The sequence below is a fragment of the Paenibacillus sp. FSL H3-0302 genome, assembly GCF_037982245.1.
GTDB classification, from domain to species: domain Bacteria; phylum Bacillota; class Bacilli; order Paenibacillales; family Paenibacillaceae; genus Paenibacillus_AQ; species Paenibacillus_AQ odorifer.
In genome coordinates, this window is the sequence record NZ_CP150284.1 from 2,191,513 (window position 1) to 2,249,183 (window position 57,671).

At 44.3% G+C, this 57,671-nt stretch carries 54 protein-coding genes, 2 tRNA genes and 1 riboswitch (2 of these 57 only partly in view); of the genes, 48 read left to right on the forward strand and 8 right to left on the reverse strand.

The window, feature by feature from the left end; genetic code table 11:
- From MHH50_RS09520 to pyk, 6 genes are all read left to right on the forward strand, one after another.
- A protein-coding gene (locus MHH50_RS09520; protein WP_340034235.1) for a DNA polymerase III subunit alpha crosses the window boundary here: on the forward strand, nt 1–1,385 show its final stretch. Its footprint begins 2,257 nt before the window's first position; the window shows 1,385 of its 3,642 coding nt (coding positions 2,258–3,642); its start codon lies beyond the left edge, outside the window; its stop codon occupies nt 1,383–1,385.
- 74 nt (nt 1,386–1,459) lie between these two features.
- Complete coding sequence (locus MHH50_RS09525) at nt 1,460–1,960, forward strand: phosphatidylglycerophosphatase A (RefSeq protein ID WP_036678892.1); 501 nt, start codon at nt 1,460–1,462, stop codon at nt 1,958–1,960.
- Between the two features lie 146 nt (nt 1,961–2,106).
- The gene (locus MHH50_RS09530; RefSeq protein WP_036678895.1) at nt 2,107–2,295 is read left to right on the forward strand and encodes a hypothetical protein; all 189 of its coding nucleotides are present in this window, start codon (nt 2,107–2,109) and stop codon (nt 2,293–2,295) included.
- A 72-nt stretch (nt 2,296–2,367) separates the two neighbouring features.
- Nucleotides 2,368–3,261, forward strand: a complete 894-nt coding sequence (gene accD / locus MHH50_RS09535) for an acetyl-CoA carboxylase, carboxyltransferase subunit beta (protein WP_076124903.1) — start codon at nt 2,368–2,370, stop codon at nt 3,259–3,261.
- Between the two features lies 1 nt (nt 3,262).
- The gene (locus MHH50_RS09540; protein ID WP_036678900.1) at nt 3,263–4,264 is read left to right on the forward strand and encodes an acetyl-CoA carboxylase carboxyltransferase subunit alpha; all 1,002 of its coding nucleotides are present in this window, start codon (nt 3,263–3,265) and stop codon (nt 4,262–4,264) included.
- 330 nt (nt 4,265–4,594) lie between these two features.
- Nucleotides 4,595–6,013, forward strand: a complete 1,419-nt coding sequence (gene pyk, locus MHH50_RS09545) for a pyruvate kinase (RefSeq protein ID WP_076146191.1) — start codon at nt 4,595–4,597, stop codon at nt 6,011–6,013.
- Nucleotides 6,014–6,199: 186 nt separating this feature from the next.
- Here pyk and MHH50_RS09550 read toward each other — a convergent pair whose 3' ends face one another.
- Nucleotides 6,200–6,901 carry a G1 family glutamic endopeptidase gene (locus MHH50_RS09550; RefSeq protein WP_076124905.1) on the reverse strand — a complete coding sequence of 234 codons (702 nt, stop codon included), beginning with the start codon at nt 6,899–6,901 and terminating at the stop codon, nt 6,200–6,202.
- Nucleotides 6,902–7,028: 127 nt separating this feature from the next.
- On the opposite strand from MHH50_RS09550, the gene MHH50_RS09555 reads away from it, so the two are divergent.
- The 3 genes from MHH50_RS09555 to MHH50_RS09565 are packed head-to-tail and all read left to right on the forward strand — an operon-like array spanning nt 7,029 to nt 9,175.
- On the forward strand, nt 7,029–8,213 hold the full coding sequence (locus MHH50_RS09555) for an MFS transporter (RefSeq protein WP_036678905.1): 1,185 nt from the start codon (nt 7,029–7,031) through the stop codon (nt 8,211–8,213).
- Nucleotides 8,214–8,252: 39 nt separating this feature from the next.
- Nucleotides 8,253–8,780, forward strand: a complete 528-nt coding sequence (locus MHH50_RS09560; protein ID WP_038569667.1) for a thioesterase family protein — start codon at nt 8,253–8,255, stop codon at nt 8,778–8,780.
- Nucleotides 8,777–9,175, forward strand: a complete 399-nt coding sequence (locus tag MHH50_RS09565; RefSeq protein ID WP_076124906.1) for an FxsA family protein — start codon at nt 8,777–8,779, stop codon at nt 9,173–9,175. Before MHH50_RS09560 ends, MHH50_RS09565 begins: the two co-directional genes overlap by 4 nt.
- A gap of 89 nt (nt 9,176–9,264) precedes the next feature.
- Here MHH50_RS09565 and ytvI read toward each other — a convergent pair whose 3' ends face one another.
- On the reverse strand, nt 9,265–10,380 hold the full coding sequence (gene ytvI / locus MHH50_RS09570; RefSeq protein ID WP_076124908.1) for a sporulation integral membrane protein YtvI: 1,116 nt from the start codon (nt 10,378–10,380) through the stop codon (nt 9,265–9,267).
- Nucleotides 10,381–10,777: 397 nt separating this feature from the next.
- On the opposite strand from ytvI, the gene citZ reads away from it, so the two are divergent.
- The 4 genes from citZ to MHH50_RS09590 all read left to right on the forward strand — a co-directional run bounded on the left by citZ (nt 10,778) and on the right by MHH50_RS09590 (nt 14,911).
- Complete coding sequence (citZ, locus tag MHH50_RS09575) at nt 10,778–11,890, forward strand: citrate synthase (RefSeq protein ID WP_340034236.1); 1,113 nt, start codon at nt 10,778–10,780, stop codon at nt 11,888–11,890.
- 147 nt (nt 11,891–12,037) lie between these two features.
- Nucleotides 12,038–13,333 carry an NADP-dependent isocitrate dehydrogenase gene (icd, locus tag MHH50_RS09580; protein WP_036678918.1) on the forward strand — a complete coding sequence of 432 codons (1,296 nt, stop codon included), beginning with the start codon at nt 12,038–12,040 and terminating at the stop codon, nt 13,331–13,333.
- 80 nt (nt 13,334–13,413) lie between these two features.
- Nucleotides 13,414–14,355: a malate dehydrogenase gene (gene mdh / locus MHH50_RS09585; protein WP_076100099.1), complete on the forward strand. Its 942-nt coding sequence runs from the start codon at nt 13,414–13,416 to the stop codon at nt 14,353–14,355.
- A 127-nt stretch (nt 14,356–14,482) separates the two neighbouring features.
- The gene (locus MHH50_RS09590; RefSeq protein ID WP_036678923.1) at nt 14,483–14,911 is read left to right on the forward strand and encodes a hypothetical protein; all 429 of its coding nucleotides are present in this window, start codon (nt 14,483–14,485) and stop codon (nt 14,909–14,911) included.
- Between the two features lie 77 nt (nt 14,912–14,988).
- Here the strand turns inward: MHH50_RS09590 and MHH50_RS09595 are convergent, their stop codons facing one another.
- Nucleotides 14,989–15,927 carry an AraC family transcriptional regulator gene (locus MHH50_RS09595; protein WP_340034237.1) on the reverse strand — a complete coding sequence of 313 codons (939 nt, stop codon included), beginning with the start codon at nt 15,925–15,927 and terminating at the stop codon, nt 14,989–14,991.
- A gap of 239 nt (nt 15,928–16,166) precedes the next feature.
- Here MHH50_RS09595 and MHH50_RS09600 point away from each other — a divergent pair, with 239 nt between their 5' ends.
- The 6 genes from MHH50_RS09600 (at nt 16,167) to thiH (ending at nt 22,465) form a co-directional block, all read left to right on the forward strand.
- Complete coding sequence (locus MHH50_RS09600; protein ID WP_340034238.1) at nt 16,167–18,233, forward strand: GDSL-type esterase/lipase family protein; 2,067 nt, start codon at nt 16,167–16,169, stop codon at nt 18,231–18,233.
- Between the two features lie 237 nt (nt 18,234–18,470).
- Nucleotides 18,471–19,343, forward strand: a complete 873-nt coding sequence (locus MHH50_RS09605; protein ID WP_038569678.1) for an SDR family oxidoreductase — start codon at nt 18,471–18,473, stop codon at nt 19,341–19,343.
- Nucleotides 19,344–19,430: 87 nt separating this feature from the next.
- A riboswitch (TPP riboswitch) is annotated at nt 19,431–19,532 on the forward strand.
- 95 nt (nt 19,533–19,627) lie between these two features.
- On the forward strand, nt 19,628–20,251 hold the full coding sequence (locus MHH50_RS09610) for a thiamine phosphate synthase (RefSeq protein ID WP_340034239.1): 624 nt from the start codon (nt 19,628–19,630) through the stop codon (nt 20,249–20,251).
- A gap of 38 nt (nt 20,252–20,289) precedes the next feature.
- Nucleotides 20,290–20,493: a sulfur carrier protein ThiS gene (thiS, locus tag MHH50_RS09615; protein ID WP_038569682.1), complete on the forward strand. Its 204-nt coding sequence runs from the start codon at nt 20,290–20,292 to the stop codon at nt 20,491–20,493.
- 55 nt (nt 20,494–20,548) lie between these two features.
- Nucleotides 20,549–21,316 carry a thiazole synthase gene (locus tag MHH50_RS09620; RefSeq protein WP_340034240.1) on the forward strand — a complete coding sequence of 256 codons (768 nt, stop codon included), beginning with the start codon at nt 20,549–20,551 and terminating at the stop codon, nt 21,314–21,316.
- Nucleotides 21,317–21,349: 33 nt separating this feature from the next.
- Nucleotides 21,350–22,465 (forward strand): 2-iminoacetate synthase ThiH, encoded by a 1,116-nt coding sequence (gene thiH, locus MHH50_RS09625; RefSeq protein WP_339190338.1) that lies wholly within the window; start codon nt 21,350–21,352, stop codon nt 22,463–22,465.
- A gap of 83 nt (nt 22,466–22,548) precedes the next feature.
- Here thiH and yfbR read toward each other — a convergent pair whose 3' ends face one another.
- On the reverse strand, nt 22,549–23,154 hold the full coding sequence (yfbR, locus tag MHH50_RS09630) for a 5'-deoxynucleotidase (RefSeq protein WP_340034241.1): 606 nt from the start codon (nt 23,152–23,154) through the stop codon (nt 22,549–22,551).
- Between the two features lie 102 nt (nt 23,155–23,256).
- Between yfbR and MHH50_RS09635 the strand changes: the two genes are divergently transcribed.
- The 11 genes from MHH50_RS09635 (at nt 23,257) to MHH50_RS09685 (ending at nt 35,653) form a co-directional block, all read left to right on the forward strand.
- Nucleotides 23,257–24,816, forward strand: a complete 1,560-nt coding sequence (locus MHH50_RS09635) for a fumarate hydratase (RefSeq protein ID WP_340034600.1) — start codon at nt 23,257–23,259, stop codon at nt 24,814–24,816.
- A 158-nt stretch (nt 24,817–24,974) separates the two neighbouring features.
- Nucleotides 24,975–25,361, forward strand: coding sequence for a VOC family protein (locus tag MHH50_RS09640; protein ID WP_076124919.1), 387 nt, complete (start codon nt 24,975–24,977; stop codon nt 25,359–25,361).
- Nucleotides 25,362–25,539: 178 nt separating this feature from the next.
- Nucleotides 25,540–27,336, forward strand: coding sequence for an ATP-binding protein (locus MHH50_RS09645; RefSeq protein WP_076124920.1), 1,797 nt, complete (start codon nt 25,540–25,542; stop codon nt 27,334–27,336).
- Between the two features lie 109 nt (nt 27,337–27,445).
- Nucleotides 27,446–28,174 (forward strand): response regulator transcription factor, encoded by a 729-nt coding sequence (locus MHH50_RS09650; protein ID WP_036678951.1) that lies wholly within the window; start codon nt 27,446–27,448, stop codon nt 28,172–28,174.
- Nucleotides 28,175–28,372: 198 nt separating this feature from the next.
- Nucleotides 28,373–29,128, forward strand: coding sequence for a phosphate ABC transporter ATP-binding protein PstB (gene pstB / locus MHH50_RS09655; RefSeq protein ID WP_036678954.1), 756 nt, complete (start codon nt 28,373–28,375; stop codon nt 29,126–29,128).
- Nucleotides 29,129–29,201: 73 nt separating this feature from the next.
- Nucleotides 29,202–29,861, forward strand: coding sequence for a phosphate signaling complex protein PhoU (phoU, locus tag MHH50_RS09660; RefSeq protein ID WP_036678957.1), 660 nt, complete (start codon nt 29,202–29,204; stop codon nt 29,859–29,861).
- Between the two features lie 189 nt (nt 29,862–30,050).
- Nucleotides 30,051–32,720, forward strand: coding sequence for a DNA polymerase I (gene polA, locus MHH50_RS09665; protein WP_076124922.1), 2,670 nt, complete (start codon nt 30,051–30,053; stop codon nt 32,718–32,720).
- Nucleotides 32,721–32,772: 52 nt separating this feature from the next.
- Nucleotides 32,773–33,609, forward strand: coding sequence for a DNA-formamidopyrimidine glycosylase (gene mutM, locus MHH50_RS09670; protein WP_076124923.1), 837 nt, complete (start codon nt 32,773–32,775; stop codon nt 33,607–33,609).
- A 131-nt stretch (nt 33,610–33,740) separates the two neighbouring features.
- Nucleotides 33,741–34,487: a manganese efflux pump gene (locus tag MHH50_RS09675; protein ID WP_312148638.1), complete on the forward strand. Its 747-nt coding sequence runs from the start codon at nt 33,741–33,743 to the stop codon at nt 34,485–34,487.
- Nucleotides 34,488–34,496: 9 nt separating this feature from the next.
- Nucleotides 34,497–35,093: a dephospho-CoA kinase gene (gene coaE / locus MHH50_RS09680; protein ID WP_076220141.1), complete on the forward strand. Its 597-nt coding sequence runs from the start codon at nt 34,497–34,499 to the stop codon at nt 35,091–35,093.
- Nucleotides 35,090–35,653 carry a lytic transglycosylase domain-containing protein gene (locus MHH50_RS09685; protein ID WP_076124928.1) on the forward strand — a complete coding sequence of 188 codons (564 nt, stop codon included), beginning with the start codon at nt 35,090–35,092 and terminating at the stop codon, nt 35,651–35,653. Before coaE ends, MHH50_RS09685 begins: the two co-directional genes overlap by 4 nt.
- Nucleotides 35,654–35,737: 84 nt before the next feature.
- On the opposite strand, the gene MHH50_RS09690 is transcribed toward MHH50_RS09685, so the two are convergent.
- The gene (locus MHH50_RS09690) at nt 35,738–35,956 is read right to left on the reverse strand and encodes an alpha/beta-type small acid-soluble spore protein (protein ID WP_036678974.1); all 219 of its coding nucleotides are present in this window, start codon (nt 35,954–35,956) and stop codon (nt 35,738–35,740) included.
- A 164-nt stretch (nt 35,957–36,120) separates the two neighbouring features.
- Here MHH50_RS09690 and nrdR point away from each other — a divergent pair, with 164 nt between their 5' ends.
- From nrdR to MHH50_RS09705, 3 genes are all read left to right on the forward strand, one after another.
- Nucleotides 36,121–36,597 (forward strand): transcriptional regulator NrdR, encoded by a 477-nt coding sequence (gene nrdR, locus MHH50_RS09695; protein ID WP_036678976.1) that lies wholly within the window; start codon nt 36,121–36,123, stop codon nt 36,595–36,597.
- A gap of 250 nt (nt 36,598–36,847) precedes the next feature.
- Nucleotides 36,848–36,923 (forward strand) — tRNA-Ala (locus MHH50_RS09700).
- Between the two features lie 10 nt (nt 36,924–36,933).
- Nucleotides 36,934–37,006 (forward strand) — tRNA-Lys (locus MHH50_RS09705).
- Between the two features lie 354 nt (nt 37,007–37,360).
- On the opposite strand, the gene MHH50_RS09710 is transcribed toward MHH50_RS09705, so the two are convergent.
- Entirely contained in the window at nt 37,361–37,819 is a 459-nt protein-coding gene (locus MHH50_RS09710; RefSeq protein ID WP_248549318.1) for a MarR family transcriptional regulator, read from the reverse strand.
- A gap of 165 nt (nt 37,820–37,984) precedes the next feature.
- Between MHH50_RS09710 and MHH50_RS09715 the strand changes: the two genes are divergently transcribed.
- Nucleotides 37,985–38,863 carry an SDR family NAD(P)-dependent oxidoreductase gene (locus tag MHH50_RS09715; protein WP_340034242.1) on the forward strand — a complete coding sequence of 293 codons (879 nt, stop codon included), beginning with the start codon at nt 37,985–37,987 and terminating at the stop codon, nt 38,861–38,863.
- 333 nt (nt 38,864–39,196) lie between these two features.
- On the opposite strand, the gene MHH50_RS09720 is transcribed toward MHH50_RS09715, so the two are convergent.
- Entirely contained in the window at nt 39,197–39,769 is a 573-nt protein-coding gene (locus MHH50_RS09720) for a TetR/AcrR family transcriptional regulator (protein WP_076184291.1), read from the reverse strand.
- 192 nt (nt 39,770–39,961) lie between these two features.
- Here MHH50_RS09720 and MHH50_RS09725 point away from each other — a divergent pair, with 192 nt between their 5' ends.
- Nucleotides 39,962–41,167: an MFS transporter gene (locus MHH50_RS09725; protein WP_340034243.1), complete on the forward strand. Its 1,206-nt coding sequence runs from the start codon at nt 39,962–39,964 to the stop codon at nt 41,165–41,167.
- A 101-nt stretch (nt 41,168–41,268) separates the two neighbouring features.
- On the opposite strand, the gene MHH50_RS09730 is transcribed toward MHH50_RS09725, so the two are convergent.
- Complete coding sequence (locus MHH50_RS09730; RefSeq protein ID WP_081386206.1) at nt 41,269–41,634, reverse strand: VOC family protein; 366 nt, start codon at nt 41,632–41,634, stop codon at nt 41,269–41,271.
- A 207-nt stretch (nt 41,635–41,841) separates the two neighbouring features.
- Here MHH50_RS09730 and MHH50_RS09735 point away from each other — a divergent pair, with 207 nt between their 5' ends.
- The 13 genes from MHH50_RS09735 to MHH50_RS09795 form a co-directional block, all read left to right on the forward strand.
- Nucleotides 41,842–42,624 (forward strand): helix-turn-helix transcriptional regulator, encoded by a 783-nt coding sequence (locus MHH50_RS09735; RefSeq protein WP_036679206.1) that lies wholly within the window; start codon nt 41,842–41,844, stop codon nt 42,622–42,624.
- Between the two features lie 209 nt (nt 42,625–42,833).
- Nucleotides 42,834–44,615 carry a sensor histidine kinase gene (locus MHH50_RS09740; protein ID WP_076278586.1) on the forward strand — a complete coding sequence of 594 codons (1,782 nt, stop codon included), beginning with the start codon at nt 42,834–42,836 and terminating at the stop codon, nt 44,613–44,615.
- A gap of 5 nt (nt 44,616–44,620) precedes the next feature.
- A complete protein-coding gene (locus MHH50_RS09745; protein WP_076124939.1) occupies nt 44,621–45,817 on the forward strand; it encodes a helix-turn-helix domain-containing protein in 1,197 nt (398 codons plus the stop codon).
- A 29-nt stretch (nt 45,818–45,846) separates the two neighbouring features.
- Entirely contained in the window at nt 45,847–47,124 is a 1,278-nt protein-coding gene (locus tag MHH50_RS09750) for an ABC transporter substrate-binding protein (protein WP_076191200.1), read from the forward strand.
- Between the two features lie 138 nt (nt 47,125–47,262).
- Nucleotides 47,263–48,747 carry a glycoside hydrolase family 68 protein gene (locus MHH50_RS09755; protein WP_076191429.1) on the forward strand — a complete coding sequence of 495 codons (1,485 nt, stop codon included), beginning with the start codon at nt 47,263–47,265 and terminating at the stop codon, nt 48,745–48,747.
- 103 nt (nt 48,748–48,850) lie between these two features.
- A complete protein-coding gene (locus MHH50_RS09760) occupies nt 48,851–50,392 on the forward strand; it encodes a glycoside hydrolase family 32 protein (protein ID WP_076191431.1) in 1,542 nt (513 codons plus the stop codon).
- 207 nt (nt 50,393–50,599) lie between these two features.
- Nucleotides 50,600–52,681, forward strand: a complete 2,082-nt coding sequence (locus tag MHH50_RS09765) for a prolyl oligopeptidase family serine peptidase (RefSeq protein WP_340034244.1) — start codon at nt 50,600–50,602, stop codon at nt 52,679–52,681.
- Between the two features lie 66 nt (nt 52,682–52,747).
- The gene (locus tag MHH50_RS09770) at nt 52,748–53,326 is read left to right on the forward strand and encodes a TetR/AcrR family transcriptional regulator (RefSeq protein ID WP_076124944.1); all 579 of its coding nucleotides are present in this window, start codon (nt 52,748–52,750) and stop codon (nt 53,324–53,326) included.
- A gap of 89 nt (nt 53,327–53,415) precedes the next feature.
- A complete protein-coding gene (locus MHH50_RS09775; protein WP_076124946.1) occupies nt 53,416–53,877 on the forward strand; it encodes an FMN-binding protein in 462 nt (153 codons plus the stop codon).
- A gap of 21 nt (nt 53,878–53,898) precedes the next feature.
- Nucleotides 53,899–54,420: a hypothetical protein gene (locus tag MHH50_RS09780; protein WP_076124948.1), complete on the forward strand. Its 522-nt coding sequence runs from the start codon at nt 53,899–53,901 to the stop codon at nt 54,418–54,420.
- 144 nt (nt 54,421–54,564) lie between these two features.
- Complete coding sequence (locus MHH50_RS09785) at nt 54,565–55,209, forward strand: hypothetical protein (protein WP_076107537.1); 645 nt, start codon at nt 54,565–54,567, stop codon at nt 55,207–55,209.
- Nucleotides 55,210–55,716: 507 nt separating this feature from the next.
- On the forward strand, nt 55,717–56,415 hold the full coding sequence (locus MHH50_RS09790) for a hypothetical protein (RefSeq protein WP_076301287.1): 699 nt from the start codon (nt 55,717–55,719) through the stop codon (nt 56,413–56,415).
- A gap of 177 nt (nt 56,416–56,592) precedes the next feature.
- Nucleotides 56,593–57,671: the 5' portion of an RICIN domain-containing protein gene (locus tag MHH50_RS09795; RefSeq protein ID WP_076191206.1), read on the forward strand. The gene runs 160 nt beyond the window's last position; the window shows 1,079 of its 1,239 coding nt (coding positions 1–1,079); the start codon lies at nt 56,593–56,595; the stop codon falls past the right edge of the window.

Below are 57,671 nucleotides of genomic sequence, written 5' to 3' on the forward strand. Positions count from 1 at the left end.
CCGCGGCTTATGGAGTATTGGCTTTCCAGACAGCCTATCTCAAGGCACATTATCCGGTGCAGTTTATGGCGTCTATGTTGACCGCTGTAATGGGCACTCACCGCAAGGTAGCGGAGTATGTGCTGGACTGCCGCCGCACAGGCATCGGCGTGTTGCCGCCGGATGTGAACGAGAGCGGCGTATTGTTTACTCCGGTTCCTGGCGAAGGAACCGGAACCGGGCATATCCGCTTTGGACTTGCAGCCATTAAGAACGTCGGCACGCTGGCAGTGGAGAACATTATGGCAGTCCGCAAGGAGCGGCCGTTCGACAGTCTGCTAGATTTCTGTCGACGTGTGGACCTGCGGGTCTGCAATAAGCGGGTAGTGGAATCTTTGCTGCAGGCGGGAGCTTTTGACTGTTTGCCGGGTCACCGCGCCCAGCTGCTGGCTATGCTGGACGAGACGGTTGACGCTGCGCTGAAATGGCGCAAGGAGCGGGATGAACTGCAAATCCAGCTGTTCGACGATTTGGTGGAGACACCGAACTGGGAAATCCGCTATCCGGATATCCCTAAGTTCACCATTGGCCAGCAGCTGGAGATGGAACGTGAGCTGCTGGGGTTATATCTTTCGGGCCATCCGCTTGATGATAGCGCGGAACTGCTTGAGGAGCCCGGCATGCAGCGGCTGATGGATCTTGGTGAAGCCGCGGATGAGAGCCAGACGGTTACGGCCGGAATGGTAGTATCCGTTAAGGAAATTACGACGAAGCAAGGAAAATCGATGGCCTTCGTCGAATGGGAAGATCAGATCGAGCGCTGCGAGGTCGTACTCTTCCCTGAGGTGTGGAAGCGAAGCCGCAGCTTGATTGCCAAGGGCGCGCTGCTGGCCTTGCGCGCTAAGGTTCAGCAGGAAGACGAAGGCTTCAAGCTGCTGGCCGAGGAAGTGGCGCTGCTGTCTGCGGAGGCTCTCCGCGGGCTGTTGCAGCGCCGCAGTGCCGCCGCGTCCCGCTCGTACAGCGCGGGACGCTCGGCCTCGGCAGGAGCGCCGCCACGCGGCGCAGCTCCTGCTTCCCGGACCAGCGGTGCCGCCACTGGTCCGGCTGCCAGGCCAGCAGGCGGCACAACGCCGCCTGCAACACCTGCACAGGCCGCGCCAGCAACAGCGGCGACCTCAGGCCAGCGTGTCTTTATCAAGATCACGCCGGCCTCAGAGAATGCAGCGTTGCTGTCGCGCCTGAAAGAGCTGCTGCAGAATCATCCCGGTCCTGCTGCGACGCTTCTGTTCTATGAACAGGATCAGAAGCTCCTAGCTCTTAGCGATAATTATCGAATTAAGCCGTCCGAGGAACTTTTCGCGGGAATCGAGGTTATGCTGGGTGCAGGTACGGTAAGAATAAAATAAGAACAATTCTCCCCTTTTCCGCATACATTAGGAAACCACAGGGCACATCCCTGTACGGAAAGGGGAGTCGCAGCATGTCCTATCAAATGGCAGTAGATCTGTTGGAACGCAGAGGTGTATCACTTTCCTCCATTGCTGAAATCGTATATATTTTACAATCGGTTTATTATCCTGGTTTAACCAAGGATGAATGTCTGTCCAGCGTCAAGTCTGTTTTGGGCAAAAGAGAAGTGCAGTATACTTTAATGACAGGTGTTGCTCTTGATGAATTAGCCGAGAAAAAACTGCTTCCACAGCCGCTGCAGGCGGTAATGGAGGCTGATGAATCCCTCTACGGAGCGGACGAGACTCTGGCGCTTGGTATTACAGGGGTATATGGGATGATCGGACTGACAGGTTTTGGGTATTTGGACAAAATAAAGCTTGGAATCATTGGTGAACTGAACGATGATAAAGGTAGGATTCATGTATTCTTGGATGACCTTGTTGCCGGCATTGCTGCCGCCGCTTCCGCCAGAATTGCTCATCGGCATGAAGGGGCAAAAGTATATCCTTTAGGCACGGACAAGGAATAATTGAGCCCCTTTATTTCGTTTGAACAAGTTCCTCAGTCTTGCTTCCTATGCCCTACTCCTGTTGCGGGAAAAAAGAAAACTGTGTTATCATAATTCCATTATACGGGATACGGCTGGGAATTAAGATTGGGGAGGCCTTGCAGGGCATGTGGACGGTAATATATATCGCGCCGACCGCCAGAGTGGCGGATATGATTAAGAGTAAGCTGACAGAAGAAGGTTTTTTGGTAGAATGCCGTCCAATCAATATGTCCAAGCAGCAGTTTGAGATATTGGTTCCTTCAGGTGAGCTGGAGGAAGTACAGGAAGTCCTTAATCTTATTCTGCATCCCTGAGTTTCTTACAAGACAAAAGTCATGACAGCGGCAAGCTGCATAACGCAAATAAACGGCTGAAGAGGTGCGGGTGTGTTCAAAGATTTATTTCAGAAGAAACGGAAGTACGCGACTATTCCTTCAGAACGTCTGGAGCGGAGCGGCGGGCCTGCGGAAGGCGAACGCCCCAAACGTGAAATCCCTGAAGGATTAATGAGCAAATGTAATAAATGCGGAACGATCCAGTATAGTAAGGAATTAGAGAAGAACCTAAAGGTATGTCCTAATTGTGGTCACCACTTGCGCCTAAATGCTGTGGAGCGCATTGCAATGACATTAGACCCTGAGGGCTTTATTGAGTTTGACAGTGAAATGTATTCTATCGACCCGCTGAAATTTCCGGGTTACGCTTCCAAAGTGGAGCAACAGCAGCTGAAATCTGGACAAACTGAAGCCGTAATTACGGGTCAGGGTTCCATTGGTGGCCATCCAGTCATCGTAGCTGTGATGAATTTTGAATTTTTCTCAGGCAGCATGGGCTCTGTAGTAGGGGAGAAGATCACCCGTGCGATAGAAGAGGCCACAGAGCAACAGCTTCCACTCCTTATTTTCTCTACTTCAGGTGGAGCGAGAATGCAGGAGAGTATTCTTAGTCTAATGCAAATGGCGAAGACCAGCGCTGCGCTGGCTCGTTTTAACGAGGTTGGAGGTCTTTACATCTCGATAATTACGGATCCTACTACCGGTGGAGTATCTGCGAGTTTTGCCAGCCTTGGTGATATAATTATTGCAGAGCCTGGAGCGGTATTTGGTTTCGCAGGACGTATAGTCATTGAGCAGACCATTCGCCAGAAGCTTCCGGATGATTTCCAGACCGCTGAATTTAATCTTCAGCATGGGTTGCTTGATATGGTCGTGCACCGCAAAGAAATGCGCGCTACATTGACTAAAATTTTGGAGCTGCATGACGTGAAAGGGGGATTTTAGGTTGGCAGGAGAGTTGCCTTTTGAAATGCCTCTGGTAGAAATGCGCAAGAAGATTGCTGAACTGAAGCAGTTTGGCGAAGAGAAGGGTATTGATTTTACGGACGAGGTAGCTAGGCTGGAAGAACGATACCGTGTGCTGGAGGAAGAGATATATTCTAATATTTCTCCTTCGCAAAAAATGCATTTGGCTAGACATCAAGGACGTCCGACTTCCCTTGATCTTATGGGGCAGATCTTCACTGATTTTATTGAACTCCACGGTGATCGGATGTTTGGGGATGATCTTGCTATTGTAGGTGGCATCGGTAAACTAAATGGGTTGCCGGTTACAGTTATTGGCCAGCAGCGCGGTAAAGACACCAAAGAGAATATTTTACGATTCTTCGGCAGTGCACACCCTGAGGGCTTCCGTAAAGCGCTGCGTCTGATGCAGCAAGCGGACAAGTTCAAACGTCCCATTATTACCTTCGTGGATACGAAAGGTGCATACCCAGGCAATACAGCCGAGGAAAGAGGTCAATCCGAAGCGATTGCCCGTAATTTACGCGAGATGTCTCAGTTTGGTGTTCCTGTAATCTGTGTGGTCATCGGTGAAGGCGGAAGCGGTGGCGCCCTGGCATTGGCGGTTGGGAATAGAGTGCTCATGCTGGAACATGCCATTTATTCGGCGATATCTCCTAACGGAGCGGCCTCTATTCTGTGGAAGGATGCTTCGAAGGCTGATCAAGCGGCAGAAGCCATGAAGATAACGGCTGCTGATCTGCTTGAGATGGAAGTTATAGAAGAGATCGTACCAGAGCCTAAAGGCGGCGCTCATCGGGATTACGAAGCAACAGCAGCGGCGATTAAGGATGCATTATGGCGGCATCTGCAGGAGCTAACCCAGATGAACTCAGTGGAATTGAAGGATGATCGATACCGTAAATTCCGTAAAATTGGTGAGTTTGCAGAGGCTCAGCAGGAACAAATTTTTATTGAAGAAGAAGTGAAGTCAGAAGTGTAAAAGTGCAAAATCATTTGCACTTTAAGACATATAGCTATACTTAGTGGGTCTTTTGGATATAGTGTAAAATATACAATTTATTGGAATTAAAATAATCTCGATCCACTAACGGGATTATTTTAATTTTTTTTATGTTTACAGAAAATTCGACTTAAAGTTACACCCAAAAGTGCCTACAACATTGATTTTGTGTCTGGTTTGCAGTAATATTCATAAGGGCGTACTTAAAGGCACATGTGACAAAGTTCCTATTTAATTAGTTAGCCTTGTAGTAGATTTTGTAGTTGGAAAAAGTGAGACAGAGAGAACGAAAAAACGGAGGAAAACCTAATGCGGAAAAGTAAAATTGTATGTACGATCGGACCTGCGAGTGAATCGTTGGAGAATATCAAAAAATTGATTTTGGCTGGTATGAATGTGGCCCGTCTGAATTTCTCCCACGGCGATTTCGAAGAGCACGGTGCTCGGATCAATACGATCCGTCAAGCATCTAAGGAACTGAACAAAACAGTTGCTATCCTGCTCGATACTAAAGGACCGGAGATTCGCACAGGCAAGCTGGAAGTAGAACCGATTGAACTTGTTCAGGACGAGTACCTGACACTGACTACGGAAGAGATCCTTGGTACTCAAGATCGTATTTCCATCACGTACAGCGAACTTCCTAACGATGTTCAAGTAGGATCCACCATCCTTATTGATGACGGTCTGATTGGTTTGACAGTTGTCGACATTCAAGGTACAGAAATCAAGACCCGTATTGTAAACGGTGGTACGATTAAGAGCAAGAAAGGCGTTAACGTACCAGGAGTAAACATCTCCTTGCCGGGTATTACGGAAAAAGACACCAACGATATTCTTTTTGGTATCGAACAGGACATCGATTTTATCGCCGCTTCCTTCGTTCGCAAAGCTAGCGACGTTCAGGAAATTCGTGAGCTGCTTGAGAAAAACAACGCTTCTCACATCCAAATCATTTCCAAAATCGAAAACCAACAAGGTGTTGACAACCTTGATGAAATTTTAGAAGCTTCTGACGGCCTGATGGTTGCTCGTGGTGACCTTGGTGTTGAAATCCCAGCTGAAGATGTACCTTTGGCTCAAAAATTGATGATTCAAAAATGTAACGTTGCTGGTAAACCAGTAATCACAGCTACACAAATGTTGGATTCCATGCAACGCAACCCACGTCCTACTCGCGCTGAAGCAAGTGACGTAGCAAACGCTATTTTAGATGGTACAGATGCAATCATGCTTTCCGGAGAAACTGCTGCTGGTAAATATCCAGTAGAATCCGTACTTACAATGTCCCGCATTGCTGAGAAAGCGGAATCCGCTCTGAACCACCATGAAATCTTCATGAAACAACAAACTGCACAAGAAACTACAGTTACAGAAGCAATCAGCCAATCCGTTGCAATTTCTGCTTTGGATCTGAACGCTAAGGCTATCATTTCTTCGACTGTAACAGGTCATACTGCACGCGTTGTTTCTAAATACCGTCCTAAAGCACCAATCATTGCCGTTACAACACAAGAAAGAACTATGCGTCAATTGTCCCTCGTTTGGGGCGTAACGCCAGTGTTCGGACAAGTTGCATCTTCCACAGATGAGCTGCTGGAAACAGCAATCAAAGGTGGTAAGGATTCCGGTCTGGTTCAAACTGGTGACCTAGTTGTGATTACTGCAGGAATTCCACTTGGACGTTCTGGTTCCACTAACTTGGTAAAAGTAAGCACAATCGAGTAGTTCTCGATTGGCTTCACCTGTTTAGCAGGTTCCATAAAGCTTAATTAAAGGGTTGTCTCAACTGTAGTGAAAATCTACAAGCGAGGCAGCCCTTTTTTTCGTGTTTATCAACATATTCGATTGAAGATTATGTTAAATCCATTTATGCTGTTAGTAACAAATCTTGAATGATAGGTTCGAGTATTTTTATTTGGGGTATGTTCGTTTGACAGTAAAAGAATCCCCACGATGGTTTGGACAAGAAGGAACGGCGATAGTAGCGTTATTTTGCACCATGATTCCTCCCATATTGAGAGTGAGCCTCGGACTTTTGCCATTAATTCGACAGCAATAGAAGCAAGTAGGGGAGACACGCGCCAGCTTTGCGATCGAGCCGTCTACCTCGGGAGCCTCCATAATCCATTCACCAGAGGTTTGTGGTCCGGTATATCGCTGTAATGTTCGAAAAATCCAATTTCGGCTCAAATTGCGGAGCGTAATCGTCCATTTGTTGCGGCCTACCTTCGTGATGTTCGCTTTTATATGGTCTCCAGGGCTCACTGGAAGGGGAATTACCGTTTCGACATCAGGAAGGATTTCCCACCAAGCGTAATACCGGGCACGGCCATTTACGAATTCATGGCCTGTACCCGTTTGGATCAGGCTGCTGTTCTTGAAACCGTCAATACCAATCCAAGCAGAGGAATAGGAAGGTTTAGAGGTTGGTTTTACATATGGAACGATCCATTCACCGGCAATGCGGTTAAAAGCCCCCTTTTTTCCAGTGATCGTATATCCGCTCCAGTTTGTTGAAGACCAGCCGAAGCCGGAGCTTTGAAATTTGTTCGAATTAGATTTGTCTTTTAGACATGGATGATTGACCCGATTAGAATTTTGCTTATCATTCAACTTGTCCACCGCCTTTATAGTACTGCTATATTAAATGCGGTGATTACATAGGAAGTACGGGTGTTCTGCTAAAATATAAGAGAGTGCAATGCTTGATTAAGAAGCTGGAGAGGATTTGTAGCTTAAAATGGAAAAATTATCAAAGCTGCGTGGCTTTTATCTGTTTTTAGGATTGGCCGGCGGTTCATTTGGCTCATATCTAACGCTGCTGCTTGTCCACAATGGACTTGATAGCGGGCAGATAGGTATACTAATGGCAACAGGCACGCTAATTGCGATCACGATTCAGCCAATATGGGGAATTGTCTCGGATCGGTATAATCAGACGCGTTTGGTACTAATCCTAAGTGTGGCGATACCGGCTTTATTAGCCGTCTTTTACCGTTCGGAATATTTTATAGTGTTACTGCTGGTGTATACCCTCTCTACAATCTTTTCCTCGACACAGGCGCCTATAGCCGATTCTTACGCGATTTCAGCGGCGAAGAGGGCTGGGGCTACTTATGGCAGTATAAGGCTTATGATGAGCATTGGAGCGGCTGTGGGAGCCTATTTAGGCGGATTGTATGTATCGTCCTTCTCTGTATCCACGATATGGCTGCCCTTTCTTATGTTTAATCTGATTGCGGTTCTTATTGCATTGACGCTGCCGAAGCAGGCAGAAGAGAATCATATGATGCGGCAATCGTTTTCTCAGGGGGTTAAAAAGCTGCTGGGGAATCGGGTGTTCCTAGCGTTTTTGGGTGGCAGTTTTCTTGTGAACCAGACGATGACTGCTTTTGGAACCTACTTCGTCATTGCGTTTCAGTCGGTTGGAGGTTCAACTCGTTATGCAGGAATTGCGCTTTTCCTCGCATCTGTAACGAACGTGCCCTCCATGCTGTTTGCTTCCAAGGTAATCAAAAAGCTGGGGCGCGAGCGGACGCTGCTCCTTGGCGCACTTATTTATGTCTTGCGGTGGGGTATTCAGGTGGCTTTCCCTTATCCATCCGTAATGATTGGAGTGCAGGTACTGCATGGTCTGTCATTCGGGTTCTTTTATATTGCTGCCGTTGAATATGTATCTCAGATCACCTCTAACGAGATGCAGGCGACTGGGCAAAGTGTTTTTAATATGGTGTTCTCGGGTTTTGCCGGTGTTGTTGGCAATTTATTAAATGGATTCTTGCTCAATCAAGGCGGCGTAGAAGTGATGAACCTGTCTTGTATGTTGAGTTCAATTGCAGGAGCGATGCTGCTATTTTATGTCGCCAGAAGCTCCCGAAGCAAACTATCGACGACAAAGCTATCTTCAGACGGGGCCCGGGCCTAAAGCTCTCCCTGCTGCCTATGCCGAAAGGAGTATTTATAAATGGAATTACAGCAAGACGGCTTGCGAAGCCGGTGGTATGAGTCTACCCTGCGTGTTCGATACCAGGAAAGTGATCAGATGGGCGTAGTGTATCATGCGAATTATTTGAACTGGTTTGAGTCTGGCCGTACGGAGTTGTTACGTCAGCTTGGCTTTACTTATCGTGAGCTTGAGAATCAGGGAGTGCTGCTGCCTGTTACCTCAGCCGATTTGCAATTTAAAAGTCCGGCGCGATATGATGATCTTATCTCCGTGTATGCGCGAATGACTACCTTTTCGGCGTTAAGAGTCGCATTTGAGTATCAGGTGCGGAGGCTCTCGGAAGCAGAAGGTAGGAATTTAGAGGGTTCAGCGGCTACTTTGGGACAATTGCGGTCGATGGACCTCCCCGGGGAACTGCTGGTTACCGGCTCGACAAATCATGTTTGGGTGAATCGAGAATGGAAGCCTGCCAGGCTGGATAGAGCCCTTCCGGAGCTGTTTCACGCGATTAAAGGAGCGCTGCGGGAAGAAAGGGGTTCTGTATGATTAGAAGCAAATGGTTGTGGGCTGCATTATTTATCATTCCTGCCGTGGAATTATTCGGCTTTATCTTTGTAGCAGATCAACTTGGAGCATTCAAAACGCTGCTGCTTATGTTGACGACCTCGGTTATCGGACTATTGATGATGCGTTTCGAAGGGAATAAAGTGCTGCAAGACAGCAGAACACATATGCAGGAGGGACGCGTTCCTGGCCGGACGATGCTGGATGGCCTATGCATTTTTTTCGGTGGCTTACTGCTGATCTTACCTGGCTTCATAACGGATATTGTAGGTTTCTCCTTGGTGTTTCCGTTAACTCGGCCTTTGTATCGTATATTTTTGCTGAAGTGGATTGAGAAAAAGATGAAAAACGGCACCTTCACCTTTTACCGCCGCTAGTCATAATCAAAACAAAAACAGAGCGGGCCCCTGTCATTGATAGGAGCCCGCTCTGTTTTGCTATTCCAAGAATTGTAGGGTATTGTTTATTATCTTAGTCTTCCGCTGACAATATAGCTGTGTAATGCGTGAAATACACCTGCTCGGTTAAAGGCTACAAGAATAACTAGAATAACGGGACCGATGATCAGCCCAAGCATACCGAACAGCTGCAAACCTGCAAACATACCGACTAGCATAGCAAGGGGATCAAGCCCAATGCTGCTGGCGAGCACTTTCGGCTCAAGCACTTGGCGGGTTACAAGGATAACGGCATATAGGATAGTAAGTCCGATCCCCAGTGCCAGATTGTCTGTCATGTAAGAGTATAACGCCCAAGGAATCATTACGATTCCAACCCCTAAATAAGGCAACAGATCCACAAAACCAATCATTAAGCCAATAGCGAAAGCAGATTTTACACCCAAGAGCAGCAACCCGATCACGACAATGACCGCTGTAATGGAGATCAGGATTAGCTGAGCCCGGAGATAGCCGAAGAGAGCTTTTCGCAGATCCCGCCAGATACCCGATACCGGCTTTAAGAATGGGGCTGGCAGCCAGCCTGTGAGTTTGGCATTATGTCTTTCCCAGCTAGTACTAATAAAAAAGGCAGCGAGAACGACCACGATAAGAATTGTACCCATACTGGGTAGAGCGGAGATCAGCTTTAAGATCACATTAAAAAATCCGGTCACCACTTGCGTAACTGCGTAACCAACGGTTTCCGTTGTTCTGCTGATATTGCTGTCAATGGTGGCGTGATAGTCAGGATTGTCGCGGTAGAACTGATTTATCTGGTTAATGATATTCTGTATGCTTGCATTCTGGCTCAAGGACAGCAGAAGCTCTCTCCATTGGTCCGTATGAAGATTAAAGGTCTGCAGCAGCACGATCAATTCTTTCACTAGCCTTGTAATCATCGCGGTCAGTACTAGTGCGGTTCCGCCTATGTAAAATAGCAGCGAGAGCGACACCGCCAGCCACGCTGGGAGCTTAAGGCCTTTAAGAATCAACACTAGTGGATGCATGATATAAGCGAGCAACCAAGCGAGCAGGAGGGGGTATAACAGCGGAAGCAATAAATAGATTGCCAGCAGGAGGATAGAGGTAGCCAGAACGACCCACAGGCCGCGCAGCAGTCTTTTTAATGCTAATCGGTCCATACGAAGATCTACACCTCCTTCATTCCTGCGGATGCAGGGGAATAAAAGCTCGTCTTCATATATATTCATAGAACCTATTTAAAGACTAGGAAACGGGATAAATATTGGGCTGAACCGGATGCTATAAACTAAAATCTCAACTGTGAATCAAGGGTTTAGAAGTTTTTTTCTATCTCTGTGATAAAATCATTTGATGCGCTGCAAAGCTTCCACATTGTTCACATAACCGACAAAATCCAGTATGATGAATAAAGATTCGATTACGAAAGTCAGACAACATCCTCGCCGGATATGTCCTTGAACTGCACTCCTTAGATTTTTCAATGCTTTAAATTGGAAATGTTTACATGAAACCGAGAATGCTTTTTATACCTTGTTGGCAAAGGAGAGATATGCTATGACAGCTACCAAAGGCTTGGAAGGTATCGTTGCAACAACTTCATCCATTAGCTCTATTGTGGATGGGGTACTCACTTACCGTGGTTATGATATTGATGATCTCGCAGAAAATGCTACCTTCGAAGAAACCGCTTATTTATTGTGGTTTGGCAGTCTACCAACAACACCAGAACTGGAAGCGCTCAAACGGGATTTCAGTGCTTTCGCACGGATTCCTGAGCCAGTCATCGAGCAAATGAAGCTCTATCCAAAAGACACCAACACCATGGCAGCATTGCGGACTGCTGTATCAAGCCTTGCTCTCTATGATGAAGCGGCTGACGATATGAGTAGAGAAGCTAACGAGATTAAAGCAGTAAAACTACAGGCACAGCTCCCGACGGTTGTGGCGGCCCTATCGCGTATTCGCAAAAGTCTGGAACCTGTGGCTCCTAAAGAAGGCGTCTCGATTGCCGAGAACTTCCTGTATATGTTATGGGGAAAAGAGCCTGACAGTGTATCTGTTAAAGCGCTTGATACCGCACTTGTGCTTCATGCGGACCATGAGCTGAATGCTTCAACTTTTGCAGGCAGAGTTACGGTTGCAACCTTGTCCGATATTTATTCCGGCGTGACCTCCGCTATCGGCGCACTAAAGGGTCCACTTCACGGTGGGGCGAATGAAGCCGTTATGAAGATGCTTGAAGAGATCGGAAGTTTGGAAGCGGTTGAACCTTATATTCGTAAGAAGCTGGATAACCGCGAGAAGATCATGGGCTTCGGCCATAGAGTATACAAAAATGGTGATCCACGTGCTAAACACCTGATGAAAATGTCACTTGAACTTGGCACAATGAAAAATGATACTACGCTGTATGATATGTCCGTAAATATCGAGGAATTGATTACCGGACAAAAGGGACTTAAACCGAATGTTGATTTCTATTCGGCATCAGTTTATACACAGCTGGGTATTGAACGTGAGCTGTTCACTCCTATCTTTGCAATTAGCCGGACTTCAGGCTGGACTGCACATATTCTGGAGCAATATACAGATAACCGTATTATCCGGCCACGTGCAGAATACACAGGTATGATTGAACAGAAATACGTTCCAGTAGACGAAAGATAGAAGGGCAGCCTTGCAGGCTGCTCCTAAAGTTTAGTAGAATGAACCCTAGAATATATGCAATAATGCATATTCATACGTAGAGAGTTTTGTTCGAGGCTTGTCCATGAGAAATTAAATCCCACAAAACTTTAGGAGGAATACACTCAAATGTTGAAACTAGAAAAATTCGATCTGCCAACAGAAGGCGAACAAATCACAATTAAAGATGGTAAACTGCAGGTTCCTAATCATCCAATCATTCCTTTTATCGAGGGTGACGGCACAGGCCGTGATATTTGGAAGGCTTCCAAACGCGTACTTGATGCAGCAGTAACTAAAGCTTATGGCGGCACAAAGCAAATCGCTTGGTACGAAGTTTTTGCTGGCGAAAAAGCCTTCAATACATATGGCGAATGGCTGCCAAATGATACTTTGGAGGCAATCCGTGAATATTTTGTAGCTATTAAAGGTCCACTTACGACTCCAATCGGAGGCGGTATTCGTTCATTGAACGTAGCTTTGCGTCAAGAGTTGGATTTGTACGTATGTCTGCGTCCAGTTCGTTATTTCGAAGGGGTTCCTTCTCCTGTTAAACGTCCTGAGCTGGTGGATATGGTTATTTTCCGTGAGAATACGGAGGATATTTATGCAGGGATTGAATATCAAGAAGGTTCTGCTGAAGTGAAGAAAGTCATCGAATTCCTGCAAAAAGAGATGGGAGTTAACAAAATCCGTTTCCCTGAAACTTCTGGTATTGGTATCAAACCAGTATCCTCCGAAGGTTCAAAACGTTTGGTACGCGCTGCTATTGAATATGCGATCAAACACGGACGCAAGAGCGTAACGCTTGTGCACAAAGGAAACATCATGAAGTTCACTGAAGGTGCCTTCAAAAACTGGGGTTATGAAGTTGCTGAGCAAGAGTTCGGAGATAAGGTCTTCACTTGGAATCAATACGATGTAATTAAAGAACGTGAAGGTGAAGCTGCTGCCAATGCTGCTCAGAAGGATGCTGAAGCTGCGGGCAAAATTATCATCAAGGATGCCATTGCGGATATCGCATTGCAACAAGTTCTGACTCGTCCGACTGATTTTGATGTTATTGCTACCTTGAACCTGAACGGGGATTACCTGTCTGACGCGCTTGCTGCGCAAATCGGCGGTATCGGTATCGCTCCTGGAGCGAACATTAACTATATTTCTGGACATGCGATTTTTGAAGCCACTCATGGCACCGCACCTAAATATGCAGACAAAGATGTTGTGAACCCTGGTTCCGTGATTCTGTCCGGCGTAATGTTGCTGGAGCATCTGGGTTGGCAGGAAGCAGCAGATCTGATTTATAAAGGTATGGAAACAGCTATTAATAACAAAACCGTGACTTATGACTTTGCCCGCCTGATGGAAGGCGCAACTGAACTGAAATGCTCTGCATTTGCCGACGAGATTATTAATCACCTCTAAGATAGGCTGGCTCAACCAACTGAATATATTGAAGTTTAGCTAATACAAGCTATACCGACACCGTTCTAGGAGGAGAATCCTTGGCAATCAAACGTTATAAAATTACAGTTGTAGGTGCCGGTTTTACTGGGGCTACTACAGCTCTTATGCTTGCTCAAAAGGAGCTTGGTGACGTTGTGCTGCTTGATATCCCACAAATGGAGAACACAACCAAGGGGAAGGCACTAGATATGCTGGAAGCAGGTCCTGTACAGAAATTTGACAGTCAAATTACAGGAACCTCAAGCTATGAAGATGCTGCGGATTCAGATATTGTAATCATCACTGCAGGGATTGCCCGTAAACCTGGAATGAGTCGCGATGATCTCGTGAACACCAATGCAGGTATTGTGAAGTCGGTATGCGAGAACATAAAACGTGTAGCACCAGATTCCATCGTAATCATTCTGAGTAATCCAGTTGACGCTATGACCTATGCGGCATTTAATGCGCTGGGTTTTCCGAAGAGTCGCGTAATTGGACAATCCGGAGTGCTGGATACAGCCCGTTATAACACGTTTATTGCACAAGAGCTGAAGGTATCTGTTGAAGATGTACGTGGTTTCGTATTAGGCGGACACGGCGATGATATGGTACCGCTCGTAAGGTATTCCAGTGTCGGTGGCATTCCAATTGATACATTGATATCTGCGGAGCGTATTGATGAGATTGTGCAACGTACACGTGTAGGTGGCGGAGAGATTGTTAACCTCTTAGGAAATGGTAGTGCTTATTATGCACCAGCGGCTTCTTTAGTTCAGATGGCGGAAGCTATCTTGAAGGACAAAAAACGGATCATTCCGGTTATCGCTTTGCTCGAAGGAGAATATGGCTACGATAACCTGTTCATGGGTGTTCCGGCGTTACTTGGTGCCAATGGTATCGAGAAGATTTTTGAACTGGAGCTTACAGCTGAGGAAAAAGCGGCTTTAGATAAGTCTGCTGAATCCGTGCGTAGCGTAACAGCTGTGCTAACTGTATAGATTGTGACAGAGGTATGAAGAAACCCCCATTTTGTTCACTTAAAATGGGGGTTTCCTTTTCTTCTCAAGCAATAATGGGTATAATTAAATGTAACTATTATCACAGTTAAAACGGAGGAGATATGTTATGGATTGGAACGTGTTGTTTTTCTTACATATGATCGGAACCTTGGCACTTGGCTTCTACCTTGTGCTACCCTTCATCCTAGGACGTGCAGAGAAACTGTCGTCTGGGGCTAAAGAAGGAACGTTAAGTGCAGTAACCGGATTTAATCGTTTTGCGCAGTATGGATTGGTGATCCAACTCCTTACAGGCGGTTATATGATGACCAAAGGTGATTATTCAGTAGCGTGGATGATTATTGTTGTTGTGTTATTGCTAGCGATGTTTGCACTTGGCGGTATTATGAGCAAGCCTTTGCGTCTTGCAGCAGCTGGAATTCGTGAGAACCGCGACGTTAGCGCAGAGACTGGAAAATTGCGCACACTTAGTGCACTGCTTACGGTGTCATTGCTACTAATGGTATTCTTCATGGTGTTTAACGATATAGTTTAATCTATAGCGAATTATACCCGCCTCCGTAATGGAGAGCGGGTTTTTCGTATGTTCCGGTAATTTATCTTCATAAAACGTTAATCCCTGATAGGATTCGTATAAGATTTCGGCCGGTAATTTAACGGAGAAACACCCGTCCATCGTTTGAATTGTCGGCTGAAGTGGCTCTGGGAAGCAAACCCGAGTTGTTCAGAAATCCTCTGTATTTTTAAATCGGTATGAAGCAGCAAATGTTTTGACTTCTTTAATCTTAGGTTAGTTATGTACTGCCTAGGAGATATCTTATATATCTTTGTAAACAACTTATGGCACTGCACCCGACTTAAGCAAAGCTGCTCAGCAATCAAATTAACCGTGAGCTCCGGCAAATGAATATTGGTTGCAATATATTTTTCAATCTGATGAGCAGTTTCCACCTCGTACAAAGAGTTTGCTTGTCGCGCTGTGTTGGAATTCTCCGAATTCGAGAGCTGTACATCAATGAGTTCAGTCAAAATCATCAGGATGATCGCTTGCAAACGAAGCCTTTCTTTTACAAGAATCATTTCTTCAATTTCCTCGGGAAATCCAGTGGAGGCCGTCGTGGCGAGAATATTGTTCTTAATAAATTCATCCAAATGTTCCAGTTGGTGATTTAATCCCGAACGCTGCATTTGCTGGTTATTCCATTTCTGTACAGCCTGAGACTGAAACCATTCACGAAACTTTAAATCGTCAATATCGAAATGAAAAGAGAGGTAGATATAGTTGCTCAGGCCAGAATTAACTACATAATGACGTAAGCCAGGCGGAATAATTAACCAATCTCCTTTACCAAAGGCAATGGAACTTCCTTCTACATATTGATGGGAGTTGCCGTCGTAGCAATACAATAGTTCGAAGATTTTGTGATGATGATCAGGGTATGTCCACCCAGGTTCTGCTACACGATAATGAACACCGATCAGCTGCAGTGTACTTATAATGTTCGGAAAGCTGACTTTGTAAGCGATAGGAGTTCTCCTCCTTAGGATCAATAGGGATGTTCTTAATTATATCAAGGATACCTATACATATGACCATTTTGCAGTGTGAGCCGTTGATCATTCCATGGTTTTCGTTACAAAAGGTCAAAAAAAAGAATGAAATCATCATTTGAATCACTTTAGAGAACAGGGATAATGGAGGGACCTAGGGAAGTATTTCGAGAAACGGAAGGAAGTGTAATGAAGTGAGAAAGCTGTGTAGGAATATACTAATCTTATCTTCTTTACTTATGGCTTCATTGACTCTTACTCACGGTAAAACAGAGGCATCCCTATTAAAAGATGGGGCAGAGAGGCAACCTCCAACCCAAATTGCAAGCGTATACAAGTTCAATTTTACAAACCAAGTTAAAACAGGATATCAATCCGTTAGGTATGATCCTAATCGCGGTGCACAATTGTATGACTCATCTTTAGGTTATGGTTTTGTTCAAGAGACCAACGCTTTACCCGCCAGAGAAGTGCACACCGACTCAATTACATCCGATGGAACAGGTTTTTTCATCACAGAACCTATTTTTTTTGCTGAACCTAAATCTGAGAAAGATAATTATAACAACTACGGAATGGCGTTTCGAATGGATGCTCCCCCTGGAACCTACAACGTATATGTAAAAACGACTTCTGACGCAGAGGATGGGATCGTGTCAGTATCCGGAATGCAGACCAGCCGCTTGTTGAAAAGTGGACATTGGGACGCTGCAAAGCTTGTACCCGTCAAGCATACGGCTGTAGCCAAAGGGAAAGAGTGGACTTATACGTATGTAAACGGCCGTGACCATATAGATATTGAGATCGAACCGAACAAAGTGAACACAGCTGTGGGGATTGAGGAGATCATACTGGAACCGATTTTGCCTCAGCATAGAGCAGTTGGAGCTCTTCCGAATTTGTTTATACTTGGAGATTCTACTGTCAAGTCCTACACCTTCGACGAAGCACCAATGAGTGGTTGGGGCCAGATTATTGGCAGTATGTTTAATCAACATAAATTGAGTGTAACTAACTATTCCATGGGGGGACGCTCGTTTAAAAATGCCTATACAGAAGGTCGACTGAACGACATTTTACTGAATGGCAGCATTGGGGATTATGTGTTTATTCAATTCGGACACAATGATGAGAGCGCAGATGAGTTCAGACGTTACGGCAGAGGTTCGACAGAAGCAATGTATGAAAATTACCTTAAAGAAGTCTATCTCCCTGCGATTCAAGCCCGGGGCATGATACCAGTACTGGTAACCCCAATGTCCAGAATTAAAGGGAATGCAAGTCCGGGATATATCTATGAAAATTCTTTTAAATCAAGAAAGTTTGTAGATATTCTTAAACGGGTCGCAGATGAATCTGGAGTTACACTTATTGACCTTAACTCGGAAAGTCTGAAATATTATAACGAGATCGGTGTAGAAGCAATAACAGCCCTCTTCATGTCTATTGAAGCCGGAGAAACGCCAGGCAAAACAAATGACGGAAGTTACGCTAATGGGCATCCTTCAAAGAAAGTCGATGGGACTCATTTTAAAGAAGCGCTCGCCAAACAATTTTCACGGATGATTGTCACGGAGCTTGTAGAGAAAGGTGCTACTGGCGATTCTACTGCTGCCTCCATTACTCCTTACCTTAAAGGGAACGTTAAGCATGCGGCACTAACAGGGAACTGGGGTAAGATTTTTCCGGAAATAACGAATGATACGACGACTGGGGAAGCTGCTTATTACCGTAATCAAATTGAAAAATTAATCCAGCTGGGAGTAATGGGCAAAGACCGTCAAGGGAATTTTAATCCGGATACGGAGATGACAGTTGCTGAATTCACACGCAGTATTTCTAAGTTAATGAAAGTGGAAAGATCAGATCTTGCCTATTATCCGAAAGGTAAGCTGTCACGTGAAACGATGGGTGCTATTCTCTATGACGTTTACCAAATAAAGTTTGCTAATAAACCTAAGTACATGACTGATTATAACGGCACAGCAGTAGTGCCAGGAGATCCTGGCTATGATTCGAATTTGGAGCCAGGAGCTAGAGGTGCGATGTACTATCCTCTTGTATCCTGGACGCAGCTTGTTGATACAGCGGACATTTCTCCTTATTTAATTTCAAAAGTGAAAAGTGCATATGAATTAGGACTCATTAGATCTGAAGTGGGGATTGCCAGAGGCGAAATGGTCAATGGGACAGAACTAGAACCTACAGCTATAGTGACCCGGGAGAAAGCGGCCAAAGCTCTGTACTTTATGTGGGTGCTGGAACATGAAGTGAATGCAGAAAATCATGTTTCTTCTCTAAAATAGTCAGGGTGAACAATTCAAGGCACAGCAGCGATGCTGTGTCTATTTGTATGCAGTGAATTCCTCTCCACTTACAGCAGTATATCTCTCACGGTTGTTTATATCTACTTTCATTGTGGTAAGTAAGATTCGTAAAGCGATTTAAGAAAATGACAAACCCAGCGTATAAACGTGCATAGTTGTGCCATCCTAAGACGATCAGTTAACTATCAATTTGCTTAACGAGAGGAGATAGGGAAGATGTCAGGCAACAATAAACAAGCTACAAAAACCTTACCCCCACAGGAGCAGCATCATCAGCCAGGGATTGAGAGTGAAATGACGCCGCTGCCCAAATACGAGCCGGCAAATTATAAAGCAGCAGGTAAACTGCAAGACAAGGCGGCGTTAATTACCGGTGGAGACAGCGGAATTGGGCGTGCAGTTGCTGTGCTTTTTGCTAAAGAAGGCGCTGATGTGGTCATTTCATATCTTAATGAACACTCAGATGCAGAGGAAACTAAACGTCAGGTCGAGCAGGAAGGCCGCAAATGTATCCTAATTCCAGGTGATATCGGTGACGAGAAATTCTGTAAGGATCTTATTAAACAGACGGTGGAGGGCTTAGGAAAGCTTGATATTCTCATCAATAACGCGGCAGAGCAACATCCGCAAGCTAAGATCGAGGATATTACTTCCGAGCAGCTTGAGCGTACTTTCCGTACGAATATATTTGCGATGTTCTATTTAACAAAAGCAGCTATGCCTCATTTAAAAGCAGGATCTACAATTATAAATACAACTTCAATTACCGCTTATCGCGGAAGCCCGCAGCTGCTGGACTATTCATCAACTAAAGGAGCTATTCTTAGCTTCACACGATCCTTGTCCACGAATCTGGCAGAGAAGGGCATACGGGTAAACGGTGTTGCACCAGGTCCAATCTGGACACCGCTGATTCCCTCTACCTTTGATGCAAAACAGGTTAGCGAGTTTGGAGGTACACAGCCTATGAAACGGCCTGGACAACCAGAAGAGCTGGCACCAGCCTATGTATATCTGGCCTCTGACGATTCCAGTTATGTGACTGGACAGGTTATTCATGTAAATGGTGGCGAGGTAGTAAACGGTTAGATCAGTACAGCTAATGTGAATAAATGGGTGTATTTCAATAAAAAAATATGTTACTATAAACCACGTTAGCATTTTAAAATTGTATATTTATGTCACTAGGGGTGCCGATTGGCTGAGACGGAATGGATTTCCGGACCCTTTGAACCTGATCTGGTTAAGACCAGCGTAGGGAAGTGGAGAACGAATTTCTGTTGTCGGGCTATTTGTAGTGCCGTCTATATACAGATTCTGACTGCCTTCCTTACGGGGGGCAGTTTTTTTGTTTTTTACTGACCTACAGGGAAGTGAGAGAGGAGATCGTGATGTTGCAAGCTGAGATCCATCTAATATCAGACGGCAAGCTACAGCTGAGACATTTTGTTGAACTAGCTGTCACGGTGCAGACATGGGTCGATTATATTCACCTGAGAGATAAGCAATGTCCTGCATGCGAACTGCTCGCTGCGGCACAGAAGCTGTTGGCTACCGGTATGCCCGCTACCAAACTGATAATCAACGACCGGATCGATGTAGCCTTGGCAGCTGGTGCCGCGGGGGTTCAGTTGGCTTGGCACAGTCTGAGTCCGGTTACAGCCCGGCGAATTGCACCTCAGCTTCGGCTGGGGAGATCGGTTCATTCTCCGGTAGAAGCGGCGAATGCCTCAGAGCAGGGAGCTGATTATTGCTTGTTTGGTCATGTATTTCCCTCGGATAGCAAGTTAGGGCTGCCCGCACGTGGGTTAGAGCTGCTTGCAGAAACGGTGAAGACCAGCTCTATTCCTGTAATTGCGATTGGCGGAATTAGCCCCGCTAATGCGGCGCAGATCATTAGACAAGGTGCGGCAGGAGTTGCTGTGATGTCCGGTATTTGCGGAGCGGATGATCCTTATGAGGCCGCCAAAGCTATTCATAAGGCGGTTCATTCATAGCCTGGAGGTAACAGCATGGGCGAAGGGGGTGATTCAGAATGAAGCTGTTGATTAACGGGAAATCCGCAGAGTGTTCTGGTGGTATTCAAACTATAGCTGATTTGATCAGTCTTCCTGAGTGGTCGGGTCGTCTGATGATCATTGAGCTGAATGGAGAAATTGTCAGTAAGGAGAATTATGAAAGTACTGCTCTGAGCGAGGATGATCGTTTGGAACTGGTGCACTTTGTTGGTGGGGGTTGAGATGGAGCGGTATAGAATTTTGAGAAATTTATACGAACCAAAGGGAGGTAATTTCATGCATGACCCGTTACATATTGGCGGCATCGAATTAACCAGTAGATTATTTATCGGAACCGGAAAATATAGCCGGAATACGCTGATCCCCGAAGTGATCGCAAGCTCTGGTTCTCAGGTGATTACTGTAGCGCTTCGCCGAGTGGACCCGCAAGGTGGAGCAGAAAATATCATGAACCATATTCCCGGCCACATGACTCTTCTGCCTAATACCTCAGGAGCGCGTACAGCGGAAGAGGCAGTCCGTATTGCAAGATTAGCAAGAGCTGCGGGACTGGGGAACTGGGTCAAGATCGAAGTGATCAATGATCAGAAATACCTGCTTCCAGATAATCTGGAGACCATACGAGCTACAGAGATTTTAGCAGCGGAGGGTTTTGTAGTATTGCCATATATGAGTCCGGACCTTTCGGCTGCTTTACGTCTGAGAGATGCCGGTGCTGCTGCTGTGATGCCGCTTGGTGCGCCGATCGGAACGAATCGCGGCCTGCGCACCAAGGAGCTTGTGCGTATTCTTATTCAAGAAGTGAATTTGCCGATTATTTTAGACGCCGGAATTGGCAAGCCCTCGGAAGCGGCGGAAGCAATGGAGATGGGGGCCGCTGCTGTTCTGCTTAATACGGCTATTGCAACGGCACGTAATCCGCTCGTCATGGCGGAAGCGTTCCGCGAGGCGATATCCGCTGGCCGCAAAGCTTATTTGGCAGGACTCGGTCCTGTAGAAGAAGTTGCTTTTGCTTCGTCACCGTTGACTGGATTTTTGAACTGAATTTGATAGGTCACGAAAGGAGGGAAGATTAGCATGAGCTTTTTTGACACACTGGCCCGCTTGGAGCAGTATCCTTATGAGCAACTGTGGAAGGAGTTCCGGGAGGATGACGTTAGGCGGGCGCTTGGAAAAGACAAGCTGAACGAAAATGATTTGCTGGCATTGCTCTCTCCGGCAGCAACGCCGCTGCTAGAGGAGATGGCGTTGGCTGCACAGCGACTGACCCGTGCACATTTTGGTTATTCGATGCAGCTGTTCACACCGATGTATCTTGCGGATTTTTGTGTGAATCATTGTACCTACTGCAGCTTCAGCTCCATTTATGATTTTCCGCGCAAAAAGCTGTCCTTGGAGGAGGTTCGCAGGGAGGCTGAGAAGATTGCAGCTACAGGTCTGCGGCATATCCTCATTTTGACTGGTGAATCGCGCCGGGAGAATCCTGTCTCATATATTAAGGATTGCGTAGATGTACTCAGGGAATTTTTTTCCTCTGTCAGTATTGAGATAAATCCTCTATCAACTGCAGAATATAAAGAGCTTCTTCAAGCAGGGGTGGATGGATTAACACTATACCAAGAGGTGTACCACCAGGAGACTTACAGAAAGCTGCATGTTAAAGGGCCTAAAAGAAACTACCGGAATCGCCTGGATGCACCTGAACGCGGCTGTCAGGCAGGTTTTCGTTCTGTGAATATTGGTACGTTGCTCGGGATGTATGATTGGCGGCAAGAGGCATTCCAAAGTGCCATGCATGCCCGCTATTTGCAGGATCGGTATCCAGATTGCGAGATCAGTCTGTCACCTCCGCGGTTTCGGCCTTATTTAGGGGAATTTAACCCGGAGTGTGATGTTACCGACCGATCGCTAGTGCAGATTATTTTGGCATACCGGTTATTTTTACCCCGTTCGGGCATTACTTTATCTACAAGAGAGCCTGCCTCTCTACGCGATCATTTAATTCATCTAGGAATAACTAAGATGTCAGCCGGGGTCACTACTGAGGTGGGCGGTCACACTAATGCAGGGGGAACTCCGCAATTCGAAATATCCGATAGCCGTAGTGTGCAGGAGATTACGGAAATGCTATATACGAAGGGTTTGCAGCCCATTTTTAAAGACTGGGATATCCTGACCGAATCAACAACGTAACGCTTGTATTATCAATTATTAATCACTAAATGGACCCCTGCGAGATTCATGCGGAGGTCCATTTTTTATTGTATAGAGGGTGTTTAGTTTCCGGCAGAGAGCTCATCGAGAGACATTTCGAAACTCGGTGCCATATGAGTCAGAAAATAATCCACTTCCTGCAGGTCAAGCCCACGAAGTTTTGCTGCTGTCTGCTCCTTCGCGGCGGCAAATTCTCGGTTTCCTGCAGCAACTTCCCATACGCATTTCAAATAAGCATCCAGCCGATCAGCGGCTTTCACATAGCTGTGCAGCAGAATGTCCTCTGAATCGGGAGGGCTGTCTTCCGGCCGTATAAGCTGAGTGTAGATGCTTTTCAGCTCTGATGGAATCATTTCAGTTAAGCGATCAGCCGCAACTTTCTCCATTTCGCGGAAGCTGGTGAGCAAGCGAGGATTGTTGTATTTTACCGGCGTGGCGATGTCACCTGTGAACACTTCGCTGGCATCATGGAACAGAGCTAGGGTTGCTGCTCGTTCTGCGTTTAGTGAACGTCCAAAATGAACATTACCGATGGAACAGAGCATATGTGTGAGCAATGCAACATGAAAAGAATGCTCAGCGACGTTCTCCGGTGCGGTGCTGCGCATCAAGCTCCAGCGCTGAATATACTGAAGACGATATAGATAGGCAGAAAAATGGTAGCTCAATTTTAAAGTAACCCCTTTCATGCGGTGCTAGGTATGATATTATTATACTAATTGTATCAAACTTTAGATAACCTGGAACTGCCGAGAGGAGCTTGAATGAAGATGCAGCATTTTGAAGACAGTATTTATAACCTTATCGTAGAAACTTCCACGAATTTGCCGGGAGATGTACGCCGGGCAGTTGCAAAAGGTCGCGCGCTGGAAGACAGGGCTACCCGGTCCGGTCTTGCTTTAACCACGATTGCGCAAAATATCGGAATGGCTGAGCAGCAAGTGTCTCCGATCTGTCAGGATACGGGAATGCCTACATTTATCATTCACACCCCTGTGGGAATCAATCAGATTGAGATGAAAAAAGATATTCATAATGCCATTGTACGAGCGACCAAGAATGGTAAACTTCGTCCCAATTCTGTAGATTCATTAACAGGTGAGAATAGCGGAGATAACTTGGGTGCAGGCACACCAGTCATTCATTTCGAACAATGGGAAGAGGATAAAATAGACGTTAGACTTATTCTGAAGGGTGGAGGCTGCGAGAATAAAAATATTCAATACAGTCTCCCGGCAGAATTAGAAGGACTCGGCAAAGCGGGTCGGGATCTGGACGGAATCCGTAAATGTATTTTACACGCGGTATATCAGGCGCAGGGACAAGGCTGCAGTGCCGGTTTTATTGGCGTGGGTATCGGCGGTGACCGTACGACTGGCTACGAGCTGGCTAAGAAGCAGCTGTTCCGCAAAGTGGAGGATGTTAATCCAATAGAAGACCTTAGTAAGCTGGAAGACTATATTATGGAGAATGCTAACAAGCTTGGAATTGGCACGATGGGCTTTGGTGGTGAAGTATCGCTGCTGGGCTGTAAGGTTGACGTAATGAATCGTCTGCCAGCTAGCTTTTTCGTATCTGTTGCTTATAACTGTTGGGCCTTCCGCCGCCAAGGGGTGCTGGTTGATCCATCCACAGGCAATATAGAGGATTGGTTGTATGAGAGTGGTACAGGGATATCTGTAGATGATGAAGGGGCACATGAATCTGAAGCGGTAATTGCTGAGGGAGCTAACAGCCCAGCCTCTGAATCGCGGGAAGTACGTCTTACAACGCCGATAAGTGAAGAGGATATCCGTAGTCTGCGTGTTGGAGACGTGGTTATTTTATCCGGTGAAATGCATACAGGCCGTGATGCTTTGCACAAATATTTAATGGATCATGAGTCTCCGGTAGATCTGGAAGGGGCTGTGATTTATCATTGTGGTCCTGTGATGATGAAAGATGAGGAAGGCTGGCATGTAAAAGCTGCGGGACCAACTACGAGCATTCGTGAAGAGCCTTATCAAGGCGATATTATCAAAAAATTTGGAATCCGTGCAGTCATCGGAAAAGGTGGTATGGGTCCAAAAACGTTAAAAGCGTTACAGGAGCACGGCGGGGTATACCTCAATGCGATTGGTGGAGCCGCCCAGTATTATGCAGAGTGCATTAAGAAGGTCAACGCTGTTGATTTTATGGAATTTGGTATTCCTGAGGCGATGTGGCATCTCGATGTGGAGGGTTTTGCAGCGATTGTGACGATGGATGCTCACGGCAACAGTCTGCATGCGGATGTGGAAAAAGATTCTGCAGCTAAATTGACTCAATTCAAGGAGCCAGTGTTTAAATAAATGGGGTTACAACCGGTGGATAAGTCATGAGGAGGGCAGATTCTCTGAATGGCTTTTCCATGGGTTCTAATCAAATTATAAGGATTTATATGTCCAGACTATAAATGATCCTTAAGGAACGCCGAAGGCGTTTTTACCTGTCTAAAGGAGGACAACGAATGGCACCACATTATATTAGAAATGGGTTTCTTAACGTTACGCCGTATTTTATTGCGGAAGATGCAGACCAATTGATAGATTTTGTTGTGCACTGCTTTGATGCCAAAATTATTGATATGCTGCGAAATGATGAGGGAAGGATTAGGCATGCCGAGGTCAGAATCGGTGATTCCATCATTGAGATTTCCGAAGCGAATGAAAAGTATTCACCGGTACAGCTTGCCATTCATCTTTATGTAAGAAATGTTGATGAGACCTACCGCAAGTGCCTGGATGCCGGGGCTTCTATTATTGAAGAACCACTGGATAAATCCTATGGAGAAAGAGGAGCAGGGGTTAGAGACCGTCAGGGTAATCAGTGGTTTCTTGCCACCCGTACAGAATAAACTCATGTGTTTTTACAAAAGTAATACAAAGTAACAGTCCAGAGTTAATCAACTCGGGCTGTTATTTTTATATAATCTACTCTGGAGGGCTTATGTCACGGTCATAGTCGTACTGGTATTTTGAAGAAAATGAAGTTAGGATAAAAGATACAATGATAAAGGGAGAGGCAAATTTCAGATGAAACCGTTTCGCGCTCGTCTTACGTTTATACTTATGGCCTTAATCGGTATTTCCATGATTGGTACTGGATTTACGATGGCTCATCTGTTTAAGAGCTCCCATATAACTGCTCTGGAAGAGAATATGTCCCGGGAAATAAGTTTGCTCTCAGGAACACTGGAATTTGTAGATATGAATTCATCAAATGCGATCCCGTATTACACTGAACAGGCGGAGCATATTTCTAAACTTTTAGATTCTCGGATAACGTTTATTACAAAGTCGGGTAAAGTAATTGGCGATTCTGAGAAAAACCCCTTGGAAATGGACAACCACTCCAATCGTGAAGAAGAGATAGGGGCTGCGAAAGAGGGAACTGGACGGGCAATCCGTTACAGCGAAACTCTAAAGCATGAGATGTTATATGTGGCTGGAAAGGTAACTTCAGATCAGGGATTTGACGGCTATATTCGGGTCTCAATGGGACTTGATGCTGTAACGCAAGGTCTTAAGCATGCTTGGATGATCATGGCTGCAGGTCTAATTATCTTGTTCTTGTCAGCAACTATTGTGAGCTATAAAGTAGCCTCAAGCATGACATCCCCGCTGGAGCAAATCACAAGAGTCGCCCGGCGGATTACCGATCTGGATTATGATGCTAGAGTTCATTTGAAGCGTAAAGATGAAGTTGGACAGCTGGCTACAGCGATTAATGCGATGGCAGACAGTCTTCAAGACCAGCTTAAGACGATTCGTGATAATGAGGATCTGCTGCAAAGCGTGCTGGATAATATGACTGGCGGCATCATAATGATCAATGCGGAAGAAGAGATTGCGCTGCTTAATCGAGCTTCAGAGCGAATGCTTGATGTCAGTAACGGTGAAATGGCGGGTCATTCGTACAAAGAGTTAAAACGGCATTATGAGCTAACCCGTCTGCTTGAAGAAGGGGTGTTAAGCCGGGAGCCGATTCATGAAGAACGAAGTATTTATAACCCAAGAGAGAGAATTGTACGGATGGACGCGGTTCCGATGATCCAGGATGGTACGTACAGAGGTATGCTTTTCCTATTGCAAGAGGTTACGGAAATTCGCCGTTTGGAGCGGATGCGTAGTGAATTTGTAGCTAATGTATCGCATGAACTCAAGACTCCGGTTGCAGCGGTCAAAGGGTTTGCCGAGACCTTACTGGGTGGCGGAGTTAAAGATGAGAAGACGGCGAGATCCTTCCTGCAAATTATTTATGATGAGAACGAGCGTTTAAATCGCTTGATTGGAGATATTCTGGAATTATCTAAAATCGAATCTAAACGGGTGCAGCTCGATTGCTCACCGGTTCATATCATTGAATTCTTTGATTCCGTGCTGGGAACCATCAGTAAAGTCGCTGAGAAGAAAAACATTAGTCTTAATGTAGAGGTTCCTGAGGAGCTATTCATTGAGGCGGATGAGGATAAGCTGCGTCAAATCTTTATGAATCTTTTCTCTAATGCGATTAATTACACACATGAAGGCGGAAACGTAAAGGTCTACGTTAAGAGTCTACTGAAACCAGACGGCTCCGAAAATGTTCAATTTACTGTTAGCGATACAGGTATGGGGATTCCTAAAAAAGATCTGCCGCGTATTTTTGAACGTTTTTACCGGGTGGATAAGGCAAGATCCAGAAGCTCCGGCGGAACGGGATTGGGGCTGTCTATTGTGAAGCATTTGGTAGATATGCACCATGGAGTGATTTCAGTTGAAAGTGATTTGGGAATCGGCAGTTCCTTTGTGATTGAATTGCCTTTGCTGCAGGAAGAAAAGACCGATTAGATTTTTGTAAATTCACTTTTTCAATTTTACACTAAGTTAACATTACGGTGATATGATGGTTTTGTTGCTGTTTTGTAAAAATCAAACTATATGGAAGACGGGGGAACCTATGGCTCAACGATTGCTTGTCATTGAAGACGAACCGACACTAGCCCGGCTGCTGTCCTATAACTTAACGCAGGAAGGTTACGAGGTGACGGTAGAGGATCATGGAACGGCAGGATATGATCGTGCGACGAGGGAACCTTTTGACTTGATCGTATTGGATCTGATGCTGCCAGGAATGAATGGCATTGACATCCTTGATAAATTGCGTGGACAAGGTATCCGCACACCTATTATCGTATTAACTGCTAAAAATGCTGAAGAAGACGTGGTTAGAGGGCTGAAATCCGGTGCTGATGATTATATAACCAAACCTTTTGGGGTATCCGAATTGCTTGCAAGAGTGAGCGCTGTATTGCGGCGGATTTCCGGTCTTGCTGAGGAGGCTCCACAAGAGACACCTATATCTGCTTCTACGATCATTCTGGGACAACTAGAAATCTATCCTGAGCGGTATGAAGTTTCCCTAGGTGGACATAGCATTAACCTGCGACCTAAAGAGTTCGAGGTATTGTTATATTTGGCTCGTAAACCAGGGGTAGTGCTGACAAGAGATGATCTTATGAACGCTGTATGGGGCTTTGATTATATTGGTGGACAGCGCACAGTTGATGTGCACGTAAGTTCACTTCGTAAAAAGCTTGAGCTAGATCCAGAATCCGTCCATATCGATTCCATTCGAGGTGTAGGTTATAAATTAGTTGTTAACAAAAAGAGAGCTCCGGTCATTTAGCATGGCTGGAGTTTTCTTCTTTATCCCGTTCATAAACAAGATTCAGGTGAGATTACACGCCGAATTGTAGGGAATACTATCACGTGGACTAATTCATCTTCACCAATTTTACATTGCGTTAACATTTCTCTCCAACTGTATTTACATTAAAAGCTTATTATGGAGAACGAAGATGATGAGAAGGAGACGTAAATACTAATGAAATCCATCATTGACATAGAGAAACTTGATCTCTACTATGAGTCATTTCACGCACTGAAGAATGTGAATCTGCAAATTCCGGAGAAACAGGTTACTGCTTTTATTGGACCTTCCGGTTGCGGAAAATCCACTCTGTTGCGCACGCTGAATCGTATGAATGATATGATTCCTGGTACACGTATTGAAGGAACTGTAAACATCGGCGGCAAAAATATTTATAGTGACGAGGTAGAGGTAGAAAGCCTGCGTAAGCAGGTGGGCATGGTATTCCAACAGCCCAATCCTTTTCCGAAGTCGATTTACGACAATGTAGCTTATGGTCCTCGCCTGCACGGCATTCGTTCAAAGAGCGAACTGGATGAGATTGTAGAGCAAAGTCTGCGTCATTCCGCGCTGTGGGAGGAAGTTAAAGATTTTCTGAAAAAATCTGCCCTTAGCTTGTCCGGCGGACAGCAGCAACGGCTGTGTATCGCCCGAGCTTTGGCAGTACAGCCGGATATTCTGCTCATGGATGAGGCAACGTCTGCACTTGATCCTGTGTCTACGCTCAAGATAGAGGAGCTTGTACAGGAATTAAGAAGTAAGTATACAATCGTTATGGTTACTCATAACATGCATCAGGCGGCACGTGTATCTGGTCGAACCGTGTTTTTCTTGAATGGTGTAATTGTAGAGGCGGCGGATACAGAGGTGTTGTTCTCTACTCCTAAGGATTCCCGCACCGAAGATTATATTTCTGGACGTTTCGGCTGATACGGGCTACAAGGGCGCTCGTCCTTGGAAATGGCAAGCTGACCATACATTAATGAGGAGGATCGCTCTTACTATGATTCGCAGAAAAGAATTTGATAAAGATTTGGAAGAGCTGCGCAGTCTGCTGCAGCAGATGGGTGAACATGTAATAGATGCTCTTGGTGGAGCAATTGTTGCTTTACAGAATCTTGATACTGTGCGCGCTCAGGAAATCATTAAAGCAGATTTGCAGCTGAATGCCATGGAAGATAAAATCATGGAAATTGGCTCACGGCTAATTATTACACAGCAGCCTGTAGCAAAAGATTTGCGCCGCATTATCGTTGCTTTCAAAATATCTAGCGATTTGGAACGTATGGGTGACTTGGCTATTGATGTTGCGAAAGCAACTATGCGCATCCATGGACAGCAGCTGATCAAGCCGCTTGTAGACATTCCACGTATGGCGGAAATTGTGACGACCATGATTGATGAGGCTATCCAGTCTTATCTGGATGAGAACACGGATCTGGCTTATAGAATGGCACAAGATGATGATCAGGTCGATCAATTATATGGTTCGATGATCAATGAGCTATATAGTTATATGGTGGCAAAACCGGATTCTGTATCCCAAGCTATGTTATTAACGCTGGTAGGCCGTTATATTGAACGGATTGCCGATCATGCGACTAACATTGGTGAGAGTGTTGTTTATCTGGTCACAGGCAGCCGTCCGGACTTGAATCAGTAATTTGCACTTACACAGCTTTTGTTATATCTTTAGTTAAACTAAGTAGCCGCCCTTTTAAAAGGGCGGCTACTTGTTGTATATCCTTAACATATCAGCTTATCCCACTGTTTAGGTTGGTAAAGCCGTTTCTACTTGTACAGGGCATATGGTAAGATGTAAGGAGTAAGCATGAAAAAGGCGAGGTGCACTATGGACAAGTTGATACTTATAGATGGAAACAATATTATTTACCGTGCTTTTTTTGCGATGCCCCCGCTGACGAATACAGCAGGGCAACAGACAAATGCGGTGTACGGATTTACAACGATGCTGCTTCGTTTAATCGAAGAACATAAACCGACACATATGATTGTCGCTTTCGATGCAGGGAAAGTTACTTTTCGGCATGAAGGTTATCAAGATTATAAGGGCGGCCGGCAAAAAACACCGCCGGAACTCTCCGAGCAGTTCCCTTTGTTGAAGGAATTGCTGACTAATTTAGGTGTACCGCAGTTTGAAATTGGCAATTATGAGGCTGATGATATTATTGGCACCATTTCACGCCAGGCGGATGAAGCGGGACGGCAGGTTATGATCGTGTCGGGAGACAAGGATATGTTGCAGCTGGCTTCTGAACATACGACCGTTGCCTTAATCCGCAAAGGGGTCACCGAAGTTGAGCTTTATGGGCCGGAACAAATCCGGGAGAAATATGACCTAACCCCTGAGCAGATCATTGATCTTAAAGGGCTGATGGGCGATGCAAGTGATAACATCCCGGGAGTACCCGGCGTAGGTGAGAAGACAGCTTTGAAGCTGCTGCATCAATTTGGATCAGTGGAAGGTGTCTTAGCTGGAACCGGTGAGCTAAAGGGTAAAATGAAAGAGAAACTGGAAACCCATGCGGAAGATGCGGTGATGAGTAAAAAATTAGCGACCATCTATCGCGAAGTACCGCTTGAGCATTCGTGGGAAGACATGGTCTTCAATGGAATTTCAGCAGATACAGCTGGACCAGCGCTTGCCAAGCTGGAATTTAAATCATTGTTGGAACGTTTGTCACTTAGTGCCTACGCTCCTGTTGCCGAGGGTGAGGGGAGTACTGCTGAAGTAGAAGCTGCGGCACTTGATATTACGATCGTAAGTGAAGAAGAACTTAAGGGGCTCAGTGAAGCCCTGGCTGATATTTCGGCGCTGCATGTGGAATCGTATGGAGATAATCCGCATCGTGCCGAGGTAATCGGAATAGGATTGTCCTCTCTGGAGCGGCATTACTATGTGCCGTTTGAATTACTGCATAAACCGGCCGCTGCGAAGCTGCGTGATTGGCTAGGAGATGAAAAGGCTCCGAAAAGTGGATATGATCTTCACCGCGCTGATTTGGCTCTACACTGGCAGGGAATTGCTTTTGCAGGTGCAGCCCATGATGTGCAGCTGGCGGCTTATTTGCTTGATCCTACGGAGGCTAATCAGAATCTAAATGATCTCACTGCTAAATATGGCTTGCCGCGGCTCTCTCCTGATGAAGAGGTATTTGGTAAAGGTGCCAAATACAAAATCCCTGAGCTTGAAGTTTTAGGAAATCACGTTGCACGAAAGAGTGCAACGGTTCTTGGAATCGCACAGAAGCAACAGCAGGAGCTGGTGGAGACCGCAATGACAGGGCTATTCGAGGATCTGGAAATGCCTTTGTCACGGATTTTGGCGGATATGGAGAAACAGGGGATTGCAGTCAATGCTGGTGATCTTAAAGAGCTTGGAAAAGAATTCGAGGCGCAAATTTCTAAATTGGTCAGTGAAATATACGAGATTTGTGGCACTGAGTTTAATTTGAACTCACCAAAGCAGCTGGGTGAAATCTTGTTTGTAAAGCTAGGTCTGCCTGTCGTCAAGAAGACGAAAACGGGTTATTCCACGGATGCCGAAGTGCTTGAGAAACTGGCGCCATACCACGATGTGGTGCGTTTGATTCTGCAATATCGCACAATTGCAAAGCTGCAATCTACCTACGTAGAGGGGCTGCTTAAAGAAATTTCCCCGAACACAGGGAAGGTGCATACATTCTATCGGCAGACAATTGCCGCTACAGGACGGCTCAGCAGCCAATTCCCGAACTTGCAAAATATCCCGATTCGTCTAGAGGAAGGACGCAAAATCCGCAAGGTATTCGTTCCGTCCGAACCGGGCTGGTCCATCCTGGCAGCCGACTATTCGCAGATCGAACTGCGAGTGCTGGCGCATATTTCAGGTGATGAGCGGATGAAGGAAGCCTTTCTGCATGATATGGATATTCACACGAAGACAGCGATGGATGTGTTCGGTGTGACCGCGGAACAGGTGGACAGCAATATGCGCCGTGCCGCAAAAGCCGTTAACTTTGGGATCGTCTACGGGATCAGTGATTACGGTCTCTCGCAGAATCTGAATATTCCGCGTAAGGAAGCCGCGCAATTTATTGAACAGTATTTTGAGGTTTATCAGGGTGTGCGCCGCTATATGGACGATATTGTAGTGGAGGCACGAAAGTATGGTTATGTGACCACATTGCTCGAACGTCGCCGTTATCTGCCGGAGATTAATGCGAAGAACTTTAATCTGCGCTCTTTTGCGGAGCGGACAGCAATGAATACACCTATACAGGGAACAGCAGCGGATATAATCAAGCTGGCGATGGTGCATATGGACAAGGCATTATTTGATCGTGGGCTTAAGAGCCGTATGCTGCTTCAAGTACACGATGAGCTTGTATTCGAGGTGCCAGAGGATGAAATGGAGCTTATGAAGACGCTTTTGCCGGAAGTAATGGGTGGAGCCCTGAAGTTATCTGTGCCGCTTAAGGCAGAGGTCAGCTTTGGAAGTAACTGGTACGAGGCGAAATAGACTCCCTTTAAGGTGTGCATATCAGCTATAATGTAGTTGAGGTGAAGACATCATGCCGGAATTACCGGAAGTAGAGACAGTCAAGAGAACACTTAATGAGTTAGTTAATGGAAAGCAGATAGAGAATGTAACCGTCCGGTTGGCGCGGATTATTCAGCGTCCGGATGATATTCAGGCTTTTGCCCACCTGCTGGCAGGTCATAGCATTGTAAAAGTTGAACGAAGAGGAAAGTTTTTGCGTATTGTGCTGGATGGTCTGGTGCTTGTGTCACATTTACGGATGGAAGGCCGTTACGGACTTTTTTCAAATGATGACCCACTGGACAAGCATACACATGTGATTTTTCATTTTACGGATGGAACTGAGCTGCGTTACACGGATGTTCGCCAATTCGGGACAATGCATCTTTTTCAGATGGGAGAAGATCTTCAGCTGCCGCCTTTAAATAAGCTGGGGCAGGAGCCGCTGGAGCCTTCTTTTACACCGGAGAGGTTTAAGCAGATCGTGTCCGGTAAAAGCACCAAAATTAAATCGCTGCTGCTTAATCAGGAATATATCGTCGGCATCGGCAATATTTATGTAGATGAGTCGTTGCACCGTGCGGGTATCCATCCTGAAGACAGCGCCAAAGCGCTCACGGACAATCAATTGGACAAGCTGCATCATGCTATTGTAAGCACGCTGGCCGAAGCGGTTAACGCCGGAGGTTCATCTGTTAAGTCATATGTTAATGGCCAAGGTGAGAGCGGTACGTATCAGCAGCAGCTATTGATTTACGGTCGTAAAGATCAGCCGTGTAGTAACTGCGGAACGATGATTGAGAAGACGGTTGTAGGCGGTCGTGGCACGCATTATTGTCCAAATTGCCAGCGTCCGACTGTTCACTGAATTTGCTGAAATAATAAGGTTGGCACCCACTACTTGTCCCGCCCATATACTGTGTGAAGAATGCTTAATAGAGAACGGAAGCTGAAACGATAAAATTTCAGTTTTCCGGTTCTTCACAGGAGGGATTGCGGGTGCTCAGCCCATTATTTTCACTGCTATTGCTAGCGTTTGCCTTGAGTTTGGATGGTTTTGGTGTAGGAATTACATATGGGCTGCGTAAAATGAAAATACCACTGCTCTCCGTTCTGATTATCTCGCTCTGTTCGGGGGTAGTTATCTGTGTATCGATGCAGGTTGGGGTTTTGCTTGCCAAGGTAGTGTCTCCGAATGCAGCTTCTATAGTTGGTGCGGTTATACTTGTGCTAATGGGATGCTGGTCGCTTGTTCAGATGCTGATGCAGAAAGAGAAAGATGCAGATGGCGGACGTAAAGCTGAAACGGTAGATAAGGTCTCATTTTCCGAGCAGGCTTGGGCAGAGGTAGCTGCTGATTCTGAAGCGGGTACAGAACCTGTTATGAATGATGAACCGTTGAAATCAGCTGTTTTTTCACTTGAGCTTCGCCGTTTGGGGATCGTAGTACAGATCTTGCGTACCCCGTCTTCTGCGGATATGGATGCCTCAGGAAGCATCTCTTCGATGGAAGCGATGATACTTGGGATTGCGCTCTCTCTGGATGCTTTTGGGGCTGGACTTGGCGCAGCGCTGCTTGGCTTCAATCCGATATGGACATCACTTACAATAGCTTTGTTTAGTGGTACATTTCTATTGCTGGGTATGAAGACTGGACTTAGATTTGCCGGGAACTACTGGATGAAGCATGCTGCCGCATTACCAGCGTTATTATTAATTGCAATGGGAATACTGAAGCTATTATGAGGTGAGTACATGATTATAGGCTTAACCGGAGGAATCGCATCCGGAAAAAGCACAGTGTCTGCACTGCTTGTGAACAAGGGAGCGAGGCTGGTTGATGCCGATGTGATCGCCAGAGAAGTTATGCTTCCCGGGCATGAAGTGTTGGCTGCTGCTGCTAAGCAATTCGGAAAAGAGATCCTTTTTCCGGATGGAACACTGAATAGGGCCAAATTAGGTGAAATCGTCTTTCAAGATCCTGTGGCCCTGCAAACCTTGAACAATTTGACGCATCCTGCCATCCGGCAGGAAATCAAAGACCGTATGTACAGCATGGAGCAGGAAGAGCCGAAGCGGCTTATTATTGTGGATATTCCGCTTCTTTTTGAATCAGGGCTTGAGACCCTGTTCCATGAGATTGTAGTAGTGTACGTTCCCCGTGAAATGCAAATTGCTCGATTAATGGAACGTAATAGGCTCTCTTTAGAAGAAGCAGAAGCGCGATTGAATGCACAGATGGATATTGAACAGAAACGTAATAAAGCGGACTACATCATCGACAACAGTGGCGATCTTGCGTACACTGAGCAACAGGTTGCTGTTTTTTGGGACAGGCTGGGTTTATCATGAAATGGCTACGTAAAAAAAGAGTACTGCTTCTGCTATTTGTGGGTTTTACGGCAATATTGTTTCTGAGTACTAACTGGATGTCGTGGTTTTATCCCATCCATTTTAAAGATGAGATTCGCAAGCACAGCATCACTTATGAGATAGACCCGTTTCTTGTAACCGCGATTATTCGTGTAGAAACGAACTTTAAAACTGGACGAGAATCCAAAAAAGGCGCACTAGGGCTGATGCAGCTTATGCCGGATACCGCGAAGTGGGCGCTGGAAAAGGCCAAGCTTCCAAACGTATCTATGGAAGAACTCAAGCATGAGCCTTCGGCTAATATTGAACTGGGTACATGGTATCTTTCAACTTTATCCCGTCAGTTCGAAGGTAAACGTACAGCAATTATCGCAGCCTATAATGCTGGGCCCGGAAAAGTTCAACGCTGGTTGGACGAAGGGGTCTGGGATGGGACAGATGCAACCATTAAAGATATTCCCATTGGTGAAACCAGGCATTATGTACAGCGCGTTAATTATTACTATGATCAGTACACGGACATTTACAAAGAATTTTAATTTCTACCGTGTTATGTATAAAAAGAAGTATTAAACGACCTGTAGGTCGTTTAATACTTCTTCAAAAAGCTTATGTTGGTCAGGTTATTTGTATTGACCTGCCAGTTGTTGTTCTGCCAGGGTTACAAGACGTTTAGTGATGTAACCACCGATCGAACCATTTTCATAAGAAGTTTTATTGCCTTGGTAACCATCTGGGGAAAGCGTGATTCCTAGTTCTTGGGCAACTTCGTATTTAAGTTGTTCCAAGGCACCGCGGGAATTTGGAGCTACAAGGTTATTGGAGTTGTTGCTTTGGCTCATTGCTGTTCACCTCCTCTGTTGGTAACTGTATTATGTGCCGGACTTGCCATTATCATTACAAGAAAAAAACGGTGATTTCTGGAAATAATAAAAAAGCCGTTCAAAAGCCGGATTTATAACGTGCCGGGACCCATACCATTATGTAATAGGAAGTGATGAAGCTTATGAAATGCCCTTACTGCGATCACACAAATACTAAAGTGCTGGACTCGCGACCAGCGAATGAAAATAAGTCAATCCGTCGTAGGCGTGAATGTGAGCGTTGCAGCAAACGTTTCACTACTTTTGAAATGATTGAAGAAACGCCACTCATTGTAATTAAAAAAGACGGCAGCCGTGAGGAATTCAGTCGTGATAAAATACTCCGTGGTCTCATCCGTGCTTGTGAGAAACGGCCGGTTTCTGTGGAACGTCTAGAAAAGATCGTGTCCGAGGTTGAGAAATCTCTGCGCGGCATCGCCGTTGCGGAAGTGGAAAGCCAACAGATTGGTGAATTCGTGATGGAGCAGCTCTACCCAGTAGATGAAGTGGCTTACGTTCGTTTTGCGTCCGTATATCGCCAGTTCAAGGATATTAATATGTTCATGAAGGAACTCAAGGGGCTGCTATCCAAGAGTACGGGAGAATTAGAGGGATTATAGGGTTTTGTCCAGTTAGGGCGTACAGCCAATCCTAGGGTCTGTTAGGAGTGCTTGTACTGGTTTTTTTCCTCTGAGTTTTGAGCGGGCAATTTGAGTGGAAAAATGAATTTTAAAAAAAGTGTTGACATAGAGGGCGATTTTTTATATTATATAGAAGTCGCCTACGACGCTTGAGTTTATCGGAACAACTCAATTACGACCAAACTAAAATTAAAAAATGTATGATTACATACATCTGAAATTTCAGTTTGGGGCCATAGCTCAGCTGGGAGAGCGCATCGCTGGCAGCGATGAGGTCAGGGGTTCGATCCCCCTTGGCTCCACCAAACATCATATGGACTCTTAGCTCAGTTGGTAGAGCAGTAGACTCTTAATCTATTTGTCCAGGGTTCGAGCCCCTGAGAGTCCATCCTAAAGAAACGGCAGAAATGCCGTTTTTTTGTTGTTTGGGGAAGAGTGACTTTTTATTTGGTTTTGATCGTGGTATAGTTTGGGTAGATAAAACGTACAATGCAAAGAGAGTCGTGCGGAAACACGACTCCCAGTGCAATAGCCGCTTTTAAGGGCGGCGGCTTCGGAAGTTTAGTCAGGAAATAGACCGCATTCCTTTACGAGAGGGCGGTCTATTTCTTTTTGAGGTAGTTGAGCAATGCAATAATGAACATGCCGAACATGAACATCAGTGACAATTGCTGGCTCCAATTACAGACAATCCATATCTAAAGAAACAGCAAGATGCTGTTTCTTTTTTTGTTCCCATTTATTAATTATCATTAAATCCATTAAACTCCTGAAGCATTTGAATAAAGGTTTCAAGCTGTTGATTATCCCATTGAGCTATGCGCTCATAAAATATGAATTCCTTATCCTGCAGCGCATCAAAGGTTTTTTGTCGTCCAAGTTCAGTGAGTGTAAGAAGGATGGCTCGACGATCATTAGGAGAGTCTTCTCTTCTAACATAACCCAAATTTTCGAGTTGCTTGATGAGACGGCTGACTGAACTACGATCCATAGCCGTTGATTCTGCCAACATAGAGGCGCTTGTTGGTCCATAAGAGTACAGCCAACGGACTATATGGAAAGCAGCAGGCTGTATAGATGAATCGAAAGCGGCAGCAGTTCTGACATTTAGGGCATGCGAAGCGCTAATGAGAGCACTAATTTGTCCACCTAGCTTCAGTTCTAATTGTCCTCTCAACGTGTCTTTACGTTCAGTATTCATTGTTTTAACCACCTACCCTTGTATTTTAAAGTTGTCATACATCTATTTAGTTGACATATGTCAATCATCAACATATAGTTGATATATATCAATTATATGATTTGGACAATACGCTGTCAAAATGAAATTGCCCCTGATGAATTCCTGATATAAAGGAGAATGTAGATGATGACAAAGCCGATTATTGTAATTACTGGAGCTACAAGCGGTTTGGGACAACTCGTTGCACTTGAAATGGCAAAGCAGGGTGCCCATCTTGTTCTGACTGCAAGGAGTAAAACCCGTTCGGAAGTAACTGAAAAAATGATAAAGGAGAGCGTACCAGCAGCCGAAATTAGTTTTTTCTACGGAGATTTATCTTCAATGAGGGATGTCACTAGGTTAGGACAAGAAATATCTAGTGTTTTTCCGAAGATAGACGTGTTAATAAATAACGCAGGGCTTCATGGGTTTGAACAGCGGATAACTGCCGATGGATTCTCAGAAATGATGGCTGTGAACTATTTTGCGCCATGGTTATTGACGCAAACCTTAGAACGTTCTTTGAGCGCAGCAGGAAATGCAAAAATTATAAATGTTGCTTCGGAAGCTTCACGCCGGCATGGAGTACTAAAGTTGCCAGGAGATTTGCTCAATACAGCTTCCTTTACTTACAGGGGATCATCTGAGATTTATGGGAAAACCAAACTGTTAAACATTATGTTTACCAGTGAGCTTGCACGCCGCTGGGCGGGAACGGGAATCAGTGTTCATGCATTGAATCCGGGTTTTAACGTTACAGGTCTCGGGCGTGAACTTTGGTTTTCTTCGATGCTTAAGCACTTATTGAATTTCTTTCGTATTGGCGATCCTCGTAAAGGAGCGGAGATCATTATTCGTTTAATGAGCGATCCTAAGTATCAAGAGAGCAGTGGGGGATATTTTAACGTTGGGACAGGCAATCCCATTGTACCCGTCCAACCGGGAGGAGATAGGGTAATGGAAAATAAATTATGGAACGATACACGAGACATTTTGCAGCAGAAAGGTTTCTTTGGAAACTGATTTAATTAGTGAAACTAACCTCATGTCCGTTCGAATCACCCATTCATGATCCTGCGGACTGTATAGCTCTTATTTTCTTTATTTAGTGAAATTAGTCGAGTGATCGGACCGTAGCGCACTTATTTCCTCTCCAGTAGCAGTATTTTGTTTTGAAAAGACTAAATAAGTGCGTAGGAGTCCGATAGCTTGGGAAAACGCCCCATAATGAGAAAATAAGAGCACCTCGGTCCGTTGTATCTCAACCTTCCGCCAGTCCGACATTTTATAGTACTACGATCAGAAATAGACCGATCCCTTGTGAGAGAGGGCGGTCTATTTTACCGTTCCCGTTAGTTACCGTATTCCTTCAAAAGCGTACCTCACCAACTGCTGCACATAAGCATCGTCTATGGGTTGGCCGGTCACCAGCAAGCGGTAGAATATCGGCCCGTAAATAAGATCGGTAACAACTTCAATATCGAGATTATCCTTCAATTCCCCGCGCTGAACACCCCGTTCCATAAGCAGCCGTGCCTCAAGCCGGCGAGGCTGGAAATATCGGGTCCGATAAGCTTCCGCCAAGCCTGAATCCATCTGTCCTTCGCCAATGATCTCCGTAATGATTTTACCCTCTCGACTAATCAGGAACCGGGATAAGTTCGTTGCATGCATGAGAATATCATCGAATACTGAACCTGTGTCAGGTACGGGCAGTCTGTCCGCAGCGGAGGATAGGAATCCATCCATCACCACGGCAGCCTTGTTAGGCCACCATTTATATATCGTAGCTTTGCTGACCTTGGCACGATCCGCTATTTTTTCCACCGTAACTGCTCCAAAACCATTTTCCAATAACAAATCATAGGAAGCGGAAAGAATAGACTTCTCCGTCTCAACATTACGCGGACGTCCTCGTTTACTCTCCATCTGAAATCACCCTTTCGTTAATCTGTCTCCAATCAAAATATAAACTATACGTTCAGTATACTAAAAAAATCTGGAAAAATAAATGACCATCGCCTATTTACAAAACGATACGTTCAGTATATTATTTAAACATGAATTAGTGAACTGAACGTATAGTATTTAAATTATTATGACCATCTGAGGAGGATTCACATGCAAAAAGAACAAGCGGCGAAAGAGAACCACATTTCAAGTTGGATGATGTTTATGTTAGCAGCGGCATGCGGGCTTATCGTGGCCAATCTTTATTATGCTCAAACCCTTGTCGGACCTATCAGTGTCTCGACAGGACTTTCTTCTACAGCCGCAGGCTTGATCGTCACTTTAACTCAAATCGGTTATGTTGTAGGTTTGTTATTTATCGTGCCGCTGAGTGACATTGTTGAGAATCGGCGTCTCACGATAATCACGTTAATGGTTGCAGTGGGTGCATTGCTGGTTGCAGCTTTCGCAGCTAATGCGCCTTTGTTCCTGACAGCATCTTTGTTTATAGGAACCGGTTCTGTGGTAGCTCAAATCCTGGTGCCTTATGCCACCTATTTAGCGTCTGAAGAGCAGCGTGGCCGTGTGGTTGGTAATGTTATGAGTGGACTCTTATTAGGTATTATGTTTGCCCGGCCCGTGGCAAGCTTTATCACCAGCATCTGGGGATGGCAAGCCGTGTTTATTTTTTCAGCGGTCGTTATCACGTTGTTATCCATTCTTCTGTCGCGATTTCTTCCTCAACGTAAACCTGCACCTTCGGTAAGCTATGGTAAATTAATTGTCTCTTTAGGCACCCTTTTAAAACAAACGCCTATATTGCGCCGACGTGCCTTATATCAAGCTTGTTTATTTGGAGCTTTTAGTCTCTTTTGGACGGTGGTTCCGTTGCGGTTGGCGGATGATTTTGGAATGTCGCAGCAAGGGATCGCTTGGTTTGCTTTAGTAGGTGTTGGTGGGGCTGTAGCCGCGCCGATTGCTGGAAGACTGGCAGATAAAGGTTGGAGTAAATGGTTAACCGGACTGGCCATGATCATTGCCACCTTGTCTTTTTTACTAATTCATCTTTTCCATAGCCACTCAACTTTTGCTCTCATTCTGCTCTTTATTTCCGCGATTACATTGGATATGGCCGTATCGGGAAATCTTGTACTCGGACAGCGTGTGATTTATTCATTGGGAAGTGAAGCGAGGGGACGTCTTAATGGGATCTTTATGGCGATTTTCTTCGTGGGTGGAGCCGTTGGATCATCTTTGGGTGGTTGGGCTTATGCCTATGGGGGATGGACCTTCGCTTCACTCATCGGAGTGGTCCTGCCGCTATTGGCTTTGGTTTACTTTTTCACTGAAAAAAGATCAACTAAAGCTGTTGAATAAAGCCTTGCTTTAAGTGTGGGGGTTGGGTTTACGGCAGAATAGACCGCTACCTTTGGTTAGGGCGGTCTATTTCTTTTTGAGGTAATAACGCTTGATAAACGTTAGTTATGCTCCGCTAACTGCACCTCAAACCCGTCCGGGTCCAGGATATAAAAGAACCGCAGGTGGGGATTGGGTGCGATTGGTCCGCGCGCTACTGGGATACCTTGGCTTTTTAAACTCTCCATCGCTTCATCAATTGACTCCACTTCGAAACCCACAGAAACGCCACATTCCGGCTTCAAAGCCGGGTCACTTCCCTGAATAAGCTCGATCTTGGGTTGCCCTTCCAGACCTAACATGACGATCTGTTTTCCACTGCTCTCAAATCTACGCTCAATGGGTAGCCCCAGTATCCGGTTATAAAAATGAAGGGAAGCCTCCAGATCGCGGACCCGAAGCGTAATCCAATTCATACTCAATTTCATGTTTTATAGTCTCCTCTGATGAATATTCTATTTCGTATATTATACGCTATCGTCTTGCCCGGAAACAGGGAGAATGGGAATCAAGAACGTTTAATGAGGATAAAAGCCCGCAAAATCAGCTGTGCAACCAGTGGTTGACAGTATGTAAGGGGAGATAGGTAGTCAATTACAGAACGTTATAATATGATGAGCATGAGGTGATGGCGAATGGACTTTGCAAATAAATTGCAAAGCTATAGGAAACAGAGAGGAATGTCCCAGGAGAACTTAGCGGAGGTGATTGGTGTTTCGCGGCAAGCCGTGTCTAAGTGGGAATCAGGTCAATCCTATCCCGAAATGGATAAGATGATTAGTTTAAGTGAATTATTTCACGTAAGTTTGGATCATCTGGTGAAGGATGCTTCAAGCGATACCAAAGCAGAGCATGTCGCAAGCCCCGTATATGTAGATCTGAATTCCTTGTTTCATTATGAGTACAAAAGTAAGAGAACATGCTTTGGAATTCCTCTGGTTCATATCCATATCGGGCGGGGGCTATACGTTGCCAAAGGGGTTATTGCCATAGGTAATGTTGCGATTGGTGCGGTATCCATTGGTATTGTTGCTTTGGGCGGATTATGTTTAGGTGCGCTTGCTTTAGGACTCATCAGTTTTGCAGGTCTGGCTCTAGGGCTTTTGTTAGCCGTTGGGGGCATTGCGGCGGGTACAATGGCCGTTGGTGGAATAGCATTGGGGATATTTGCTGTTGGAGGTTTAGCTGTAGGTATGTTCTCCTTGGGTGGTCTCTCTATCGCTTCCCATATTGCAATGGGTGGATATGCAAGCGGGCATATAGCTATAGGGGATACCGTAAAAGGTGCTTATACCTTTATTACTCAAGATAATAATTTCAACGATATCAAGGGGGAGGAGGTAAGAAAGTTAATTCAGCAAGAATATCCACATCTTTGGAAGCCCATTGTGCAGGGAATTATTTCAATCTTCAAATAGCTGATTAATTTGCGGAAATTTCTTTACGGTTGTTTCATATGGATATAATTTGGGTAATAAACGATTGGCGTTTGTCATATATTGATCCGGCAAAAATACTTGTTGCTCAGCAACAAGTATTTTGATTTTGTGTTGGATATTTGTGAAAATATAAAACCTGATATTAGATTTTTTGCTGAAAACCGAAATTTTTACAGAGGAGTATTTATTTGAAAAGCATTCATAAGCGCTTATTATTCTTGCTGCTTGTGTTTATAATTCTACCGTATTTTTTATCCGTGTTGTTGATCTATCGGCAGACGAAAGAGAATGTGGAACGACATGAACTTGAGAACAGCCAAGAGCAAATTCAGCAGGCGTCAGCCGATCTAGAGCAATATTTTGATGAAATCATTAATCTTCCATATATTTTATACCGAAATCCAGACTTATTCAGGGTGTTTGAAGAAGGGTTAGAAGAAGATTTTTATTACAAGCAGCTTGAAATTAATAAGGGTATGACTAACTTCTATCTCATGAGGAGTGAAATTCGTCAGATCCGTTTATTCATAAATGAAGGGAAAAGCTCATTTACAGTTTATAATGCCATGTTAAGTTCCCGTAAAAGGAATCCGGATTTATTACAGCAAGCTTCCATTCAGAAGCTGATGAGCTCTAATAGCAATGATCTTATTGAAGCTCCGCATCCGATTGAGAACTATAACGATACCTCCATTATGCCTCCTTCGGATAAAACGATGGTCTTGACGGTTCATCACAAAATTGTGGATGTCCTAACACAGGAATTTCTGGGCGTCATCACTATAGATATTGATTTGGACAAGATTGCTCATATCGCTAATCATTTTCTACAGAAAAATAAAGAGAGCGTATGGCTTTCCGATGCGGAGAATCATGTCATTTACGCAAGTGATGAAACATGGATAGGCAAAACCGTTCCCGATGAACTGCAAAGGAAAATAAGTCCGATACAGGCAGATACTAAATCTCCAGAAGGAGATATTGTGTTTACTAGAACATTGCAGGAACCGATAAAAGAGTGGCATTTTGCTAAGGTAACCCCGAGCTCTTTTTTATTTGAAGATGTAAGGAAAACTGCCTATACAAACATCATCGTAGGTGTGGTTGTAGGTGGACTGGGCTTGATAATGATAACAATCATTTCTTATGGATTTACACGGCCGATAAAACTGCTTAGTCAAAAAGTCCAGCGTATCGAGGGGAGGAATATGAATGCCCCATTCGACGATATGCGGGAGGACGAAATCGGTATTCTAGAAAGACACATCAAGGAGATGATGAATCGGATCAACCGTCACATTGACCGGGAGTATAAGCTTGAGATAGAGAACAGGAAAAATCAGCATAGGGCGCTAAAGTCGCAGATCAATCCGCACTTTTTATTTAATTCTTTACAATCTATTGCTGCAGTTGCCCTACTCTCTGAATCTCCAAAAGTATATCAACTGATTACCTCTTTATCCAAAATGATGCGGTACTCGATTCGTGTGGATCAGAAGGCGACGGTTCAAAGCGAAGTGGATTATGTACAGGCTTATTTGAATCTTCAAGCGGAACGTTTTCAGACTGATTTTAGCTATTCCATTGATGTGCCTAAAGATATTCTTGATATTCCGGTTCCTAGTATGATCTTGCAGCCGCTCGTTGAGAACTTTTTTAAGCACTGTTATGACGAGGGCTATGAACAAGCTTACATCCATATTTATGGTGAAATACAAGGTGAATATTTGAATCTAGTCGTAGAAAATAACGGAAACAGCGTGACGGATGATGAACTTGAGGCATTAAAAAATAATCTCTACACATCGGTTAACGAAGGCAATCCTTCTTTTGCACATATCGGGTTAAAAAACATTCATGATCGCTTGGTTCTTCATTTCGATCAGACAGCGGGAATCAAACTAGATTCGATGCAGGGACAAGGGTTCACTGTACGGCTAGTAATTCCACTCTACCTAAAGGAGAAGTAACGTTTATGAAAGCTCTTATTGTAGATGATGAGTCTAATGTTAGAAAAATCATCCGTTTTTTGGGACGGTGGGAACAATACGGAATTACCGAAGTGCTGGAAGCCAGAAATGGTCTCGAGGCTAAGGCGTTGATTGAGCAGAAATCTCCAGAAATCATAATGACAGATGTCAAAATGCCCAAAAATAGCGGGATGGAGTTAATCGAGTGGTTGGCTGCTAAAGACTATCCGGGAAAAGTGATTATGATTTCAGGGTTTGACGATTATTGTTTCATGCGTAAAGCGTTTAAGCTGGGATGCTTTGATTATTTGATGAAGCCAATTGAAGAGAAAATGCTGAATGAAACTTTAGAAGGGGCGTTGAGAGCCTGGGAACAAGAAGAGGGAGAACGTCGCAATATGGAGTCCGGATTTTATGAAGAGGTAAAAATGTTTCGCTTAAACAGGGAGATTACTGCTGCTTGTAACGGTGAAGCTTTTGATGCAGGCGAAATTGCCTCGGCTCTCCCACAGGCAGAAGTATACGACTTCACCATGATGTATTTTTACCAATCTCATTATTCGGAGCCATACATTCAGCTTTTGACCGAAGAGCTGGCTACACGGGAGTGGGGAAATGCATTTACGCTTCAAAATGATCCTAATGTCTGTGTGATTCTGTCCCTTCATGGACAGCTTTTCCCGATAGAGGAATGGATTACCCAGCATTTTGATATACCTGTTCGTTTGGTTAGTGGCCCCTCCATCCAATCGCTCGCAGAGATATCGTTATCTTTTCAATCTGTACAAAGGTCTATGGCTGAACAAAATTTTAGAGCAATCCATCGTTTGGCGGATTTAGATGATGTTAGGCGTATGAATGATATTGTCGCATTTGTTGATGAGCATTATATGGAAGAGCTAAGTTTGGACAAATTATCCACCCGTTTTTTTCTGAGCCGAGAACATATCTCGCGGAGATTTAAGCAAGAAGTAGGGATGACTCTTACTAACTACGTCATTCATTTACGAATAAATCAAGCGAAACAGTGGTTACTAGAATCGGATGAAAAGATGTACTCGATTGCCTTAAAGCTAGGGTATCAAGATGAGATTTATTTCTCTAAGCTGTTCAAAAAAAACGTCGGTATGACGCCTGCTGAATATCGTAATTCACAGGGAGCAAGAGAAATAGACGCGGAAGTCAGGATAGCCAATACATAAGTTCATTGTTGAATGCATCTGGGGGAATTATGAAAATAAAAAGGGTTCAAATGATTATCGTGGGGTTGATTACGCTAACGCTTTCTTCATGTGGTGCGCATACACGTCCACTGAAGGAAGCGGATTTGAAGGTAGCGGATAAGGCAGTCACTTTGGAGGTACTGAATCCTAAAGTGGAAATCTCTATAGAATTCGAGCAGATGGTTAAGGAATATGAAAAGGAAAACCCGAATATTAACGTAGAAATTCTAACCTTTGGCGGGGGAGCTAACTACCTTGATGAGCTAAAGGCGAGGTTTGCTGCCAATGTTGGTCCGGATATTTTTCCAAATGGCGGTTATGAAGAAGCGAAGGCATGGAGTAGATATCTTGAGGATTTATCAGATCAACCTTGGGTGGAACAGGCTTATGACGAGGCGCTAGAACCGATGAAGATGGACGGGAAAATATACGGGATGCCAATCAATTTTGAAGGCTACGGTTTTATTTATAATAAGGATTTATTCGCAAAGGCTGGGATTACTCCTCTCCCAACAACGTTTACGGAATTAAAAGTGGCGGCGAAAAAGCTGAAGGCTATAGGTGTGACTCCTTTTTCTGTTGGGTATTCCGATCATTGGTTTTTTGTACTCCTGTTGAATATTGCTATTGCACAACAGGAGGACCCGGATGCTTTTATTCAAGGGTTAAACAACGGAACACAATCTTTTCGAGCGAATAAGGAAGTTAAAGATGTCATTCGGATGCTGGATTTGACCGTACAATATGGTAACGAAAATTTTTTGACAACAGATTATAATTCGGAAGTTGAGTTATTTGCAACAGGGAGAACGGCGATTCTAAAACAAGGGAATTGGGTTCAGTCTAAAATTGATCAAATATCGCCGAATATGAATATCGGTTTTTTACCCATGCCTATTAATGATGGTGCCGAAAACAATGCGTTGCCAGTAGGGGTATCTAATAATTGGGCTGTTAATAAAGAATCTTCGCCAGAAAAGAAGAAGGAAGCCAAAAAGTTTTTGAACTGGATGGTTTCCTCGGAAACAGGGAAAAAGTTCATGAAGGATCGCTTTCATTTTATTTCAGCTTTTAAAAATATAGAGACGGACCGTTCGGGAGCGCTTGTAAAAGATCTTATGCGATACGTCGATGAACAGAAAACTTTATCTTGGAATTGGTTCAAATTCCCTCCCAGAGCAAGAGAGGAGTTTGGCTATCTTATGCAAGCTTATGTAGGAGAGCAAATTAATCGGGATCAATTGCTTCAAGAACTTCAAAAATCGTGGGATACCCATGTGAAGTAATAAAACCAAATCAATATAACCCTGTAAATGCATCAATTTACGACATACTCATAACGTCTACTCTTCATTAGAATTTAAAAGGGGAACAGCACAAAGGAAGATCGAAACCCAAATTTAAAGTATAAGAGGAGTTAGATGATGAATTTCAAGAAAATGATTAAACAAACAACAATCCTAACCTTTACAGCTGCTTTAATGTTAGGTGGAGCTACTCAAACCTTTGCGAAAGGAAATAACAAGCCGAACAAGCCGGAGTACAATGACTATGGTTTCTCTCATATCACTCGCGCTGACATGTTGAAATTACCCAAACAACAAAATAGTAAACAATTCCAAGTCCCCAAATTTGATGCTTCAACGATTGAGAACATTCCTGCAGCCATTAAGTTCGATGAGAATGGAAACAAAATTGAAATGGATGTTTGGGATACTTGGCCGCTGCAAAATGCAGATGGAACTGTAGCCAGTTATAAGGGGTATCAAATTGTTTTTGGTCTGGCGGGCGACCCTAATAATGGATCAGACACATTTATTTATTTGTTCTATAAGAAAGAAGGAGACAACTCTATCAGCAGCTGGAAGAATGCCGGCAGAGTGTTTAAGGATAGTGACAAACTTGTTCCTGATGATTATGTTTTAAACAATCAAGCCGAAGAATGGTCCGGTTCAGCAACCATGACATCTGATGGCAAAGTTCGCTTGTTTTACACTAATCGTCATCCTTGGGATCCAGATCGCGGATTTTACGGGAAACAAACTTTAACTACAGCTCAAATTAATGTCTCTGCCCCGGATGGGGATACCCTTAAGATTGATGGCGTAGAAGATATGAAATCCATCTATGACGGTAATCAAGGTGAAATTTATCAAAGTGTTGATATCACCGGTTTTAGCAAAGGCGATTACGACGATAATCATACCTTAAGAGATCCTCACTATGTGGAGGATAAAGGCCACAAGTATCTTGTGTTTGAAGCAAATACAGGGACAACTACGGGTTACCAGGGTGAAGAATCTCTCTTTAACAAAGCTTATTATGGTAATAGCAATGCCTTCTTCCAAGCGGAGAAAAAGAAATTACTAAGCAGTGCTGACAAAACATCTGCGGAAACCGCGAATGGTGCGCTCGGTATCATTGAATTAAATAATGATTATACATTCAAAAAAGAAATGAAGCCGCTACTTGCCTCCAATACCGTGACAGATGAAATTGAACGTGCGAACATATTTAAATTGAATGGCAAGTGGTATCTGTTCACAAGCTCAAGAGGTTCTAAAATGTTCATTGATGGCATTGATGATGAAGACATCTATATGCTCGGGTACGTATCTAATTCTTTAACCGGACCGTATAAACCATTAAATGGTACAGGACTTGTCCTCCATCAAGATCTTAATCCTTATGATATTACCTGGACTTATGCTCACTTTGCGATTCCGCAAGCGAAAGGGAATAATGTAGTCATCACAAGTTACATGACGAATAGAGGTTACTTTGGGGATCATCATTCCACTTTTGCCCCAAGCTTTGTGCTGAATATTAAAGGCTCCAAGACTTCAGTTGTACCGAACAGCATTTTGGAACAAGGGCAATTGACGCTTAAAGGTAACAAACCGTATTAATCATTTACAAAGTAAATGCCAATGTAGTTGGCGTTTACTTTTCTTTTTATAAGCTGAGATTAGCAATGTGAAAAAAGCGAGGTATATTTTGAATAAGAAAAAAATGATAGGAATCACTATATTAATCCTTTGTTTAATTTGTATTGTGACGATAGTATTAGTAACTTATGACGCTGGAGAGAAGAAGAAGCCGGGGACCGACGTTCCTGATCATAAACCTACCACTCGGGCTAGCTATCATTTCACTGTACCTGAGCATTGGAAAAACGATCCGCAAAAACCCATTTATTTTGATGGTAAATATCATTACTATTATCTCTATAATGCTGATTACCCGGATGGAAATGGTACAGAATGGAGACATGCCACATCAACGGATTTGGTGAGCTGGACAGATGAAGGCGTTGCGATTCCAAAATATACAACACCCAATGGTGATCCCTGGTCAGGATCTGTTGTTGTTGACGATAGCAATACAGCAGGTTTTGGCGAAGGGGCTATTGTGGCGATTTTAACACAGCCCTCTGCAGAGGGGGGGAAGCAAGAACAATATTTATGGTTCAGTACGGATCGTGGGCTGACGTTTAAATCTTATAGTGATGATCCTATTTTGCCAAATCCGGGCACAGAAGATTTCAGAGACCCGAAGGTAATATGGGATCAACATTCTCATAAATGGGTGATGACGCTAGCCGAAGGTACGAAAGTAGGCTTTTACGAGTCTGACAATTTAAAGGATTGGCACTACACAAGTGGCTTCGAAACAGAAAATATTGGAATTGTAGAGTGTCCTGACTTCTATATGATGCGGGCGAATGATGGCACTTATAAATGGGTTCTTGGGGTCAGTGCAAATGGTAAGTCGATAGGTAAACCTAACACGTATGCCTACTGGACTGGAGATTTTAATGAGAATGAATTTATCGCGGATCATCATGAACCACAGTGGCTAGATTATGGATTTGATTGGTATGGTGCTGTAACTTTTGAAGAAGGAAAGGACAAGGATCAATACAATCATCGATATGCTTTGGCCTGGATGAATAATTGGGATTACCCTCATGTTACCCCCAATCTTAACGAAGGTTTTAACGGAATGGATTCAATCGTGCGTCAAATAAAATTAACACGAGATGAAGAGCAGTCGTATCAGTTAGTATCACAGCCCATCGAAGCATTAGATCAAATGGTAACTTCAACGGATTCCTTGCAACAAATAAAAGTGAACGGCTCGTCAACACTTGATATCACAGGCGAAAATTACCAGCTCGATGCAGATCTATCTTGGTCAGAGAGTACCAATGTAGGCTTAAGACTTCGTGAATCCGCAGATAAGACGCGCCACGTGGACGTAGGAGTGTTTGTTGAAGGACAATATTCTTATGTTAATAGAGCCTTCACTGGACAACCTGATGAGAGTGACAGATATCTTGAAAGCAAGGCCCCCTTTGATGTGAACAAGAAAAAAGTGCATCTGAAGATCCTTGTGGATAGAACAAGTATTGAAGTTTTTATAGATGATGGTGAAATTGTATTTTCTAATGAAATCTTCCCGGAAATAAAGGATCAAGGCATTACCTTGTTTTCTGAAGGTGGCACCGCGATTTTTAATAATGTTGTAATTAAGCATTTTGGCAAAGATTAGAATGAATATACAGAGTTTTTCTAATTCTTGCGCAATAAGAGGGCACTCCAACCTATGGATGTCCTCTTTTTTTATTATAAGTTCGTAATATTAAACCTAATTCACGAAGGAATACATAATTGTTAAACGCTATCTTGAATTCTAGAATGATGTTATTGGCATCACGTTACTTTTTTGGTTTCAAAATCATTCTGGGAGGTTGTCCTAATGAAGCGAAGGCCTATTTATGTTGTTCTTATTCTGTTTATTGTATTAGTTTCATGGTTGCTGCTGAATCACCGGGAAAATAACAGCGCCTCAGAGAAGCAAGTGCAGGAAGTGCTGCCTACGAGTACTGTTGATACTAACACAACAATGGCTAACGTTACTGTAAATAACAGAGAAACTCCGGTGCAGTACTTGGATCCCGCATATAAAGTTACAGTGAAACACGATATTTTGTATGCAAGTAAGAAAAACGAGACGGATGCTGAAGAACCGCTGAAGCTCGATTTGTACCAGCCCATTGGAGATGAAACCAAGCAGAGGCCAGTATTTATTTTTATTCATGGCGGAGGTTATACCGGAGGGGATAAGTCTGATGCAGCAGATTTTTCCGAAGGCCTGGCGAAACGGGGGTATGCTGTTCTCACTATTGATTATAGGCTAAAAAAAGATCCGTTTTTCAATTTTACTCGCACACTTAATGATGCGAATGAGGATATAAATGATGTGATCAAATGGATTAATCAGCATGCGGAGACTTATGGATTGAACAAGGAACGTATAGTTATTGGCGGAGATTCAGCAGGAGGTCATCTGGCCATGAACTTTGTGAATCTATCCTTAGCAAAAGATCCCTCCCTGGTTAAGTCTGTATTTTCCATTATAGATATTTATGGTGGTGAACTGACAAGAAGTGCTGACAGCAAGCTGCCGCCTGTCCTAATTATTCATGGAACGATAGATAAAATGGTGCCGTACCAGCATAGTGTTGAGCTAGCCGCTCAATTGAAAGAGAAAGGTATTTACCATAATCTGCTCACGATGGAGGGAGTCGGACATGATTATAAAAATGAAAAATACATCGATGAAATTATGGAGACAACAGCACATTTTCTGTGGAATGTCATGAACAGTTCGGACCTTGCGAGTCTTCCGGAAAATTCGGGGATCACGGTTGCTTCTGGTTCTGCTTTTGATATTAAGCTGCCTGAAGCTTATCGCAGCGCATCGAAGGAGCCGCTTAATATCGATTTGCCAGAGGGATGGCTGCTTAGTGGAGAAGACGAAGGTTCGCTGCGGATACAGGTTCCGGAAAGCTTGGTGCGCGGAAACGATTCGCTGTTCGTCTCTCGGGGTGCAGATCCTACAGTGGCATCAAGCTTCACTATGAATATCAACGTAATCGATCCGCTGGCAGTGTATTACGAGACTTTTTATGAGGAGTCTACTAAGGAGATAAAAACCTACATGGATGTTACTAATCAGTCTACAAGCAATTTCAGCGGTTCAGTGGAAGCTGATTATGAGACGGGACGATCTACCCGAGGTACTTATGCTTTGACTGTGGAAAATCTGGAGCCGGGTAAGAGCGTTCGTCTTGAGATTCCTGAGCTGGCAAGAGGCCAGCGGTCGCTTAAAGTTTTTAATGATATAGGTACCTTATTGCAATCGACAGTTGATTCTTTTAACGTGCTTCTGTTGCCGAAACTCAGTCCGCCTGTCCAAATCGATGGCAACTTGTCGGACTGGGGGAATCAAGCTCCCTTTGATGTGAAGGATGTCAAAATCATGGGCTGGCAAGGAGAGCAGGATCTCAGCGCCAAGGGTTCCTTAGCATGGGATGCCGACAATCTTTACCTTGGGGTAGAAGTTATCGATGATTATCATGCACAGTCAGCATCAGGAGATGCCATCTGGAGTGGGGACAGCATCCAGATTGGAATTGGCATTGCCAACGGGGATGGAACGGTGCCTTCTGAGTACCATGAACTCGGTGTGGCTCGCGGAGATACGGGCGAATTACTCAAATGGTGCTGGTTGGCACCAAAGGGGTTTAATTTGGGTGATGTTATAGAATTACAGTATGCCGTGGAACGTAAAGATTCAAAAACCAGCTACGAACTAGCCATTCCCTGGCGTGAACTAAAATCCGACGATGTACAGGTGAAGCCAGGAATGAAGCTGAAATTTTCGTTATTGGTCAATGACAATGATGGTGAGGGGCGTAAGGGCTGGGTGGAATATAACAGCGGCATTGGTTCGGCTAAGGATGTTGATGCTTTTGGTGATCTATTTGTGCATTGACATATTCTGCTGTTAACACTATGATATGAATGAAAAAATAATTATTCATTCACGGAGAGACGAAAAGTGGAAGACAAAAAAACAAAGATATACGAATGTGCGAAAGAGCTATTTAGCAATAAAGGCTTTAAAGACACGAATGTTTCTGGCATTACCACAATGGCTGGAATAGCTGTAGGAAGTTTTTACAACTATTATCCCTCTAAGGAAAAGCTTTTTATGGATATTTTTTTAGAGGAAAACGAAAAGCTCAAAAAAAGCTGTATGCAATCGCTCGATATGAGCCAAAGCCCATTAGCACTAATACGGCAGATGATGGTGCTTAATTTGGAAGGTATGATAGCCAACCCCATTCTTAAGGAATGGTATAACAAAAGTGTTTTCGCAAAAATCGAACAGTTGTACCGGGAAGAAACCAACATTCAGGTAAACGACTTCTTGTATGATAGCTTCCATGAAATCATTAAGCAGTGGCAAGCCGATGGTAAAATGCGCAGCGATATGGATAGTAAAATGATTATGATGATCTTCGGCGCAATGATTAATGTGGAAACCCACAAGGAAGAAATCGGGCTGGAGTATTTTCCACAACTTTTGGACAATATGCTGGAACTAATTATGAAGGGTTTGACAGACTGCCCCTAATACACTTATGGTGCAGTTTTTTTTTAGTGAAATGAATGAATTATTAAATATTCATTCAAATTTTAAAGCAAAAGGAAGGAGGCAAGCAGGTGAGTAAGAGAAGAGGAAAAAAGCGAAAATTCAATAAATGGATTATTGTTCTCAGCATTCTATGCGGGATTACAGTCATAGGTTGGATAGGTGGTATTCTCTTATCTGCTCCGGGAAGGCATGAAGTTCAGCAGCTTACTATCCACGCCATAGATATACAGAAACTGCGGGAAGGCAGCTATGTGGGGGAATACATTGGCATCAAAGATCATTCCAGAGATACCATGGTGAAGGCCACAATATCTGCTGGACGGCTGTCAGATATCAAAATACTCAAAGGTGCCTTGGACAAAACAGGGAACCCTGCTGAACTGAAGGGTGGGCTAAGCATTGGTGATTTGTTTGGTCATGTGATTGAATCGCAGTCTCTTCAGGTGGACGTTATCAGCGGGGCAACGCTTACCTCTAAAACACATCTTAAGGCACTCGAAAATGCCCTACTGCAGGCGGAGACGAAATAATTCATTTTAAGGAGAATTTATATGAACATTGCAGTCATTTCGTATTCATTCACAGGTAATAATGAAGCATTAGCAAGGAGTGTGGCGAAAGCGTTGTCGGCTGAATATATCCGAATCTCGGAAGCTAAACCCCGAACACTCGGTAGGATTACCTTTGATATGATTTTTGACAGGATACCGTTGGTTCAACCGAAGCCTGAGCAAATAGGAAAATATGATATTATCCTATTTTTTGGACCGGTTTGGATGGGGAAAGTGGCCACACCGCTCCGTGCCTATTTAGAGTACTTGAAGAAAAATCCGCAAAAGTATGGTTACCTTTCAATCAATGGTGGAGCTGACGGTCCAAATCCGAAGGTGCCAGGGGAGCTTAGAAAAAGAACTGGAGCAGACCCTGTTGTATTCATCGAGCAGCATATCGCAGATCTGATATCAGCAGATCACAAGCCTGCACGTAAAGATACCTCAGCTTATAAGTTAAATGAGGGCGATATTAATCAATTAACTGGAAAAATAGTGAAGAAAGTAAGGGATATGATCTAGCTTTTAAGCTCCAGCGAGACGAACAGAGAAACGGCAAAGCTGCCGTTTTTTTTGTTTTCTCTGCAATCTGGTAGAAATTGTTCTATTATAAAGTGTTCCTTCAATTCGCTAGATGGTATGATAGGTATGGGAGGGAATTATAAAATGAACAATGAGACGACTAATGAAAATGAAATAACAAATGAGAATGAGGAAGTAAATGATAATACAGAAATGTCTGAAGAGGATATGGCGCAGCTGCTAAAGGCTGTTCACCATAACGGCCTTGTAGCATTGAGAGTACACTTTAAAGATGTTGAAGGACAAGTATTGAACATGGAAGCCTACGGCCCTGTTTTTGTTTTTCACGTGAAAACTGAATTAGATCAGGTGTATTCTTGCGGATTTTTTCTGCGCGAGTTAATTGCAAGATTCCAGTCGGGTAAGGATCCGGCAGCATGGATGGCCTCATTCTTCGTTGAGCTGATGAAAATTGAGGGAGGCAAAACACTTCCAAAACCACCAGCAAGTGAAGAAGAAGCAAAAGGGATCATTGATAATGTGTTAGTTCCGCTTTGTATTGAGGAAATTACCCAAGAATTTGCTCCAGAAAAAGTGCATGTCGGGCTAGCTTGGAACGAGAAATTGGGACCAGTCTTCGAGGCTGGATTTCCAGCGATCACCGATGGGAATAACGTATGCGCATTCCCGCTTCATCTGTTGCTGACTCATTTGCAATTGAACCGGGATCCATCCGAACTGCTTGTTCAAGGCATGTATAACATCCGCAAAGAACATGGATTGGAGTAAAACAGGCTCTGAGTCCTGACCATCCATAACCCAAAGAAACGGCAGAAATGCCGTTTCTTTTTCTTTTGACATTCAAAGAGTAGATCCTTGCTTGATGAATTCATTCATATCTACTTTGAGCTGATAGCTTTAAGCTGATAACCTGCTGCTTGAAGGTTTCGTTCACATCATCTACGGACTGTATAGCGCTTATCTTTGCTTTTTAGCTCCATTTACCGAACTCGCGGACCGTATAGCCCTTATTGTCTGTTTATTGCCTATAAAAGTAGGAGGATTAGCCAAATAGTTGCATCTCAGTCCGTTAACACAAGAATTCTCTTGAAAATGAACCAATAACGTCTCCTCGGTCCGATAGGCCTTGGTGTTGCTGGTTTATATAAAGAAACTGTCAATACTTTTCAGATAGTTTAGGATAAAATTTCATTTAAGGAATACGTTTGCGGACCAAGCTATATGTACAGTACCACTATACTTTTTTAGAAAAATAAACGAAGGCGTGGTAACAAGATGAAATATCTAGTTTCAATACTACTAATTGCTGCAGTGATAGCATCTGGTTGTTCCAATTCCACTCCAATTCCTCATCCAACCTCTAATCAGGAAACTTCTCCTTCTCCTGATCCTTCAGATAACCGCAGAGGAGATACTGTGTTCCTCAACAAAAATATAGGTTGGAAAGCAGTCTATCATTTTCAAGGAATGTCACGTGAAGATATGGAGCTTTATACAACTAGTGATGGGGGAGAGACTTGGAAGGAGATTGGGGATAGCTTACAAGCAGGAAGTACTTTTCCTAGCGGAGTGAAATCGGGAATTACTTTTGTTAACGAAAAAGAAGGCTGGATTACAACGAATGCTCCATGGGAGGGAAAGGTTGGTTTATATAAAACAATGGATGGTGGAGTTACATGGAGTGAACAGACTGTCACAGTGCCGGATGAGTTAGTAAACTCGCAAATCTATGCTTATCCTCCCCTCTTTCTTACGAAGGATCAAGGAATCTTAATTACTCGGCCCGCTGAAAATGAACATACATTGTTATATATAACGATAGACGGGGGACAACATTGGAAATCATTCCTTGACGATCAAGAGGACCAGTATGTTGGTATCGCATGGACGCTCTCAGAGAGTATGGCGACGGTAAAAGACGCAGAGAAAACCTGGACATTAAGCATGCAGAACTATGGAAAATGGTCCCTTTAATCGAAATGTTGGCATATTGCGTTTAGAAAAGACGTACACATCAAATGAAGCGAGGCGTTAACCTGACTCTGGCTGTTATAGCTGTTTATGGGATAACGTTTTGTTTTATCCATTATTCGAAACCGGTTTCAAATGTGCGAGCGCGCCGCGCAATGAAATCAGTAGGAGGAAAAGACGATGTTACGAAAAGGAAAAATGTTAAGTCTATTTCTGCTGTTCACCCTCTTAATTGCTTGGGTACCTACAGGGAGTTCAAGCGCGGCATCAAGCTGGAATCTGGCATGGAGCGATGAATTTGATGGGAATTCTCTGAACACTAATAATTGGTCGGCGGAAATAGGTACGGGTAGCGGGGGGTGGGGAAACAATGAGCTTCAGTATTATACCAGTCGTCCGCAGAACCTGCAGGTAACGGGTGGGAATTTAGTGATTACTGCACAAAAGGAGTCGTACGGGGGGATGAATTATACCTCTGCACGGATCAAAACACAGGGACTCAAAAGCTTCACCTACGGAAAAATCGAAGCTAGAATCAAATTGCCTTCAGGACAGGGACTCTGGCCAGCATTTTGGATGCTTGGGGCGAATATTGATTCAGTGGGTTGGCCGAAATCTGGGGAAACGGACATTATGGAGCGTGTGAACAATAATGCTTTTGTTAATGGAACGGTACATTGGGATGCCAACGGTCATGCCGAGTACGGTCAGGTGTCTGGTAACCTCGATTTCTCACAGTACCATGTGTACAGCGTGGAATGGGATGCGAATTATATAAGATGGTTTGTAGACGGCAACCCATTTAATGCTTTTTATATTGAGAACGGAACCGGAAATACGGAGGAGTTCCAGAAACCTTTCTTCATCCTGCTAAACCTTGCCGTGGGTGGAAATTGGCCGGGAAGTCCAAATGCTTCAACTGCTTTCCCAGCTCAAATGCTGGTTGATTACGTACGTGTGTATCAGGCTGCGCCTACCTCAAGCATCGTTAGTGGTGGGATTTACACTTTAGCTGACAAGGCTAGTGGCAAGGTTCTGGACGTAGTGGATGTATCCACAGCAAGCGGGGCGAAAATGCAGCAATGGACCAATTACACTGCCAATAATCAGAAATTTAAAGTGGAGAGTACAGGCGACGGTTATTACAAGCTTACGGCAGTGCATAGTGGAAAAGTGTTGGATGTGCCGAACTCATCAACCGCGAGCGGTATACAGCTGCAGCAATGGGATGACAATGGTACCAACGCTCAGCGATGGAG

Bases quoted from the DNA above. Each gene is read 5' to 3' on its own strand.
- MHH50_RS09525 (WP_036678892.1), top strand. From the start codon at position 1,460: ATGTCCTATCAAATGGCAGTAGATCTGTTGGAACGCAGAGGTGTATCA.
- MHH50_RS09530 (WP_036678895.1), top strand. From the start codon at position 2,107: ATGTGGACGGTAATATATATCGCGCCGACCGCCAGAGTGGCGGATATG.
- pyk (WP_076146191.1), top strand. From the start codon at position 4,595: ATGCGGAAAAGTAAAATTGTATGTACGATCGGACCTGCGAGTGAATCG.
- MHH50_RS09555 (WP_036678905.1), top strand. From the start codon at position 7,029: ATGGAAAAATTATCAAAGCTGCGTGGCTTTTATCTGTTTTTAGGATTG.
- MHH50_RS09560 (WP_038569667.1), top strand. From the start codon at position 8,253: ATGGAATTACAGCAAGACGGCTTGCGAAGCCGGTGGTATGAGTCTACC.
- MHH50_RS09565 (WP_076124906.1), top strand. From the start codon at position 8,777: ATGATTAGAAGCAAATGGTTGTGGGCTGCATTATTTATCATTCCTGCC.
- ytvI (WP_076124908.1), bottom strand. From the start codon at position 10,380: ATGGACCGATTAGCATTAAAAAGACTGCTGCGCGGCCTGTGGGTCGTT.
- citZ (WP_340034236.1), top strand. From the start codon at position 10,778: ATGACAGCTACCAAAGGCTTGGAAGGTATCGTTGCAACAACTTCATCC.
- icd (WP_036678918.1), top strand. From the start codon at position 12,038: ATGTTGAAACTAGAAAAATTCGATCTGCCAACAGAAGGCGAACAAATC.
- MHH50_RS09590 (WP_036678923.1), top strand. From the start codon at position 14,483: ATGGATTGGAACGTGTTGTTTTTCTTACATATGATCGGAACCTTGGCA.
- MHH50_RS09600 (WP_340034238.1), top strand. From the start codon at position 16,167: ATGGCTTCATTGACTCTTACTCACGGTAAAACAGAGGCATCCCTATTA.
- MHH50_RS09605 (WP_038569678.1), top strand. From the start codon at position 18,471: ATGTCAGGCAACAATAAACAAGCTACAAAAACCTTACCCCCACAGGAG.
- thiS (WP_038569682.1), top strand. From the start codon at position 20,290: ATGAAGCTGTTGATTAACGGGAAATCCGCAGAGTGTTCTGGTGGTATT.
- MHH50_RS09620 (WP_340034240.1), top strand. From the start codon at position 20,549: ATGCATGACCCGTTACATATTGGCGGCATCGAATTAACCAGTAGATTA.
- thiH (WP_339190338.1), top strand. From the start codon at position 21,350: ATGAGCTTTTTTGACACACTGGCCCGCTTGGAGCAGTATCCTTATGAG.
- MHH50_RS09635 (WP_340034600.1), top strand. From the start codon at position 23,257: ATGCAGCATTTTGAAGACAGTATTTATAACCTTATCGTAGAAACTTCC.
- MHH50_RS09640 (WP_076124919.1), top strand. From the start codon at position 24,975: ATGGCACCACATTATATTAGAAATGGGTTTCTTAACGTTACGCCGTAT.
- MHH50_RS09645 (WP_076124920.1), top strand. From the start codon at position 25,540: ATGAAACCGTTTCGCGCTCGTCTTACGTTTATACTTATGGCCTTAATC.
- MHH50_RS09650 (WP_036678951.1), top strand. From the start codon at position 27,446: ATGGCTCAACGATTGCTTGTCATTGAAGACGAACCGACACTAGCCCGG.
- pstB (WP_036678954.1), top strand. From the start codon at position 28,373: ATGAAATCCATCATTGACATAGAGAAACTTGATCTCTACTATGAGTCA.
- phoU (WP_036678957.1), top strand. From the start codon at position 29,202: ATGATTCGCAGAAAAGAATTTGATAAAGATTTGGAAGAGCTGCGCAGT.
- polA (WP_076124922.1), top strand. From the start codon at position 30,051: ATGGACAAGTTGATACTTATAGATGGAAACAATATTATTTACCGTGCT.
- mutM (WP_076124923.1), top strand. From the start codon at position 32,773: ATGCCGGAATTACCGGAAGTAGAGACAGTCAAGAGAACACTTAATGAG.
- coaE (WP_076220141.1), top strand. From the start codon at position 34,497: ATGATTATAGGCTTAACCGGAGGAATCGCATCCGGAAAAAGCACAGTG.
- MHH50_RS09685 (WP_076124928.1), top strand. From the start codon at position 35,090: ATGAAATGGCTACGTAAAAAAAGAGTACTGCTTCTGCTATTTGTGGGT.
- MHH50_RS09690 (WP_036678974.1), bottom strand. From the start codon at position 35,956: ATGAGCCAAAGCAACAACTCCAATAACCTTGTAGCTCCAAATTCCCGC.
- nrdR (WP_036678976.1), top strand. From the start codon at position 36,121: ATGAAATGCCCTTACTGCGATCACACAAATACTAAAGTGCTGGACTCG.
- MHH50_RS09710 (WP_248549318.1), bottom strand. From the start codon at position 37,819: ATGAATACTGAACGTAAAGACACGTTGAGAGGACAATTAGAACTGAAG.
- MHH50_RS09715 (WP_340034242.1), top strand. From the start codon at position 37,985: ATGATGACAAAGCCGATTATTGTAATTACTGGAGCTACAAGCGGTTTG.
- MHH50_RS09720 (WP_076184291.1), bottom strand. From the start codon at position 39,769: ATGGAGAGTAAACGAGGACGTCCGCGTAATGTTGAGACGGAGAAGTCT.
- MHH50_RS09725 (WP_340034243.1), top strand. From the start codon at position 39,962: ATGCAAAAAGAACAAGCGGCGAAAGAGAACCACATTTCAAGTTGGATG.
- MHH50_RS09730 (WP_081386206.1), bottom strand. From the start codon at position 41,634: ATGAAATTGAGTATGAATTGGATTACGCTTCGGGTCCGCGATCTGGAG.
- MHH50_RS09735 (WP_036679206.1), top strand. From the start codon at position 41,842: ATGGACTTTGCAAATAAATTGCAAAGCTATAGGAAACAGAGAGGAATG.
- MHH50_RS09745 (WP_076124939.1), top strand. From the start codon at position 44,621: ATGAAAGCTCTTATTGTAGATGATGAGTCTAATGTTAGAAAAATCATC.
- MHH50_RS09750 (WP_076191200.1), top strand. From the start codon at position 45,847: ATGAAAATAAAAAGGGTTCAAATGATTATCGTGGGGTTGATTACGCTA.
- MHH50_RS09755 (WP_076191429.1), top strand. From the start codon at position 47,263: ATGAATTTCAAGAAAATGATTAAACAAACAACAATCCTAACCTTTACA.
- MHH50_RS09760 (WP_076191431.1), top strand. From the start codon at position 48,851: ATGATAGGAATCACTATATTAATCCTTTGTTTAATTTGTATTGTGACG.
- MHH50_RS09765 (WP_340034244.1), top strand. From the start codon at position 50,600: ATGAAGCGAAGGCCTATTTATGTTGTTCTTATTCTGTTTATTGTATTA.
- MHH50_RS09780 (WP_076124948.1), top strand. From the start codon at position 53,899: ATGAACATTGCAGTCATTTCGTATTCATTCACAGGTAATAATGAAGCA.
- MHH50_RS09785 (WP_076107537.1), top strand. From the start codon at position 54,565: ATGAACAATGAGACGACTAATGAAAATGAAATAACAAATGAGAATGAG.
- MHH50_RS09790 (WP_076301287.1), top strand. From the start codon at position 55,717: ATGAAATATCTAGTTTCAATACTACTAATTGCTGCAGTGATAGCATCT.